Below are 57671 nucleotides of genomic sequence, written 5' to 3'. Positions count from 1 at the left end.
AAGAGTCAGACAAAAATAAGGACTTAGGAGACGAAATGGCGGATGTTTTGTTTGTGTTAATTTGTCTAGCAAATCAGACAGGGGTAAACCTAGGAGAGGCTCTGAAACAAAACCTCTTAAAGAAGACGGAACGGGATGCGGACCGCCACAAGAATAACCCTAAATTAACCTAGCGAACAGGTATTTGGCTGGATTGAATCTTCTTTGCAATTCCTTTACCCTCCTCTTTCGATGGGATATAGGGCTTCAAAATAGTAATTTGTTCTAAGGTTGGATTCATTTGTTGAATCGATGGATGACGCACATCAAACTCTGCCTCACCTGACACTTTATTGAATTCTTCTACCGTTATATTTTGACGTTTGTTTCGGAAAGAGACTTGGTGAGTCAAGGTGCTATCACCTGCTAATTTACCTCCCTCCCAGGAAACGACAGAACCACCATGCGCCCAGTTAAAACCAGAAATGGTAAAATTCTTCGTATTTATTTTCTCAACCTCCTGTAATGTAAGCCCTAAATGCAAACCTGATGAGGTTTTCCAGGCTGAATTATCACCTTGAATACTAACATCAGAAATTTTCCCCTCATGAAAAAATACATTAGCTTCTTTCGCTGTACCTGGGAAAATAATGGCACCTTTCAAGGTATCATCTCCCGAGATGATGGAAGTATCTAGAATAACCGACTTTTCGCCGTATTTCGTGATTAAACCTTTCGCATCGACACAGGCTAAAACCTCGTTTAAATTTTCAGTGGGAACACTGACTTCTGAATTAGAAGAACAAGCACCTACAACAGCGAGGGATAAAAGGAGTACGATTTTTTTCATGGTTACAGAATTATACTTAAAATTACCGAAGCTTGCGGTTAGAAGCAAGTTAGAAATATTCCAAATTAGCTGAGCAAAATAAATACAAGCTCTTAGCGTTTATCGATTTATGAGTATATTTGTTTTAAAGCTTAGCATTTAACTGATTATGATTCGAATACTTTTGTTGTCTCTACTTTCTTTTTTGCTCTATCAACCTACGAGTAGTGCACAACAAATGTGGTTTCAAAAACAAAAGCGTCAAAAGGGATATAAAGGAGCCCCTTTTCAAGCACACAATTCCATTACATTAGGTGCAGGAAGTTCGCAATATTTCTACTCAAGCGATGATTTAACCTATTTTTCTAATTGGATCAACTCCAAAACTTCATTTAATTTTGGAGCCAGTTTTACCCGACATTTTCACAAAAAATTCAGTTACCGATTTAGCGGCAATTTCATTCAAATAAAGGGTGATGAAGTTAACTTCACTAAAATTCCGACTAATAGCACATTGCAAAATATGGTTTTTTCGACTAGCAATAATATCGTTGAAATCGGTGTAAAAGGCCTCTATGAAATACTTGGAAATGATGAATATGTACTCAAAAGAAGTGCATTTAAACCTTATGTATCACTTGGGATTTCTGTCGTATCCAATAACCCAAGTATTTCAAGAACGGATGGACCAGGCTATTCTGGAGGATTGAAGAGTGCTCCTAAAATATTAAATTATTATCTACTACCTCCCACACCACTACCCACTCCTGCACCTGCACCCTCTTTAAGCACTTTTTCCGAAACCATAACTAACCCAGCTGAAGTAGTTCCATCTATTGGAATCGCCATCCCCCTTCATTTAGGCTTACGCTATAAATTGAATGATAAAATTGATTTAGGTTTTGAGCTGGGATATCTAACAAATTTAACTCCCAGCATTTTTCCACAACAAGCCGGTACGAATATAACTAAGGTATTCAATCCTAAATTATTAATTCCAGCTAAAAGACCCTACACAACGGATCATGTCGTAACAACACAATTCCAAGTTATATTTCACATACCTTCACCCAAAGAATGCCCTCCTTTACCGAGGTAAAATAAACAAACAGATTTTGACATTTGAAGAACTCGGGCTTAGCCCACAAATTTTAGACGGTATCAGTTCCATGGGATACAAAACCGCTACACCGGTTCAATCCCAAGTTATACAACCTATTTTAGAGGGCCGCGATATTTTAGCCTCAGCCCAAACAGGAACCGGCAAAACCGCAGCGTTTTTACTTCCCATCATCCACAAATTAATCACTGAACCTCATCCAGAAGAGCACATTAATGCCTTAATCATTGTTCCTACTAGAGAACTAGCGATTCAAATTGCTGGAAATATGGAAGGCTTAGGCTATTTCACGAATGTGAGCTCCATTGCGATTTATGGAGGAGGAGATGGGAATTCCTTTACGACAGAAAAAACAGCTTTGACGAGTGGGGTCGATATCGTAGTTTGTACTCCAGGCCGTATGATTGCCCATTTAAATATGGGTTATGTGAATCTGAAGCATTGTAGTTTTTTAGTTTTGGATGAGGCAGATCGTATGCTTGACATGGGATTCTCGGATGATTTGATGAAAATCATTTCATACCTTCCTGAGAAACGCCAGAATTTGTTATTCTCAGCGACTTTTGCGCCTAAGATGAAGACTTTGGCCCAAAAATTATTACAGAATCCTGTTGAAATCAATATTGCAGTTTCGAAACCACCAGAGCAAATCGTACAAGAAGCTTTTGTGGTATATGAAAAGCAAAAAAGCCCGCTGGTAAAGCATCTATTAAAACTTCAGGATTATACCCGCGTCATTGTTTTCTGTTCCAAAAAACAGAATGTCAAATCCCTTACTTCAGATTTAAAACGAGCTAGATTCTCTGTTGAGGAGATTCACTCTGATTTAGAGCAAGAGGTGCGTGAGCAAGTTTTACAAGATTTCAGAAATAAGAAAACAAAGATTTTAGTTGCTACTGATATTTTGAGCCGAGGAATTGATATCGATGAAATTGAACTCGTGATCAATTACGATGTACCAAATGACGGAGAGGATTATATTCACCGCATCGGTCGTACCGCACGGGCACAGACAAAAGGAACGGCCTATACTTTTATTACAGAGTCTGAGCAACGTAAATTCAAAACAATTGAGGACTTATTAGAAAAAGAAGTAACGAAGGCGGCTGTTCCCCAGGAATTTGGAGAGACGCCTGAATATAATCCTGCGGCTCAAAAAAGCTCATTCGGCGGATATAAAGGGAAGTCTGGCGGAAAGCCGGCTGGCGGTAAATTTTGGAAAAAGAAATAAATGAGAAAACTGGCTTTATTGTTGATGATTAGCCTCAGTGCCTGGGCTCAAGATACCACCCAACACATCATTGCGGGTAGATCTAACGCAAAAATCCAACAAGATAAGCCCTATGTCATCTTGATTTCAGCGGACGGTTTCCGATCCGATTTTTCCCATAAATTTGAAGCAAAATTCCTTCAATCAAAAGAATCAACAGGCGTGAAGGCAAGCTACATGCAGGCCTCCTACCCCACCTTAACATTCCCAAACCACTATTCCATCGTAACAGGCTTATATCCTGCTCACCATGGTTTAGTAGATAACACCTATTTAGATGTGAATTCAGGCCAAGAGTACCGAATGGCCAACAAGAAAATGGTAGGCGAAGGGAAATGGTATGGAGGAACTCCGCTTTGGGTATTAGCTGAGAAACAGCAAATGATGGCGGCCAGCTTCTATTGGGTCGCATCAGAAGCTAATATTCAGGACACCTATCCCTCCTATTATTATGTATATAACGAGCTTATTGATATTAAATCGCGAATAGCTCAAGTAAAAAATTGGCTTTCTCTTCCAGCCGAAAAAAGACCTCATTTAATAACCTTTTATTTTCCAGAGGTCGACCATGATGCCCATGAATATGGTCCTGAGGATCCACGCGTTAAAAATTCCGTGCAATTTGTAGATAAAGCTATAGCAGAGTTAGAAGCAGCGGTTGCGCCTCTAGGGTTACCCATTAATTTCGTTTTTGTCTCAGACCACGGGATGAAAGAAGTGGACAATGTGAATACAATAGGTAAACCCGCACCATTGAATACAACTTCGTTTCAGGTGCCCTGGGGAGATGCGTTGTTGCATGTGTATGCCAGAGATCCTTCGAAAATTGACTCAACCTACCAGGAATTAAAAAAGGATTCGCGATTCACGACATATAAAATGGACGAGACTCCAGCACATTGGCATTACCGTAAATCTGATGATCGCTATAATCGTTTAGGCGATCTTTTACTAGTGCCTAAACTTCCTCAAGTTTTTAACCTATCCACTCGCAAAACCTCTAAAGGCAAACACGGTTTTGATCCCCTGCATCCAGAAATGCGTGCTAGCTTTCAGGCATGGGGGCCAGCAATCAAATCTGGACTTAAATTAGATGGATTTGAGAACGTAAACGTCTATCCTTTTGTGGCCAAAATATTAGGTTTAAACTACGACCCTAATGCCATCGATGGCAACATAAATGCGCTACAAAAAGCCTTGAAATAGCGTTTAATTTGAGACGAATATTTCGTCTACGTGCTTTTTAATATTAGCAGCAATCTTCTCCGTAGGTAAATCATTTGCGTCGTTTCCAAAAGGATCCTCAATTTCTTCTGCAATTAATTCCAGACTTGCTAGTACATAAAAAATAAAAACTACCACAGGAATCACATAATAGCTCAAAATAAAGGTGTAGCTAAAAGGCAAAGTCATTACATAAAAGAAGATGAATTTCTTAATAAATGCACTGTAAGAATAAGGAATAGGTGTATTTTTGATCCGCTCACAAGCACCACATACGTCCGTAAAAGATTGTAATTCGGTATTTAAATAGAGTAACTGATGTCCTGAGATTTTACCTGATTTATATAATTCATCCGACTTTTTATAAAGCATTTTCGCTACCTGATTAGGTTTATGTTTCATATGGTCGATATCTAAATCAAGACCCTCGAATAAGACTAATCCTGACTCATCATCTGCTAAATATTTTTGAAGAATATGAGCATACAAAGGGATAACTTTTTGATAAAAGTGACGATCTATTTCACTTTCTAAGGTGACGACTATTTTTAAGGCTAAATTTCTACTGTTATTTACCAAAGTACCCCACAATTTTCGACCTTCCCACCAACGATCATACGCCGTATTAGTCCGATAGGCTAGCAATAAAGAGATAACAAATCCTAACATACTGTGCATCACAGAAATGTTTTTAACTAAACTATCCTCCCCAAGATGAAAAACTTCTTCTTCTAAAAAACAAATTATTCCTGAGTACACCCCAATTAAAACCATCAAAGGCAATAATTTCCGAAATGTATCCGATTGATGAAAACGAAAAATAAAGGTTATCCAGTCTTTTGTATCGTATTGTACCATAGATATGTAAATTAGCCAAAAAAAAATCTGTAAAAAAAGGTCTCAATCTATATTAATAAAAACTACCATTAGATAAATTAATACCTTCAAAATTGAAAATACCTAAAAACGAAATTAACTTAGAGAAATTATACCCTTAAAAACAGGCTCCTAATATGAAATTAAATAAACAAATTTTACTTTTCGGGTTAACAATAATGACAAATTTTGTATTTGGTCAAGCAAAAAAACCTACCCTTATGATTCTTCCGAGTGACAATTGGTGCGAACAAAGGTTTTTTATGACTGAATTCAATAATCAAGGGATTATTCAAAAAACACCTAATTATAAACAAGCATTTCAACAGGATACAGAAATAGGACAAGTAATTTCAAAAATAGGATCTTTGATGATTGAGCGAGGGTTCCCACTAAAAGATGCGGAACAAGAGATTAAAGCTATCGAAGTTAGAAGTGCAGAAGATAACATGACTGCAAGTTCTACAAGCGGCACTTCTCTTTCAGAAAGCCCATTGGATAAATTAAGAAATAGGGCGAAAGCGGATATCAATATTCAAATTTGGTGGAAAGTTAGCAAAACAGATAAGGGCAAAGTTGTATCATTTATTCTCGAAGCATTTGATGCTTACTCGAATAAAAGAATTGCTGCGTCTTCAGGAAATGGAATTCCAAATAATACAGATATTGTACCCATTTTACTCCAAAATGCTATTTTATCCAATATAGATCCATTTGTTGGTCAATTACAATCTCATTTTGACGATATGTTTATTAATGGTAGAGAAATCGTGCTAACTGTTAAAAAATGGAATAATTGGGACAAGGATTTAGAAACTGAAATTGAAGGAAAAGAAATCAAAGATTATATTAATGATTGGATGAATAATCATACGGTAAAGGGACGATTTAGTGAAGCAGATGCTAGTGAAAATCTCATAAGATTTGAACAAGCAAGAATACCATTATTTGATTTAAATAATAAAGCATTAGATGCACGTCAATTTGCAAGAGGCTTACAAAAACAATTGAAGTCACCTCCATTAAATATTGATGCTAAATTAATGACAAGAGGCCTTGGAGAAGCCATTCTTGTCTTAGGAGAAAAATAATTATGAAAAAACTACTCATCATAGTAATCTTATTAATTAAAATTAGTTTTAGTAATGCTCAAGAAAAACTTGATGATTTTGGTAGAATTATATTGAATTCTTACTTGCCAAAAACTATGGAGATTCCTGATGAAGCTAAAGCATTACTAAACACTAAATTAAACCAGATTACTAGCGCCAATGGAATGGGAGGCAGTGTTATAAATCCACAATTTATAATAACATCAAATTTAAATGTTGAAAGTAAGGATATAATTGCCGGCCCACCTATGATGGTAGCTTTATCAATAGATATCTCTTTTTTTGTTGGAGATGCTATTAATAACGTCGTATTTTCTACAACAAATCTTCATCTAAAAGGAGTCGGGGGTAATGAAAATAAAGCATTAATTGACGCAATAAAAAAAATAAATCCCCAAAATAAGGAAATCAAATTTTTTCTAGAAGAAGGAAAGTCCAAAATCATAAGTTATTACAATACTAGGTGCGACTTTAACTTAAAGAATGCTCAATCTTTAACAAAACAAAATAAGTTTGATGAGGCTATTTTTCAACTTTCATTAATTCCTGAAATCTGCCAAGACTGTTATTTTAAAAGCTTAGACACCTTGACTAAAATACATCAAAGTAAAATCAATATGGAAGGTTTAGCAAAATTAAAGACTGCTAAATCCATATGGTCTGTTTCACAGACTAAAGAAGCTGCCGAAAAAGCGGGTTTAATTTTAAATCAAATTGATCCATTAGCTTCCTGTCAATCTGAAATTGACGCACTTTTTAAGACTATAGAAGACAAATTAAAGGCAGATGAAAAAGCGGAATTCGAATTCATTTTAAAACAATATGAAGATCAGCTAGCCATTAAAAAAGAAGAAATCAAAATCGCTGCAGATAAAGCAAAAAGGGACGATTCATTTAGAGATAAACAATCTTCTAGAAATTTCGAATTAGATAAAATTCGCATATTAACGTTTAGAAAAATTGCTGTAAAGCACTTAAATAACCAACCAAAATTAGTTTCATATTCCAACATAAACTGGAAATAAATTCTAAATATTTTTTTGATTCAATAACAATTACAAAATTCTATGAAAATTTTAATTTCATTATTTTTCATTCTAGCCGTTAATTCCTTGCTAATCGCACAATCAAATAATGACAAGATTGTAACTATTATTGCCAATGGAAAAGGAAAAACGGCGGAGGAAGCAAAGCAAAATGCATTAAGAAATGCCATTGAACAGGCATTCGGAACATTTATCTCTTCAAAAACGGAGTTGATGAATGACCAATTAGTCAAAGATGAAATCGTTTCTGTTTCAAATGGTAACATTCAAAAATTTGATATTATTTCTGAGTTGAATACTCCTTCAGACGGATATTTAACATCTCTTTCAGCTACTGTATCTATATCCAAACTTACCTCGTTTGTAGAAAGCAAAGGAATTAATGCTGAATTTAAAGGCAATTTGTTCGCTTTTAATATAAAACAACAAATATTTAATGAGAAAAACGAAATCAAGGCAATTTCAGACTTATATGAAATTGTACACTCAATCACATTGAAATCTTTTAACTATTCTTTGAAAGTAAATAACCCAATTGCAACCAGTAGTGATAATCAAAATTGGAAAATAGGATTAAACGTAAGTGTTGTAACTAATGAAAATGTTAAAAATATTTCATCCTACTTATATAAAACTTTAAAAGGGATCGCTTTAATTAAGGAAGAGCAACTTAATTATCTTAATCTCGGCAAAGAACTATATCCACTTAGTATTTCAATCAGTGATACGGAATATGATCACCTAATTTTTAGAACAGAAAAATCCTTAGAGTTAATTAAAGAATTATTTCAAGAGATTACTCTGGGCGCATTAAATTTCAAAATCAATAATGGGGTAAATGAAATAAAATTAGGTTCAGATGATTTAGCGAAATTTTCAAAAAATATATATAAAAAATATATAAAAAATAACGGTTCTGACAATTTATACACTTTTGGATTACCAAAAGAAGGCACTATCACAACAGGAAATTCAGCATGGATTTCATCCATAGAAACATTATATAGTTCAAATCGATATATTAATGAACGATTTAATTTCATTTCGAATTTAAAAGATAAAATGTTCGGAGAAAATAGAGAAGAAAAATACTGGAAATACAGTTCATATATACCATTTAGCATTTTTATTGCAGATCCAGGTTTAATTGTTGCAATAAATAACATTCCTCAAGACAAAGAAATAATCAACATTTCAATTAATGACATTAAAACCCTTCAAGAAATCAATAAAATAACAGAATATGTTATTTCTTCAATTGACGAAAAATAAAACATCTATGAAATACTTAATTCTAATTTTTATATTCTTATCAATGTCTATAAATTCATTTTCTCAAGGAATAAATGATGACAAAGTAAGTTTAACAAATTTTATAAAAAGGATGTATACTTCAACTCCGTTTGAAGGAGTTAAGATTATGGAAGATTATGATAAAAAATATTTAGTTTCTGTAATTAGTTTTGATAAATCAAAATATCCGGACCCATCAATTTTGAATAGGATTGCTCAGGTAAAAGCACAATCACAAGCAAATACTTATATAAATGGGGCATCTACAAATAGCGACATAATTATTAAAACTACTGAAAATAAGTCAAAGGATGAATTAACATCAGTAATTGAAACAATTGAAATCATCAAACAAAATTCAGTAGGTTTCACAAAAGGTCTTGAATTACTCACCAATTTTGAAAGTATAGATTCTAAAAGATTCGTATTTATTTATTTTAGAGAAATAGAATCAGCAAAAAATAAAATGTGATTTTAAATGAAATTATTTTTCTGTTAATAACAATAAAGGTCTTTATTTAGCAGGCAAAAAGACTCTCAGGTACGCAAAACCATTTTATATGTAAGCTTCATCATAATTTTAATATTTGACTTTTGATTTAAAAGCATAAACTAGAGCAAAAATCTCTGAATTAAATGACTTGAAATTAAAATTAGATAACATAGTGGTCATTCAAGAAGCCTAAAGCCTATTATTTCTTGAAACTAATTCGCCAAATACTTCCATTCAAATCATCACACACAAATAAGGAGCCATCAGGACCCTGTGCTAATCCACATGGACGGTGTTCGATAGGCCCTGTCGGTTTTGCTAAATCCTGTCCAGAAAAATTATCCGCAAAGATCTCCCAAGGTCCGGAAGGTTTACCGTTTTTAAATGGAACAAAGGCCACGAAATAACCTTTCTTCAATTCAGCTGATTGACCATGAAAAGCGATAAATGCTCCATTTTTATAGCGTGATGGAAAACTATTCCCAGTGTAAAACAAAATGTCGTTGGGGCCCATGTGGGCTGGGAATGCTACTACAGGATCTAACGCTTTTTCTCCACCTGTCTTCTTTCCATCTCCTCCATACTCAGGAGCTACGATTTTCTTCTTTTGGATATGGTCGTAGTAGATATAAGGCCAGCCTGCATCATCACCTGCCTTTTTAAATTCATACATGGCCTCGGCAGGAAGCTCCTGGCTTTGTTTTGGCGTATAATATTGTGGATAAAAATCATGAAACTGACCGCGTCCATGGGCCATTGCAAACATTGACTTCGTCGAATTATTCCAAGTAATACCTACCGCGTTCTTTAATCCCGTCGCAAAACGTGTACCATCCGCAAAACCTTGATTCAGTTTTTGAGCATCAAAGCGCCAAACACCACCCGCCGAATCTAAAATCGCACACGGATTCATCCCCTTGCCTGTCCCAGGCACTCTGCACGGATCATTCCAAGAACCAATCGTCACATAGATGTTCTTGCGATCTTGATCAAACGTGAATGACTTCGCATTATCCCGACCATGATCCGGCAAGCCATCTACAATCGTTTCGAATTTATTCCAATCAGCTACCTCCCCATTCGCATTCAAAGCATAGCGAAAAACTCCTTTATTAGACGAAGCATAAAAATAATCCTCTTGAATCGCAATGCCTGTACCTGTGTAATTACCAAACATTGCTTGCTCCTCATAAACCCCATCCTTGTCCTTATCTTTTAATAAGACGATCCCTTTCCCATCCTTAAGTTTGGACAGTTTCGCGTAAACATCGCCCTGCTTCGAAACAGCTAAATGACGGGTGGCACCTAGCTCTTTTCCAATTTCACTCACGTGAAATCCTGCTGGAACTTTAATTTCTTGCGCAAAAATGAGGGAGGGTGCTAGTAAGCACAGAGTAAGGATTTTCTTCATCGTATTTAAATAGGTTGGGTTAAAGATAGAAGAAAAAATAAAAAAGACCTGCACTATCGTACAGGTCTTTTTTCAGTGGTCGCGTAGGGATTCGAACCCCAAACCTTCTCATCCGTAGTGAGATGCTCTATCCAGTTGAGCTACGCAACCATTGCCCTTTCGGGATTGCAAAGGTAGAATTTCTTTGGTAAAATGAAAAACTATCTTCTAATATTTTGCAAAAATTATTTCCCTTTAAAATGAGGAGCCCTTTTTTGCATAAAGGCCATTACGCCTTCTGCGAAGTCTTCACTATGCCCTAAGATGGTTTGTTCGTCTGCTTCTGATGCAAGAGTTGCTGCTAAATCCTGATTATAAGCTCGTTGCAAACTACGCTTCATTAAAGAAATGGCTAGAGTGGCTTTCTTTGAGAAGGCAACCGCAGTTTCGTGTACCTTAGACTCAAAATCTGAGTCAGAAACCACCTCCGCCACTAATCCTATTTCTTTTGCCTCCTTGGCTCCTACTTTACGTCCTGTTGTCGCTAAATCAAATGCGCGGTGATAACCTACAGACTGCATTAAAAAGGCAGTGGAACCAGCGTCCATGGCTAAACCTATTTGGACAAATAATTCAGAAAAATAGGCATCCTCTTTAGCAATCAGATAGTCGCAGGCTAGGGCTAAACTACAACCTGCACCAGCTGCAACACCATTAATGGCACCAATAACGGGTTTATTCAAACCACGTAAAGCTAAAATCATTGGATTATAGGTAGAGCGCAACACATTTCCCAAGTTAGGGTCAGCCACTCCTGATTTTAAGTCTGCACCGGAACAAAAGGCCTTACCTTCGCCCGTAATAACTAGGACTCGAACCTCGTCATCGATCTGAGCTGCTTCAGCCACTTCTCTGATCTCGTGAATTAATCCAGTATTTAAGGCATTATATACCTCAGGGCGGTGTAAGGTCAAGGTCCAGATTGGACCGTTGCGGTGGAGCTTTAGATAGTTGAAAGTCATAACTTATGCAAATTCATATTTACGTATCAAATCAAATTCATTTTTCTTTAATCTCAATTCTTCTTCAATATCATAATCATCTTGTAAACTCATCCAGAATTTTACAGAATTACCAAAAAACAAAGACAAACGCAAGGCTGTATCCGCCGTCACTCGACGTCGTCCTTTTAATATTTCTGAAATACGCGTTTGGGGTATATTAATTTCTTTCGCAAGTCGATAGGCAGAAATGCCCATAGGAAGCAGAAATTCCTCCATTAAAATCTCTCCAGGATGTATATTTTTCAAATTTTCCATATTAATGATAATCTACAATTTCTACTTCTTCCGCTGATCCATTTATCCATTTAAAAATAATTCGCCATTGATCGTTTATGCGAATACTATGAAATTCCGATCCAGAGAGTTTTTCCAATCTATTCGCTGGCGGAATTCGTAAGTCATTTATATTCTCTGACGCTTGAATCATACGTAATTTTCTACGCGCAATTTCTTGAATTTCAAATGGTAAGCGTTTAGACCTCTCTCCATTCCAAATTTTTAAAGTTTCTTTAGAACCGAAGGATTTGATCATAATGACGCATCACGTTACTAACTTCAAAGGTAAGTAAATAAAAATGAAATCCTAATCAAGAAATTGATTTATAAATGTTTCCTCAACCTAGCCACCGGAATACCCAATTGATCGCGGTATTTAGCCACCGTTCTGCGTTTCACGACGAAGCCGCGTTCGAGTAATATTTGCTCTAAATCCTCGTCGGAGTGAGGTTCAGCGCTCGGTTCTTGTTCGATGATCTCACGCAAAATATTCTTCACTTCCCGGGTAGAGAAATCCTCGCCTGATTCGTGAGTGATGCCTTCTGAGAAGAAGTATTTTAGGGGATAGATGCCAAAATCAGCCTGTACTGACTTCGCCGAAACCACACGAGAAACTGTGGAAATATCCATTTCGATCATTGCAGCGATTTCCTTCATCTTCATCGGCTTTAATACGGCCTCATCGCCCGTCAGGAAAAAGTCATATTGCTTCGCCACAATACTCTCCATGGTCTTCATCAATGTACCCTGGCGCTGCTGAATAGCAGAAATGAACCAGGAAGCGGAGTCTAATTTATGTTTGATAAAGGTTACTGCTTCTTTGATATCCTTTTGCTGTTTATCGCCTTTGTCGTAGGTCTGCAACATTTCTTGGAAAGCACGGGAAACGCGAAGTTCTGGGGCGTTTTTTCCGTTGATTTTGATTTCGATCTTTCCGTTTTGATTTGTAATGATGAAATCAGGCTGTAAATAAGGAGCAATGGGTGCGTCGTCTCCTCCACCTGGTTTGGGATTCAAATGGGTGATGACTTGCATCGCCTTTTTGAGCTCCTCCTCTGTGATGGATAGTTTGGAGAGTAAAACATTGAAGTGCTTTTTGGAAAACTCTTCAAAAAAATCATCCACTAAACGTATGGCCGTCAAATGAGCCGGTGCGTCTGACTCTTTGCGGTGCAGTTGTAAGGAAAGACACTCCTGTAAGGTACGAGCGGCAATACCAGCTGGGTCTAGCGATTGTACTTTGAATAAGACCTGCTCTACTTCATCGTAATCTGTCTCAAAGCCTTGGGTAAAGGCTAGGTCGTTCACGATGCTTTCGATATTTCGGCGCAAATAGCCGTCCTCTTCCAAGGAACCGATGATTTGTTGTGCTAAAACCTCCTCGCGCTCGGTTCGAACGACGTAACGGATTTGGTTTAATAGATATTCTTGGGTGCTGGATTCGGTTGCCAAAGGGCGTTCCCGCGTCTCCTCATTGGGATCATACGAATCCCCAGCCATCTTATAGCCAGCATAATCATCTTGCAGGTAATCCCCCACTTCCATCTCCTCGCGCTCCAAATCATCTAAGGTTTCTCGAGGTTCTTGCTCCTCATTATGATCTAAACCTTCCTCTAATGCTGGATTATCCTCTAATTCCTCCTCGATCCTAGCCGCTAATTCAGCCGTAGGAATCTGCAACAACTTGATATACTGTATCTGTTGCGGCGAGAGGTTCTGTTGTTGATTCTGTTTTAAGGATAATCCCTGCATTGTCTAAATAATCTACTCCAAAGATAAGCCGATTTTTAATTACAAATAAATAAAATAAATCGGTTTTTTATCCGTATTTTTGAGGGTTATTGCCTCTATTGAGGCCTTTTTATTTATATTGCCCGAGTCATTTATGCAAATCAAAGAAATACTACGTTTAACACCCACGCAGCAAAGCATCGTCGTGAAAGGTTGGGTTCGTACGAAAAGAGTTTCCTCTTCTGTCGCGTTTATTGCGATCAATGATGGATCGACCATCCATAATATTCAAGCGGTGGTATCCGAGGGAACTGTTTCAGAAGAAACGTTGAAATTAGTGACTACTGGATCTTGTATCGCCGTTACGGGAAAATTAATTGCATCTCAAGGACAAGGTCAAAACGTAGAAGTGGAAGTCGTTTCCATCGAGGTTTACGGAACAGCTGATCCAGAAAAATACCCTTTACAGCCTAAGAAGCACTCTTTAGAGTTCTTACGTGAGATTGCGCATTTACGCCCACGTACGAATACGTTCTCTGCGATTTTACGTATTCGCCACGCGTTGGCTTATGCGATTCATACCTATTTCAACAACAACGGTTTCTTCTATTTGCACACGCCTATCATCACGGGATCAGATGCGGAAGGAGCTGGAGAGATGTTCCGTGTGACGACTTTGGACCCAATTAATCCTCCGTTAACGGAAGAAGGTAAGGTCGATTACAAAGAAGATTTCTTTGGAAAAGAGACTAATTTAACGGTTTCTGGCCAGTTAGAAGGCGAATTAGGGGCTATGGCTTTGTCCAAAGTCTATACCTTCGGCCCTACTTTCCGTGCAGAAAATTCGAACACCACTCGCCACTTAGCTGAGTTCTGGATGATCGAGCCAGAGGTAGCCTTCAATGAATTAGTAGACAACATGGATTTAGCGGAAGACTTCACTAAATTCTGTATCAAATACGCTTTAGATAATTGTGCAGACGATATTGCTTTCTTAGAAAAGCGCCTTATCGAAGAGGAAAAGAACAAAAAGAAAGAAGAGCAATCGGAATTAAGTCTGTCAGAGAAATTACGTTTCGTGACAGAAAACGAATTCGAACGCTTAACTTATACCGAAGCCATCGACATTTTATTGAATTCGAAGGCACATAAAAATGGCAAATTCGTTTATCCAGTAGAATGGGGAATCGATCTTCAGTCAGAACACGAGCGCTATTTAGTGGAGAAACACTTCAAAAAACCGGTTATCTTAACGAACTATCCGAAAGACATCAAAGCCTTCTACATGAAGTTAGATGAGGACGGAAAGACGGTTCGCGCGATGGACGTTTTATTCCCGGGTATTGGTGAAATCATCGGTGGATCTCAAAGAGAGGACGATTACGCGAAGCTATTGCAACGAACGAAAGAGGTGGGAATTGAGGAAGAATCTATTTGGTGGTACTTAGAAACGCGTCAATTCGGTTCTGCGCCGCATGCTGGTTTTGGACTTGGATTTGAGCGTTTAGTGTTATTTGTGACCGGAATGAGCAATATACGTGACGTGATTCCTTTCCCTCGTACTCCTAAAACAGCTGAATTTTAAGATGTTTGGTTTAAAGCACGCATTGAATGGACTAGTGGAACTCATCAAGAATGAGCGCAATGCGCGTTTTCATTTGGTGAGCACAGCGGTCGTGATTTATGTGGGCTGGAAGGTGGGTTTTGAGGCGTCAGAATGGCTTTGGATTTCCTTAGCAGTGGCAGGGGTTTGGGTGGCAGAATTGTTAAATTCTTCTTTAGAGAGAATTACGGACATGGTTTCACCGCAGCAAAGTGAGTTAGCGAAGAAGGCTAAAGATTATGCCGCAGGAGCCGTTTTAGTGATGGCGATATGGGCAATTATCGTCTTTTTGCTTGTCGCAGTTCCGCGCATTTTATTGAATTTAATGCTTTAAAAGCAACCAAATATGAAAGAATACGGATCGAGTGTTCAAAAATTAGTGAATTACATTTTGACCATTGCGGATGAAGAGCAAAGGACAAAATACGCTTATTTGATGGTCGAGGTGATGAAACAAATTCACCCGAATATGAAAGACAATAGCCAAGACTATTCGAAGAAGCTTTGGGATGATTTATACATCATGTCTAATTTTGAATTGAATGTGCAGGGCCCTTTCCCTTCCCCATCACCAGAATCATTGGGAAAAGCGCCACGTAAAGTCGCTTACAATCAGCATAATTTGAAATTTAAACATTACGGCCGTAATGTAGAACTATTAATTCTACGAGCGATTGCAGAGGAAAAGGTAGAAGACAAAAAGATTTTAGTGGCTTATATTGCCCGCTTAATGAAAGGTTTTTACGTCACCTGGAATAAGGAATCGGTGGACGATGCGGTGATTTGGCAAAACATCAAAGAGATGTCTGAAAACTTATTAGGCACTATTGTAGACGAGCTTTCACAAGAAGGTTTAGGTCATGCAAAAGTGGCAAATAACGCCAGAAACGCCTATAACGCACCAGAATATCCGAATAGCAACAACAATAACCGGAACAATAATTACCGGAAGAACAACTTTAGAAGCAACAATAACAACAACCGAAATAACAATTTCCGTAAAAATAAGTAATCATTTATGGCATCATTTAAAGTAACCGGTGGCCGCCGATTAAAAGGAGAAATTACTCCTCAAGGAGCAAAGAACGAAGCATTACAAATTTTGTGTGCCGTGGTTTTAACAGCAGAGCCTGTGACCATTCACAACATCCCGAACATTCGCGACGTAAATCAACTAATTGATTTATTAGGCGATATGGGCGTAAGCATGCGTCGTTTATCCGAGTCAAGCATTGAATTCGATGCCTCTCAAGTTAATATTGATTACTTAGATTCAGATACGTATAAGAAAAAAGCAGCTGCCCTTCGTGGTTCAGTAATGCTTTTAGGACCTACTTTGGCACGTTTCAAAAAAGGTCGTATTCCTTCGCCAGGTGGAGATAAAATTGGTCGCAGAAGATTGGATACCCACTTCTTTGGTTTCATGAAGCTTGGTGCGAAGTTCAACTATAGCCCGGAGGATGGCGGAATCTACGAAGTAGATGCTTCTGAATTACAAGGGGCTTACATGCTTTTAGATGAGGCATCGGTAACTGGTACAGCAAATATTTTAATGGCTGCGGTTTTAGCCAAAGGCAAAACAACGATCTACAATGCCGCTTGTGAGCCTTATTTACAGCAATTAAGCAAGATGTTAAACCGTATGGGAGCAAAAATCTCCGGTATCGGTTCTAACATGTTGATCATCGAAGGTGTTGACGTTTTACACGGAACGGAGCACACGATGCTTCCGGATATGATCGAGATCGGTTCATTCATCGGTTTAGCGGTGATGACTCAGTCGGAGATTACGATTAAGAACTGCCAAATTCCTGAACTGGGCATCATTCCAGAGGTATTCAAGAAATTAGGTATCAAAATGGAATTCCGTGGAGACGATATTTTCATCCCTTCTCAAGAGCATTACGAATTAGAAAACTTCATCGATGGATCGATGTTAACGATTTCTGACCACCCGTGGCCAGGTTTTACACCGGATTTATTATCGATCATTTTAGTAACAGCGATTCAGGCCAAAGGAACGGTCTTAATCCACCAAAAAATGTTCGAATCACGCCTATTCTTCGTCGATCGTTTGATCGAAATGGGTGCTCAAATCATCCTTTGCGATCCACACCGTGCAACAGTAGTTGGTTTCGATCGCAAGCAAACATTAAAAGGAATCCGTATGTCATCTCCTGATATACGTGCGGGTGTTTCCCTTTTAATCGCTGCAATGTCTGCGAATGGAACTTCGATCATCGATAACATCGAACAAATCGACCGTGGTTACCAAAACATTGATACGCGTCTGAACGCCATCGGCGCAGAAATCGTGCGTATCTAATGTCCCTTCTTTCTAAAATAAAACAGACCGTCCAATTAGCCTTACCCATCGTGGTAGGGGAATTGGGCGTTATGTTAATGGGTCTAGCCGACACGATTCAAGTAGGCCAAATGTCCACCGGTGCCGCCGAAAGCCTGGGGGCTGCTGGAATGGCGCAGTCCATATTCTTCACCATCGCGATTATAGGCATCATCTGTATACAAATTGTATCTCCGATGATTTCTAAAGCCGTCGCTGAAGGAGATAAATCCGAATGCGGTAATCTATTGCGAGCTAACCTGCGAGTAGCCACCTTTTTAGGCTTAATCACCATCCTAATAACCTATATCGTTAGTTTGAACTACGATTTGTTCGGGCAAACAGCGGCCAACAAAGCGTTGACCCTACCCTTCTTAAGTTTAATATCTATTTCGGTTTTACCCATATTCTGGTTCATTGCCTTGAAAAGCTTCATGGATGGGCTCCAACGGACAACGGTAGGAATGACAATTACCATTATAGCCTTGGCTTTAAATGTATTCGGCAACCATCTATTGATCAATGGTTTATGGGGATTACCTGCCTTAGGTTTATTCGGATCAGGCATTTCCACCTTACTGTCCCGTATATTCATGGCGGGGACATTAGCCATTTATGTGTTTACAAGGGAAGAGTTTAAACCGTATCTGCGTAAAGGCCATGTGCATGAGGTGAAGAATGTATTAGAAAAAAATATTCTTCGCATCGGAATTCCTTCTGGAATGCAAGGCTTCTTTGAAATCGCCACTTTTGGGATGGCCGTTGTCATGATGGGTTGGATTTCTGTTACCGCGCAAGCAGCGCATATCGTCGCCATTAATATGGCTTCCATAACGTACATGATGGCAACTGGAATCGCAGTCGCAGGTGGAATTAATGTAGGAACTGCCATCGGTGAACGAAATCGTTCCGGGATTATTCAATCCGGAAAGGCTGCACTTGTGCTCTCCATTTTATTTATGGGAGCATGTGCTTTGGTCTTTTTCTTCGGTCGTGAATACCTAGTTCGTGGTTATACACAAGAGATACCTGTCATTACCATTGCAGTCACCCTGGTGGTTTGGGGGGCAATTTTTCAATTATTTGATGGCATACAGGCCGTATCACTCGGATTATTACGCGGATTACAAGATTATAAAATCCCTACGGCAATCACCGTGATCTCTTATTGGGCTGTCGGAATTCCACTTTGTTACTATATCGGTATTTACCAAAAAGTAGGTGCCGTAGGCATTTGGGTGGGCTTAACGGCTAGTTTAGTTTGTTCATCGGCATTGCTTTCGTGGCGGTTTTATGTACGGGCGACTAAAGTGAATTTTGAGGAGTTGGAAGTGGAGTAAAAGCACAAAGAATAAAGCATAAAGTATAAAGTATGCAAAAAGGGCTCGAAATTCGAGCCCTTTTTTAGTATTGTGAAATGTTAAATTACATTCCATAAATTCATCGCCTAAGGCGATTCAAACTTTATTCTTTGTGCTTTATGCTCTATTCTTTATATTAAGAATGCAACGATCTCTTCGCCGTAGCCGCCAAGCAAGCCTCTTTCATTGCCTCCGTATACGTCGGGTGAGCGTGAGACATGCGAGCTACATCTTCAGCGGAAGCACGGAATTCCATAGCAACGACTGCTTCTGCGATCATATCTGCCGCACGAGCGCCGATGATGTGAACACCTAGAATTTCATCTGTGTTAGCATCGGCTAAAACTTTACATAATCCATCGACATCCATAGACGCTACTGCGCGACCTAAAGCTTTGAACGGGAATGAACCTTCTTTATAAGCAATACCTGCTGTCTTCAATTCTTGTTCAGTTTTACCTACAGAAGCCACTTCTGGCCAGGTGTAAACAACTCCTGGAATTAGATTATAGTTGATGTGAGGTTTTTGGCCTGCAATCACTTCTGCCACAAAAACGCCTTCCTCTTCTGCTTTATGCGCTAACATCGCTCCACGAACTACATCACCGATGGCATAGATTCCTGGAACGGATGTTTGCAAGGTATGCTCATCGACTGCTATGCGACCACGCTCATCAGCTGTCAAACCTGCCGCAGCAAGGTTCAATCCATCTGTGTACGGACGACGACCGATACAAACTAAGCAATAATCGCCTTTGATCTCCACTTCTTTTCCAGCCGAATCTTGGGCTTTCACGGTTACTTCTTTGCCTTTTACAGCTGCGGAAGTCACTTTGTGTGATAAGTAAAAGTCTGCGCCTAATTTAGCGATTGACTTTTGCAATTCTTTTCCCATCGCTTTGTCCATCGTCGGAATCATACTATCTGCGAATTCGACGAAAGAAACTTTGGAACCTAAACGAGCGTATACCGATCCTAACTCAGCGCCAATTACTCCGGCACCGATCACGATTAAATGCTTCGGAATTTCTTTCATTTTCAAGGCCTCTGTAGAAGTGATGATGCGATCCTTGTCTACTGGAATGAAAGGTAAAATTGTAGGCTTCGAACCTGTAGCGATGATGATATTCTTCGCTGATAAAACTTCAGAGCTACCGTCTTCTTTCGTCACTTTCACCGTTTTAGATGAGTCAAATGATCCCAAACCGTGGAAGGTCGTGATCTTATTCTTCTTCATCAAAAACGTGATTCCTCCGTTCATTTTCTCAACAACACCCGTCTTGCGAGCGATCATTTGAGTAAAATTGATTTTAGGTTTCGCGACGTCAATTCCATGCTCTGAAAAACTGTGCACAGCATTGTAATAATGCTCTGAAGAGTCTAAAAGGGCTTTGGAAGGAATACAACCTACGTTCAAACAGGTTCCACCCATCACGGCATATTTCTCCACAATGGCGGTTTTAAAACCTAACTGAGAGGCACGGATCGCCGAAACGTATCCACCAGGGCCTGAACCAATAACAACTACATCAAATTCTTGCATATAGGCGATTGAAAGCGAATAGGCCCGCTAAGGCCTATTCAATTAATTAAATGTCTAATAATAAACGAGCTGGATCCTCTAGTAACTGCTTTAAGCGAACTAAGAAGCTTACAGACTCACGACCATCGATAATGCGGTGATCGTAAGATAACGCAAGGTACATAATCGGACGAACTACAATTTGACCATCCACTACCACTGCGCGCTCTACAATATTGTGCATACCTAAAATTGCGACCTGAGGTGCGTTGATAATCGGAGTCGAAAGCATCGATCCAAATACCCCACCATTCGTGATCGTAAAGGTACCTCCGCTCATTTCTTCCAAGCTCAATTTGTTCTCGCGTGCCTTACCTGCTAAACGAACCACTTCTGATTCGATTCCGGCTAAGGATAAGTTCTCAGCAGAACGGATGACCGGAACTACTAATCCTTTAGGTGCAGAAACGGCGATCGAAATATCACAATAATCGTGGAAAACGATTTCGTCACCATCAATTTTTGCATTCACAGAAGGGAACTCTTTTAAAGCTACACATACGGCTTTTGTGAAGAAGGACATAAATCCTAAACCTACACCGTGTTTCTCCTTGAATTTATCTTTGTATTTACCGCGAAGATCCATCACAGGTTTCATGTCCACTTCGTTAAACGTCGTCAACATCGCTGTTTCATTCTTCACTGCCACTAAACGACGAGCCACTGTCTTACGCAATGAGCTCATTTTTTCGCGACGTGTTCCGCCTTGTGCTACAACTGGTGCAGCAGCCGCTGGAGCTGGAGCCGGTACTGAAACTGGCTGAACGGCTGAAACCGCATCCTCTTTCGTGATGCGACCTCCTACTCCTGAACCTGCTACCGAAGCAGCTGAAATTCCTTTTTCGTCTAATATTTTTGCTGCTGCTGGAGATGGGTGACCAGCTGCATATGATGCATCACCGGATGAAGCTGGAGCTGAAGCCACTGGAGCTGCAGACACTGGAGCAGGAGCAGCTGCAACCGCAGCACCTACCGTGATTCTTGCTAAAATTCCACCAATCGGAACTACCGTTCCAGATTCAGCTACGATTTCTAAAACACCCGCAGCTTCTGCTGGCAATTCGAAAGTCGCTTTATCTGATTCTAATTCGCAAAGAACTTCGTCTAAAGAAACGCTATCCCCTGTTTTTTTATTCCAAACAGAAACTGTCACTTCCGTGATCGACTCCCCTACGGCTGGAACTTTGATTTCTAACACCGAAACAGGACCAGAAGCAGCTGCAGGAGCTAGAGAGGCTGGCGCTGGAGCCGGAACAACTGCCGCTGCCGGAGCATCTGCCACTTTCACAGAAGCTGTTGCGCCACCTACCTCGATTGTACAGATAACTGCGCCAATCGGAAGCACATCGCCTTCTTTGGCCACAATGTGCAACACACCTTCCGCCTCTGCAGGCAATTCAAAGGTCGCTTTGTCCGATTCTAATTCGCACAAAACCTCGTCTAATTTCACGTGATCGCCTTCCTTCTTGTTCCAAGTGGCAACGGTCACTTCTGTAATCGACTCGCCCACAGCGGGCACTTTCATTTCTATAGCCATAATAATTCTATTATTCGAATGCTTTGTTAATTAGGTTTGCTTGCTCTACAACGTGTACTTTCAAGAATCCAGTCGCAGGAGAAGCGGATTTTTTACGCGCTACTAAACCTTTGAATTTAGACCAGCCAAATTCACGGATCACATACGACCAGTAGCCCATATTTTCTGGCTCTTCTTGTACAAAATAAACATCAGCACCTTTGTATTTCGCTAATTCTGCGTCTACTTGCTTTGTTGGGAATGGGTGTAATTGCTCGATACGAACAATCGCCACATCCTTTCGCTTATCTTTTTCTTGACGATCTAATAAATCGAAATATACTTTACCAGAGCAAAGTAATACCTTCTTCACTTTAGATTTATCAGCAAAGCTATCTCCAATTACCTCTTGGAATTTACCTTTCGTAAACTCTTCGATAGGCGAAACTACTTTCGGGTGACGGAAGATCGACTTAGGCGACATCACCACCAAAGGCTTGCGGAAATCCCAAGTCAATTGACGACGTAAAGCGTGGAAAATATTCGCAGGCGTTGTTAAATTCGCCACTACCATATTGTTTTCAGCTGATAACTGCAAAAAACGCTCTGGACGAGCATTAGAGTGTTCTGGACCTTGGCCCTCATAACCATGAGGCAATAACATCACTAAACCATTTTGGGTACCCCACTTCGATTCGTGTGAAGAAACGAATTGGTCGATCATGGTTTGAGCGCCATTTGCGAAGTCACCAAACTGTGCTTCCCAGATAACCAAAGCATCTGGATTAGCTAAACCATAACCAAACTCAAAACCTAATACACCGTACTCGGAAAGTAAGGAATTATAGATCTGCGCTTTCTCTTGACCCTCTTTAATGTGGTTCAAAGAATTATAGTTCTCATTGGTATTCGCATCGTGTAATACGACGTGACGGTGAGAGAACGTACCGCGCTGCACATCTTGACCAGATAAACGAACGGGCTTGCCCTCTAAAAGAAGAGAACCATATGCCAGTAATTCAGCCGTTGCCCAGTTTAACTGACCTTTTTCGAAATATCCTTTACGGTCAGCGATTACTTTTTCGATTTGCTTCAGCGCTGTAAATCCTTCAGGCAAGGATGTCAAAGCTTTTGCTACTTGATCAATCACCTCTTTCGAAATTCCTGTCTTAGGGGACGAGTCGAAATCTGTTTCATTCGAGAAACGAAGTGCTGACCAGCGGTTATCTAATTTCAATGGAACATACGGTGGGCTAACTTTTTGCTTCACCATATCTAAACGAGCCTGTAATTCTGCTTTGAAAGCTGAATCCATTTCTTCAGCTAATTTCGCCTCGATCTCGCCGTTCTTAATTAATTGTTGCGTATAAACCTCGCGTGGGTTAGGATGATTCGTAATGTTAGCATACAAAGTAGGCTGCGTAAAACGAGGCTCATCTGATTCGTTGTGACCATTACGACGATAACAAACCATATCCACAAATACATCGCGGTTAAATTCTTGACGGTATTCCGCGGCCATGCGTGACACAAAAACAACCGCTTCAGGATCATCTCCGTTCACGTGGAATACAGGTGAATCAATAATCTTAGCTACATCAGTACAATAAATTGCCGAACGTGCATCTTCAAAATCGGTGGTAAAACCTACTTGATTATTGATCACAAAGTGAATGGTTCCACCTGTGCTATAACCTGATAATTTCGCCATCTGAGTCACCTCGTACACGATACCTTGACCAGCTACCGCCGCGTCCCCGTGAATTAAAATCGGTAATACTTTATCGTAATCTCCCGCATAATGTGCATCTGCACTCGCACGACAGAAACCCTCAACTAAGGGGTTAACTGCCTCTAAGTGAGATGGATTAGGAGCTAATTTCAAGGAAATTTCACTTCCTTTTGGAGAAATATGCTTACTAGAATACCCTAAGTGGTATTTTACATCACCATCACCGTGAATTTCATTAGGTACATTTCCTTCGAAACCATCAAAGATTGCCTCGTAGGATTTGTGCATGATGTTTGCCAAAACGTTCAAACGACCTCTGTGCGCCATTCCAATCATCGCTTCTTTCACACCTGCATCCGCGGCCACGTTGATAATGGCATCTAAACCTGCGATGGTTGATTCACCACCTTCAAGTCCGAAACGCTTTTGGCCTAAATATTTTGTTCCTAAGAAATTCTCAAAAACAACTGCTTCATTCATCTTCTGAAGGATGTGTTTTTTATCTTCAAAAGTAGGCTTAAAAGAAAGTGCTTCCTTTTCTATCTTGTTACGCAACCATTCTTTTTGTTCAACATCACGAATGTACGAATATTCGAAACCCACTGACCCAGCATAGATTTTATGTAAAGCAGCTTGAATCGTACGCAGGGTGGCAGCGCCTAAACCCATAAAGGAACCTGCTTGGAAAACCGTATCTAAATCCGCCTCCGACAAAGAATAATCCGCCAAATCTAAACGTGGCTTGCGATCCTTGCGCTCCCGCACGGGGTTTGTTTTAGATAACAAATGTCCTCTAGATCGAAAGGCTTTAATCAAAGAGATAACAGCCATTTCCTTTTGAACATGGCTTGAATCAGCTGAAACAGCACCCGCAGGAGCTCCCTCGCCTAACCAAGTTTGAGAAAAGTCGAAACCCTTAAAGAAATCTCTCCAAGAACTATCTACTGAATTGGGATCTTGTTTGTACGCCTCATACAAGTCAGCTATGACTTGTGTGTCGGCATTGGCTACGTAGGAAAATGGATCCATAAGTTAATTTTCTAGGCTTTAGGCCAAAGAAATGTTTCAATGTTTTGGTTTAGTATTAATTCTAACATCCTATAAACGCTAAAATCTACGCAATTTACTATTTGATCGGCAAAATAACCCTAATTTCTCCCGGGTTTTTTACCTACAAGAGCACAAATTTCTGAGGATTTGTAACTAGTAGAAAAGAGTCATTAAAATTCTTTAATAATTTCAATTTTTTCTCCTAAAATCACCAATAATTACCGTACTCTTTTAAGGTCGAAATTGACCTAATTTACCTAGTCCAAAATCCAGGTTATAACTAATGAAAATTTGATGAAAACCAGATGCTTCACTAGTCGTTGTCGAACCCAGTGTTGAAACATTTTTTCCCAGAAAATCATAGGAATAGCCAACCCTAAAATTAATTCCTAAAGGCACCTCAACTGTTCCTAACAAAGCTGGATCCCCAAACTCAGAACCGGTCTGTTGATACCACACCCCTACTCCAACTTTTTCTTGGTACCAAAAAACAGCATTCAAATCAAATTTAGTTTCTTGATCCTTTCGAATGACAGTGCCTAATTTTAATGTATGCAAATTCGCAACTGGAAAATAATAGGATGCTTGAACGAATAATGGAGCATCTCCTAGACCATCAAACCGATTTGATGGCTTCGAAACACCAAGAGTCAACGCCTCTTTTCGATAGGAAACGCCTACTCCCACACTAGCAAGCATTTCACTTGTACCTGATCTCCCTAAAATGGGGTATTGATTAATTCCAGCATTTGCCCCTACACTAAATTGATGTCCCCTACCCCAATTCCAATGCCTTGAAAAGACAGCTGCTAAACCTAAATTAGATGAAATCAGACCAGAGGAAGTTGCAAAGGATTGATCCGTATTGAATCCCAAAAATCCAAGACCCCAGTCACCTTTATTTAAGGGCATATCAATGCTCATAAATTGCTGCGATGAAGTAGCTCCACCTATCACTTGAAATAGGGGCTTAATGCGAAAAACACCTTTGGCTGAAAAAAATTTCGTAGCTCCGGCTTCTGCAGGATTAATAGTTAAAGGTAGAAATGGATAGGTCATCCGTAAAGATTCCTGCTGAGCATTGACTGCAAATGAAAGAAATAAAAGAAAAGCAATTTTTTTCATAGAAACTGACAATGTGACACCTATTACCCGATTGGAATTAAATTTGTAAACGGATATTCAAATTTAGAATTATTAATTTTTAAAAATATGAAAGAAACAGGTAACATCTCCATTCACACCGAGAACATTTTCCCCATTATTAAGAAATTTCTCTATTCGGATCACGAGATTTTCCTTCGTGAGCTAGTTTCAAATGCTGTCGATGCCTCCCAAAAAATCAAACGTCTAAGTTCCATTGGTGAATTTAACGGTGAGTTAGGTGAGCTGAAAGTGAAAGTTAGTTTTGACAAAGACAAAAAGACGATTACGATTTCAGATAACGGTATCGGTATGACCGCAGAAGAAATCAAGAAGTATATCAACCAAATCGCCTTTTCTGGAGCGACAGAATTCGTCGAAAAATACAAAGATCAGGGGGATGACAAAGGAATTATCGGACATTTTGGTCTCGGTTTCTACTCTGCCTTTATGGTCGCAAAAGAAGTAGAAATTATTTCTAAGTCCTACCTAGAAGGTTCAGAGGCGGCTACTTGGAAATGTGACGGTTCTACGGAATACACGATTGGACCAGCGAAAAAGAAAAATCGTGGTACGGATATTATCTTGCATATCGCGGAGGATTCAGAAGAATTCTTAGAGGAATTTAAATTAAAGTCCATTTTAGAAAAATATGGCAAGTTCTTGCCGATCGAGATTGAGTTTGGCGATAAGGTAATCAATAACCCGAACCCGATTTGGACTAAATCTCCGTCTGATTTAACAGACGATGATTACTTGAAATTCTACGAAGAATTATATCCATTCCAAGAGAAACCTTTGTTCTGGATTCACTTAAATGTAGACTATCCGTTCAATTTAACGGGTATTTTATATTTCCCAAAAGTGAAGAACGAGATGCAATTGCAACGCGAAAAAATCTCTCTTTACAGCCGTCAGGTATTCATTACCGATGAAGTAAAAGACATCGTACCTGAATTCTTGATGTTATTGCATGGGGTGATCGATTCACCTGATATTCCATTAAACGTATCTCGTTCCTTCTTACAAGCTGATTCGAACGTGAAGAAAATCAATTCGTATATCACGAAGAAAGTAGCAGATAAATTAGCTGAATTATTCAAATCAGATCGCCCAGCTTTCGAAGAAAAATTCGCGAACATCGGCTTATTCATTAAGTACGGAATGATTTCGGATGAGAAATTCTTAGAGAAAGCAAAAGATTTTTGTTTGGTTCAAGATACGAACAACAAATATTTCACGTTAGACGAATACAGTGAAGATGTGCAAGCTGCCCAAACTGACAAAGATGGAAACAAGATTTACTTGTACACCACCGATGTCGAGCAACAAGATGCCTTTATTCAATCCGCCCAAAACAAAGGTTATTCAGTCATTAAATTGGATACCCTGATCGACAGCCACTTCATTAACACGATGGAGTCTAAATTAGAAAAGACGCAATGGAAGCGTGTGGATGCTGATGCGGTCGATAAATTAATTGATACAGGAATTACTTTAGAAGCGATTTTATCCGATGCGCAAAAAGAGAGCGTGAAGAAAGTCTTCGAAGAAACCCTGAATGACAAACAAAAAGTAGTCGCTGTAGAAGCGATGTCACCAGATGAATTACCTGCTATCGTAACTCAGAACGAGTTTATGCGCAGAATGAGTGACATGTCTAAAACCGGTGGCGGGGGAATGGGAATGTTTGGTGCTATGCCAAATACCTACAACATCACCATCAACGCGAATCACCCATTGATCAATAAACTAGCTGATTTAAAAGACGAAAGCGAACAAAAAGCGCTGGCGAAACAAATCTCAGATCTAGCTTTATTATCACAAAACTTATTGACAGGTGCTGATTTGACAGCCTTTATTAAGAGAACAGTGGGAGGATTTTAGAGGTTTGTAAATACTAAAAAAGAGCTGCTTGATTAAACGAGCAGCTCTTTTTTTATCTATTGAGAATGACTTTATTGTTTTCGAACCATCAATTTCTTGGTGGCAACCGGCTTGCCATCTACAAGCAGCTGGTACATATACAAACCACTATTTAATTCTCGTAAGGATATTTTAACAGAACGGTCGTCTTTATCCAAGTCAATTTCTTTCACCACCAGCCCTAATACATTATAGATTGTAATCTTCACCTCCTGGCTATTTCCAGAAAACTGATAATCAACTTGGGCAAAATCAACGGCGGGATTAGGATAAAGATGAGATACGAAGATGCGATCCCCTTGAAATAAATAGGGGTCATTTTTAAATCCAAACAAGGTAGTAAGGACTAAAATTAAAGTGATATATCGCAATACTATTTTCATTGTCTAATCGTTGAGACGAAATTAGCACAATTTTAGCAGGCGCTATCCTTTTTAAGGTTTTTTAACAAGATCTTGGTATTCAACGCGTTTCAAGATGGTTTGGAGATAGGGCTTTTCAGAAATACGCCAGCGAAAACCATCTAATTGTTGAAGATCCTCTTTCCATTCTTTGGGAGGAATAAATTTAGCCTCGGGCTTTGTTATAAACGCAATTCTTTTGACCGCTTTATCTTCAAAAAACAGATTCATCCGACTGCATTCTACCCGATTTAATCCAGTCGTTTCCTTTTTGTCATCAATAACATAATAGATACTCTCTCCATTCCCTTCTACATTTACCCGATTCAATTGAGAATCTCCCTTAAAATGCACCCAAATCTTTCGACCTTTAATCTGATTAAATTGTTTTAAAGAATCTATCGAAATCACAAACGACTTACCGCGTAATCGCATTTCCTTTAGCTTTTGATTTCCCATAAACAAGGAAATCGAATCGGCTTGAGATTGTGAATCTTGAGTCCAAAGAATAGGTTTTTGATAAAAATGAATGATCGAGTCCTGTACATTATAACCTAGAGAATCACACTTACCCGATAGATCGGACTTATAAATAAGTACATTTTTATAGGCAAATAACTTTCGAATAGAATCCTTTTTAATATTAATGGAAACCAGTGTATCAGCAGTCAAATACAAGGTATCCTTTTCCATGATATTTTGCATCCACGCATGACCATAAACCCTAGTGACTCCCGTTTTCCCAGCATAACGCCCATTATCACCCTTTAAAATCACCTTTTCCTTTTGACTCAGAAATTCTACCTTTCCTTTTGCCACCCCTATTTGCGTAGGTGAATCATAAAATAAGGTATCCGCTGTCAAAATATATTCATCTGTTTTAGCAGTTGATCGACCCGTAAAATTGGAAACTTTTGAAACGGTATTATAGAACCCACGACTAGTAAGTACCGTGTCTTTCTTGGTTACAATCTCCGTAGGAGCGATAAAATAGGCTTCTTTAGAGGCAGTATTGTACTTTAAAGAATCGGCTTTTACCGTTCCGCCATCCGTATCAATCACCTTCACTTTTTCCTTGAAAAGGAAATTTTTAGTGACGGTATTATAAAATCCTTCTCGACTTGTTAAGGTAGATTTCTTGTCAATAATTTTAGCCCCAGAATGATAAATAGCCATTTTGGTATTTAAATCGTAGTCTAATTTTGGCGTATTTAATAGGATCGTATGATCGTCTAATTTCACTCGGCCAATGATGTAAGCCTGGCGCATATTTCCATTATATAATGCAGTATCACCGGTAATGGTTACCGTATCAGCTTGTATAATTCGCACATGCCCATAGGCTTCCACGTTATTCGTAGTAGAATTTAAGACTGCTTGGTCACAAAAAAGTGTAGTTGTTCCTTGTTGGAGCAGAACACGACCCATCAAGGTTTTACGCATAATTAATTCCTGTTGCATTCCAATCAAACTATCTGCCCGAATAACTTGCAATAATTGGCCCTGAGCTTGCATAAAGAAGGGCAAACTCAGCAAAAAAACCAGGAAAATCCAACCTTTGTAACGCATCTTGAAATTGAATCGCTAATTTCGTAGCTCCATTGAACTCGCAATTTACCATATTTATGCTGGAAGATTTTAACCATTTTGTCCAAAAAGAAAATTTATTCCAACCTGATCAGAAAATATTGATCGCCGTGAGTGGTGGAATCGACTCGATCGTGTTGAGTAAGCTTTTTTCTTTGGCCAAATTAAACTTTGGAATCGCCCATGTGAACTTCAGCTTAAGGGGCGAAGATTCTTTGGCGGACGAAGTTTTTGTGAAGAAGTATGCCAAAACGCTGAAAGTCCCCTACCACACCATCTGTTTCGATACAAACGCTTTCGCAGCACAGGAAAAGATCTCCACCCAAATGGCCGCACGCATTTTACGCTACCAATGGTTTGAAGAAATCCGAGTGAAAGAGGGTTACGATTATATTGCCACCGGACATCATCAACTAGATAGCGCCGAAACGATGCTCACTAACCTGGTACGTGGATCAGGTATCGCGGGATTCCATGGAATACCCATTAAATCAGGAAATCTGATTCGACCTCTTTCTTTTGCTAGCCAAGAAACAATTTTTGACTTTGTCGTAGCGAACAAACTAGCCTGGCGTGAAGATTCCTCTAATCAATCGACAAAATACCAACGTAATTTCATTCGCCACGAAATCATGCCTAAGTTCCAGGAACTAAATGCAAATTTCGAGCAAACCTTAGCCTCTACCAGTGCAAAAATCAAAGGAATCGAAGCATGGCTGCAAGATGAATTACAAGGATTTAAAACGAACTCTTGCTCAACCGATTCCGCTGGCAACATATGCGTTAAATTGCCTACCATTTCGTCCAAAACCACCGTTTTACTAACCGAATTATTACTTAATTACCATTTTAATTCAGCTAGTATCGAAGCAATTCTAAAAGCAGATAAAGTGGGTGCCATTTTTGAATCTCCTAGCCACTCTTTAAATATCGATCGTGGCCAATGGATTATCAGTTTAAAAAGCCAAGCCGACTACAAACCCATCGTTATTTCAGAGGAAGATGAGGTAATTACTATCGGGGATCAAGAATTACACATTTTCATCGAAGAGAGAACCTCAGACTGGAAAGCTATTACAGATCCAAATGTAGCCTGTCTAGATGCAGACACATTAGACTTCCCACTTGAAATCCGAAAAGTGCAGGAAGGAGATTGGTTTTGTCCACTAGGGATGAATCAGAAAAAGTTAATTTCCGATTTTCTGACAGATAAAAAAGTACCTTTGGCCATCAAAAAGAACACCCAAATCCTATTAAGCAAAGGTTCTGTTGCTTGGATTCTGGGACAACGAATCGATAATCGAAATAAGGTGACGGAGAAGACGGAGTTGGTAGCGGTGTTTGAATTGAAATCTATACCAGAAAAGAATTAAGCTGAGGCATTTTAAATAACAATTTGAAAATTGTGCTACGCAATAATTTTCTGAATTGCTTTTTAAAATACTCTCAGCCAAATAAAATTTTAGGTTCAAGAATTTCAATCAAAAAACCTCATTTATTTCTAGTGACTCCGGACTCATTTCCTCCGAACTATCGACTGATTTCCTACGAACTTTATACTTTGTGCTTTATGCTCTATGCTTTATCGCAGATTAATAAAATAGCCTCTGGCTATTTTATTAATCTGCGATACGCCTCCGTTCTTATCGGATCTAACGTACTTAAATAGGTAAACGCTTGTTGGCGTTCTGCAGGAAGAGCTTCGTCAAGGAGGGAAATGATTTCCTCTGCTTTTGCCTCAAAAAACACACGAATACTGGCGGCACCTGGACGTATGGAATTAATTTGTCGAATCTGTTTAAGAATTTCCAAAATACCTTTGCGTGTTGCATCCGGATTCTCCGTCATTTTATCCAAATACAAGCGATGATAATCATAATAAATATCACGCATTGGTTGCAGGTTTTGATTAATCAAATTTTCTGACACCCCTATACGGCTTCGGACATCTGACATGACGCCCCAACCTGATCCTGAATTCTGAGCTAAATTAGTTAGATTGTTCAGTTTCTGAACGAAGGGTTCTCCACCTCTTGTCCCAAAAGAATCATACGAATAAGTAAGCCCCAAATAGGCGTAATAGGCCATTAGAGAGCTTAAATTATCGGTGTAATTATTGTCATTATAGGTGATGGGATTTCCTAACTGGTATTTGAAATTGAAGTTTCTATCCACAAAATTTAATAAGACCGTCTCATAAGAAGTCCCAAAAACCGGTCGCAATACTTGAACACGCGCAGTCGCCTCAATATCCCCTTGAGCAGAGGATTTTGTTAATAGTAGATTGATATTTAATTTGATTTTTTCCTCTGGCGAAAAATTGTCTGAAGACCATCTTCGGCCATTCATAAATTCCTGCATCGTCTTTTGTAGTTCAGCATAGACATTAGAACCGCCTCTTTGCTGATCGAGCTGTAATTGCTCTGTATTGATACTAATAGAAGTTAAAAGTTCTTGAGCTTGAACTGCCCAAGAACTTAAAAGAAATATCAACAGAAATCGGATAGATTTCATGATCGATCTAGTATAATCAACTTATTGTTTAGTTTTCAGTTGTAGCGTCCTCGCGATTTCTGAAGTCAACCTTATCAGCTAAAAAATCATCAATTGCTAAAGCTGATGGCTTAGGCATACGCTCATAGTATTTAGAGATTTCGATTTGCTCACGGTTTTCAAAAATTTCCTCTAAATTATCTACTGATGAAGCAAACTCAGATAATTTACCTGACAATTCTTCTTTCATCTTGCTAGAAATCTGACGAGCACGTTGCCCTACGATAGTAATTGATTCGTATACGTTACCAGTTTTAGCAGCGATCTTGTCTACATCACGTGTAATGATGGATGGGTTTGTTGGTGTCTTAGACATCTCTATATAATTTAAGATTGCAAATTTAACGTTAATTTTTAAGAAAAACTATTGAGGGCTGGTGGCAATTTTCGAAGTATTCGATTTCTCTTTTTCTTGCATCGTCTTGTATTCTGCTTCTAGTTTAGCAATGCGAATTACTTCACCTTGGCTATCTGAATACCATTTTTCAGCCGTCTTTAAAAACGAACTCTGAGGATATTTATCGATGAATTCTAAATAGAATTTAACCACATCCTCGTAGCGCTCTTTTTGCTTGATTTCAACGGTACTTTTAGCTAATTCATATTGAGATACCACCTTTAAATAAGCCATCTCCTCATTGTAATCTGAATCCGGGAAGTCACGTTGGAAATTAGTTATTTCAATAACAGCAGACTTCAAAGAAGCAATATTAAAAAGCGATGTTTTGTTATATAGCTTTGCCTTTTCATAGGCTTTTTTCTCTAATTTCTTACGTAAATCCCTGATCATATTACTACAATCTTCGCGGTATTTTGAGTCAGGATAATTATTCAAATAACTCTGCAATTCGTTTATGGCAGTTAAGGTTCCTGTTTGATCAAGATTAAAGTTAGGGGAATCCTTATAAAGTGAAAATGCCGCCAAATAAATTGACTCTTCAGCGAATTCAGAGCGTGAAAAAACTTCCGAGAAACGCTTAAAGTGTGTATTTGCAACGGTATAATTACCTAATTCAAAGTCACACTTCGCTTGATAAAAAGTGGCCATTTCTTGAGTAGAATCACCCGTTAATAAGGGCAAAACTTCATCAAAAAGGATCCCAGCTTTATCAAACTCCTCTTTCTTGAAATAATCTAGTGCGGCTTTGTATTTTGTAGGAACGTTGGCGTTCTTTCTAAATTTTTCAAACTTTCCACACGCACTTAAACCGATTAAAGCGATTAAACCAACAAATATTTTATTTTTCAAATTCATAAGCCCGCAAAGATACGTTTATTTTCTGAATTGTAAATGATAGAGTTGTGCATATAAACCGTCTAATGCCATTAATTCCTCTTGAGTGCCCCGTTCTTTAATTTCTCCTTTATCCATCACTAAAATTTGATCTGAATTTCGGATGGTAGACAAACGATGGGCAATAACCACTGCAGTTCGCCCTTTCATTAAGGTAGAAATAGCCTGCTGAATTAATAATTCTGTCTCCGAATCAACAGAAGACGTGGCTTCGTCTAAAACAATAATTTTCGGATTATGTACCAAAGCCCGCACAAAAGAAATTAACTGCCGTTGTCCCACACTTAACGTGGCACCACGTTCTTTTACCTCATAATCGTAGCCGCCTGGCAGAGAAAGAATAAAATCGTGAACCCCCACCGCCTTAGCAGCTTCCACTATTTTCTCCTGAGTAATAGATTCATCACCTAAATGAATATTATAAGCAATGGAGGAACTAAATAAGAATACGTCTTGTAAAACCACCGCAATGTTTTTTCGTAAAGAGCCTATCTCATAGGAAGTTAAAGGAACGTTATCGATATTGATTTCACCACTTTGGCAATCATATAATCTACCTAATAATCCAATTATAGACGATTTACCCGCGCCTGTTGCTCCCACGATAGCGCAAGTCTTTCCTGCTTCTACCCTGAAACTCACCTTTTTTACTACCCACTCAGGTTCTTGATAGGCAAAAGTGACATTTGAAAATTCTATTTTACCTTCAATATGATCCGCTTGAATCATTCCGTTATTTTGGATGTAATCCGTCGAATCCAACAGCGTCAAAATTCGTTCTGTCGATACAATACCCATTTGAAGGGTATTGAAACGATCTGCAAGCATCCGAATTGGGCGGTAAAATAAGTTAATGAACATGATGAATGCGGTCAAAGTCCCCACTCCCATCTCCTCCTTCACTATGTAAGTGGACGCCGCCCAAACCACTAGCCCTGTCCCTATAGCTGCAATAACGTCAGCCACGGGGAAAAAGACCGAATAAGCAAAAATACCTCGGATATTTGCATCCCGATGCTCTTCATTGATGCGATTGAATTTAGCTAATTCTTGCTTTTCAGCGTGGAACATTTGGACAATTAACATCCCAGAAATATGTTCCTGAACAAAGGAATTTAAATTAGCGACAGCAGTCCGAACCTCATTAAACGACTTCTTGATGTATTCCTTAAACACATAGGTAGAAAATACCATAAAGGGAACGGTCGCAATGATGATTAATGTCAGTCGCCAATCTGCATAAAACATCACCCCTAAAATCAAAAATAATTGTAGCAAATCACCAGCGATGGAGGCTAGGCCTTCTGAAAAAACATCATTTAATGTTTCAATGTCTGAAACCGTCCGTGTCACTAAACGCCCAATGGGAGTTGCATCGAAGAAGGCCAAACGAAGATTGACAATTTTCTCATACAATTGAATGCGTATGTCGCGGATAACCGTTTGGCCTAAGTAACCAGCCAAATAGGAGGTAGAAAATTGCAAACCTGTTTGCAAGAATAAGGCTCCTAACATCCAGCCCAGCATTCGAAGCAAATCAGACTGAAAAGTGAGTCCTAAATAATTATCTAAAGTATAGCGAATTAAAAGAGGTACGACAGGAGAAATACCCGCCATGCAGAGAATCAAAAAAACGAGGAACCAAAAGCGAAAACGGTATGGCTGAATAAAGCCGTACAACCGTTTAATAATCTGAAAATCAAAAGTTTTACCGGAATTAGCTTCTTTCACTGTTCATTTTATCGATAGTGGTAGAAGCCGCGCAGGTTCCACAGCCTTTGGCACAGTTCCCTGCATTCTTTCCCCAAAACTGACTATAAACCAGACGAACTAAATAAACGAGCGCCGCTGCAAATACCAGAAAGATGATCCCGTTTTCCATATTAATCAAACCACTTGGACTGCAAAGTTCTTAAAAATTCTGAGAATATTGGCCCTGCACCAATTATTTCACCTGTAAAAATCACGTCCTGGCCTCCAGAAAAGTTTGTTACTGTTCCACCTGCCTCTTCCATGATAATTTTACCAGCAGCGACATCCCAAGGCTTCAAATTAGCCTCGAAAAAGCCCTCAAAGCGACCACAGGCTGTATAGGCTAAATCAATCGCCGCTGCTCCCATCCGTCTTAAACCATGCGATGAACGCATTAGTTCCTTTAATAAATCTAAATACCTGTCTTGATACGAGAAATCATAATAAGGAAAACCGGTAGCTAACAAAGATTTAGAAAGCGAATTTTCTGGTGAAACCCGAATAGGTTTTCCATTCAAATGAGCCCCATGACCTTTCACCGCCGTAAATAATTCATCCCGATTAGGCTCATAGATCAAACCTAAAATGGGCTGCTTATTCAGAATCAAACCCACCGAAACCGCAAAAACGGGTAGCTTGTGCAAGAAATTAGTAGTGCCATCTAAGGGATCAATGACCCAATAGTAACCGTCCCCTACTTCTGAATAATTAGAAGATGTTTCTTCAGCTATAAATCCCGCTTCTGGGAAAATCTGAGAAAGACCTTGCTTTAATTTTGCCTCGGCTTGTTGATCTACAAATGAAACTAAATCATTTGTCCCTTTATATATAATGTCTGAACTCGTAAACTCAGATGATTGCTGCAGAATCCATTGGCCGGTCTCTCGAACCAACAGAGAAGACTCCTGCAAAACATCGGTCAGCGATTTCATTATTTTTTTGCTACTGCCTTCGCTACTGGTGCAACGGGACCTTTTAACCAATCCGCGATAATTTGCTGCGTTTCTTTCAAATACGCATCTTTCGCATGCTTATCTTTTTCTTTCGACTCCACTTTCTTACCATCCGCATCGGTTGCCTCTGCTCCGGCCATCGCTTCCATCACGGCTGACGTCTCATCCGGTTTTTTCTTCTGGTCATCTAATTCCTTCTTGCGCTTATCATATTGCAAGGCAATCGAATTTGTTTCCTTTAATTTCTTCCAACGCTCAAGATCTTCTTTCAATTTTAACAATTCAGGCTTGGTTTTCAATCGATTTTGGAAAGCCACTTGTAAAGTCTTAAATGTAGCTGGATTTACTTTTCCTGTCTTAGTAAATGTGGTTGAGCGAATCATATCCCATGGCAAAGCACTAGGCTGCGAACTTTCACCAAACTCCTCCGCTGAGAACGCAGAGGGCAAAGCGAAATCAGGACTCACCCCTTTGTGCTGAGTAGAACTACCTGTAACGCGGTAGAATTTCTCTAAAGTGATCTTTAACACTCCTGGATTTTCTTTCTCTGAACGAACGAAACGGCTTAAGTCTAATACACTTTGAACCGTACCTTTACCATAAGATTGTTCCCCTACAATAATGCCTCTCTGGTAATCTTGAATGGCTCCTGCAAAAATCTCCGATGCAGAGGCCGAGAAACGGTTAATCAAAACAGCCATCGGACCATCATAAACTAACTCCGGATTCTCATCGTTTTCCTGCGTGATTTGACCGGTTGATTCTTTGCGCTGAACCACAGGACCTGAACCAATAAATAAACCAGTTAAATCCACTGCTTCGATTAATGATCCACCACCATTGTTTCTTAAGTCAATCAATAAAGCATCTATACCCTCTTTCTTGAATTCTAATAAGAACTTACGCACGTCTGCCGAAGTCGATTTAAACCCAGCTTCATTATTTCGTGCACCTTCGAAATCACGATAGAACATCGGAATGGTGATTAAACCAATCTTTATTGTTTTGTCTCCTTGTTTTTGGAACAAAATCTCTTTCTTCGCCGTTTGCTCTTCTAATTTGATCTTTTCACGTACAATTCGTACTTCCGTGGTAGGAGACCCTGTTACACCAGAAGCTGGCAAAATCTTTAAACGAACAACAGTGCCTTTAGGACCACGAATTAACTTAACTGCATCATCTGTAAACCAACCGATGATATCTACAAACTTACCATCCTCTCCTTGAGCAACACCCACGATACGGTCCTTCGGATTAATTTGCTTACTTCGGTAGGCAGGTCCACCAGGAACAAGATCAACGATACCCACATAATCACCATCTAAGCGAAGAGTTGCCCCAATTCCTTCAAAACTCTGGGACATATCCTTGTTAAATTCTTCCGCCGCTTTCGGAATCATATAGGTTGTATGCGGATCTATGCTTTCCGTGTAGGCATTCATGAAAACCTGGAATACATCTTCCGACTTAGTCTTGGCAACGTATTTCTCGGTACGTTTATAACGCTCTTTTAATTCACGTATGGACGTTGTATCCGCTTTACCACCGATTTTCCAGTCTAATAATTGACGTTTTAAATCTTTACGCCAAAAATCATTCAACTCTGCCTCCGACTTCGCCCAAGTTGCTTTCTCTCGGTTAGGCTGGTATGTTTCGTCTATTGTGAAGTCCACAGGCTTATCTAATTGCGCATTGATAAAAGCATAACGCTCTTTCATCCGCTTTTGATACACATTATAAATCTGAAAGGCTGAGGTTAGATCGCCTAAATTAAGCGCTTCATCTATTGAGAAACGATACTTTTCTATCTCCTTCATGTCCTCCGCTAAGAAGAACACCTTGTTGGGATCTAATTGCTTGATATAAGCGTCAAAAATCTTAGAAGACAAAGAGTCATTCACCGGGACCTTGCGGTAGTGGTAATTACTTAAAATCTCGAAGACTTTGCTTTCTACTTTGCGTTGCAGAGCAGATGGTTGCAAATCACCCTCTTGGTAACTCATTTGGGCTTGCAGGTTAGAACCGTGCATATACCAAACTACCAACAAGGAAAGCGGAATGAAAATAGGAAGTATCTTCTTCATAAGTTTACTTTTCAATATCTAATAACTCCACTTCAAAAATTAAAGCAGAATAAGGCTTAATAGCTTGTCCACCTCCACGAACGCCATAGGCTAAGTTTTGGGGAACAAATAATTTGAATTTAGAACCAACGGGCATTAATTGTAATGCTTCAACCCATCCCTGAATGACGCCATTTACCGGAAAAGTGATAGGCTCGCCTCGCTGTACGGAAGAATCAAATATTTCTCCATTAATTAATGTCCCGTGGTAATGTGTTTTCACTTTATCCGTTATTATCGGCTTAGGACCTGTTCCTAATTTGATGATTTTGTATTGTAACCCAGATTCAGTCACAAGGATGGAATCCTTCTTTTTATTTTCTGCCAAAAACTTCTCTCCAGCCTCTTTATTAGGCAAAAACTGCTTGGATTGTTCTAAGGCTTGTGCCTCTTGGTTTTTCATCATGTAAGCTTGAACCACATTTTGACATTCTTGCTCTGTCATTTTCAACGTAGCACCTTGCGTTGCTGCTTCGAATCCTTTTGCAACCATTGCCGGATTTAATACCACTTTTTGAGACTTGAAATTTTGCGCAACTAGTACCCCTACTGCATAAGAAACAGAGTCTACTTGATTTGCGAAATCCTTAATTGGAACTCTCGTAACTGAAACAGTTAATTTAGGAACTGTAGTCTTTTTAGCTTTAGGCTTAGACTGTGCGAAAGCTGTAATGGACACAAAACAAGTTAAGATGGCTATAATTTTAAATTTCATAAGATGATTTATTATTTCTAAACAAAGATTCGAAGATACAGAAATTTGCCTTTTTTTCAAGAATATTAACGGCATTTAACAAGCGTCTAGAATCTCCCCATTTTCAATTCTTTAAAAAGTCTTATGATTATCGACTTTTTTTTTGTTAAATCATGGGATTATTCAAATTTCGTAGCTAATTTTGCACCCGAAATTTGATTCAAAATAAATTAGTAAAAATCAATAAACCCTCCAGTTTATATGGCATCAGTAAGACCAGATGAAGTTTCAGCAATTTTAAGGGAACAATTATCCCAAGCTAAAACTGTCGCAGAATTAGAAGAAGTAGGTACCGTACTCCAAGTGGGTGATGGTGTGGCACGTATTTATGGCCTATCTAACGTACAAGCAGGTGAGTTGATCGTTTTTGAAAACGGTCTGAAAGCTTTAGCCTTGAACCTAGAAGAGGATAACGTAGGTGCTGTATTATTAGGGGACTCTAGCTCTGTAAAGGAGGGTGATACCGTAAAAAGAACAAACCTAATCGCCTCTGTTAAAGTAGGTGATGGTATTTTAGGTCGCGTAGTAAATACTTTAGGTGAGCCTATCGACGGAAACGGTCCTATTACTGGAGATTTATACGAGATGCCTTTAGAGCGTAAAGCGCCAGGAGTTATCTTCCGTCAGCCCGTAACTGAACCATTACAATCAGGTATCAAAGCAATCGATGCGATGATCCCCGTAGGTCGCGGTCAACGTGAGCTAGTAATCGGTGACCGTCAAACAGGTAAAACTGCGGTTTGTATCGATACCATTATCAATCAAAAAGAATTTTACGACAAAGGCGAGCCGGTATTCTGTATCTATGTAGCCATTGGTCAAAAAGCATCTACCGTTAAGCAAATCGAGCAAACGCTTCGTAAAGCTGGCGCGATGGATTATACAGTTGTTGTTTCAGCATCCGCAGGAGATCCTGCACCGATGCAATTCTACGCTCCATTTACGGGCGCAGCTATCGGTGAATTCTTCCGTGATACAGGTCGTCCAGCCTTAGTTGTTTATGATGACTTGTCTAAGCAAGCGGTTGCTTACCGTGAAGTTTCTTTATTATTACGTCGTCCACCAGGACGTGAGGCGTATCCAGGAGACGTTTTCTACCTTCACTCTCGTTTATTGGAGCGTGCTGCGAAGATTAACAACTCAGACGAGATCGCTCGCAACATGAACGACTTACCAGAATCGATCAAACACTTAGTGAAAGGTGGCGGTAGCTTAACAGCTCTTCCGATTATCGAAACACAAGCGGGTGACGTTTCAGCTTACATTCCTACAAACGTAATTTCCATCACAGATGGTCAAATCTTCTTAGAAACAAACTTATTCAACGCAGGTATTCGTCCAGCGATTAACGTAGGTATCTCCGTTTCTCGTGTAGGTGGTAACGCACAGATCAAGTCCATGAAGAAGGTAGCAGGTACCTTAAAATTAGATCAAGCTCAATTCCGTGAATTAGAGGCCTTCTCTAAATTCGGTTCTGACTTAGATGCCTCGACTAAGTTAACGATCGATCGTGGTCGCCGTAACTTAGAAATGTTGAAGCAACCACAATTCGCCCCACAACGTGTGGAAGAGCAAGTTGCGATGATTTATTTAGCAACAACGGGTAATTTAGATAACGTACCTGTTGAAAAAGTTCGTGAATTCGAACAAGATTTCATTCAAGTTTTACGTGCGACAGAAAATGATACGTTAGTAGCATTAGGTCAAGGTAAATACGATGATACCTTAACAGCTACCTTGAAGCGTGTGGGTAATGAAGTAGCAGCTAAGTACAAAGCATAAAATTAACAGACTATGGCTTCCTTAAAAGAAGTAAGAAATAGAATTGTATCCGTTAACTCGACGCAGCAAATCACGAAAGCCATGAAAATGGTTTCGGCGGCTAAATTGCGTCGTGCGCAGGATGCGATACACCAGATGCGTCCTTACGCTAAAAAATTAGCCGAAATGATTGCCACAGTTTCTGCACAATCAGATGCTGGTTCAGAAAATCCTTTCACTGAGGTGCGTGAAATTAAGAATGCCCTAATCATTGTAGTTACCTCTGATCGTGGACTTTGCGGTGCATTTAATGCAAACGTAGCAAAAGCGACTATGGCTTTAGTTAATGAGAAATATGCTTCTCTTCAGGCAAGTGGGAATGTGGAAATTTTGGCCTTAGGAAAAAAAGGAGGAGAATACCTTTCTCGTCGTGGATACAAAGTGAATGATGCACATGCAGACATTTTCACTCGATTGAATTTCTCAAATGTGCGCGAAATTGGCGAAATAGTTCTAAACGCGTTCACGGAGAAACAATACGATGTAGTAGAAGTTCTTTTTAATTTCTCTAAAAACGTAGCAACTCAAATTATTCAAACAGAACAATTACTTCCTTTAGTTGCCTCTGAATCAGGCGAAAAAGCGAGTTCAGTTGATTATATTTTTGAGCCAACTGAAGAAGAAATTATTTCTGAATTAATTCCAAAGTCAATTAAATTATCCATCTTCCGTGCCCTATTAGAGTCTAATTCATCTGAACACGGCGCTCGTATGACTGCAATGGATAAAGCGACGGAAAATGCGGGAGAATTAATTAAAGCATTAAAATTAGAATATAACCGTTCACGTCAAGCAGCCATTACGAAGGAAATTTTAGAGATCGTAGGGGGTGCAGAGGCATTAAGCGCATAAGTATGAAAAAGGTATTATTTATTCTATTATCGGTTATTTCGACAGCTACAATCGCCCAAGGCATAAAAATGCCTGCGCCAAGTCCTGCACAAAGTATCAAGCAAGACTTTTCTTTATCATCGGTAGAGGTTAAATATTCTCGCCCTGTCATTAAAGGCCGTAAGATTTTTGGAGATATAGTTCCTTTTGGAAAATTATGGCGTACGGGAGCTAATTCTCCTACCACGGTTACTTTTAACGAAGATGTGAAAATTGCAGGTCAAGCTCTAAAGGCTGGAACCTATCAATTAATTTCAATACCCTCTCAATTTTCATGGGAAATCATCTTTAATAAAGGCACCAATGGCGTGTTTAACTACAAACCTGAAGAAGATGTGTTAAAGGTAAAAATTGCCGCAAGCGTATTATCTCAATCGGTTGAATCTTTTACCATTCATTTTGCAAATGTCATCTCTAATAAAATGGAAATGGTCATTTCATGGGAGAAAGTAGCTGTATCTATTCCAATTGAAACAGAGATTGATGCTAAAATTACTGCATCGATTGATAAAGCGATGGCAGCAGACACTAGACCCTATTTTGAATCAGCCTCTTACTATTTTGAAACAGGTAAAGATTTAAAGAAAGCGCTAGAGTGGGCAATGAAAGCTGTAGAAGCGAATGCTTCTGCGTATTGGATTTGGCACTTACAAGCAAAAATTCAAGCTAAGTTAGGCGATAAAGCTAGTGCAAAAGCAAGTGCAGAGAAATCAATAGCACTTGCTAAAGAAGGAAAAAATGAGGATTATGTGACGTTGAATTTAAAGTTAATCCAAAGCTTGTAAACGAAACAACCTCTAATCAAAAGCCTTTCTGACCGGGAAGGCTTTTTTTAGCTAAAATGAAAAACAACGTAGTACATAATACAGACGAGGAACAAGAGACAGCCGTCCTAGTAGCCGTCACTTCACAAAAGCAAAATGCCGAACAAACGGCAGAATACCTCGCGGAATTAGCTTTTTTAGCTTCTACCTCCGGAGTGGTCACGCTTCACAGTTTCACTCAGAACCTACCGAAACCAGACAATAAGACCTACGTAGGTAAAGGCAAATTTGAAGATATCATGGCCTACGTTATCGAAAAGGATGTGGATATGCTCATCTTTGACGACGACTTAAGCCCTTCACAGGTTCGCAACATCGAATTTAACATTCAAGAATACGGTAAAGAGGTCAAAGTATTAGATCGCAGTTTGTTGATTCTTAATATTTTTGCCCAAAGAGCACAAACCGTTCAAGCCCGCACCCAGGTAGAACTCGCACAATACCAATACATGTTACCTCGATTAACGCGTATGTGGTCTCACCTTTCCAAACAACGTGGTGGAGTCGGTATGCGTGGTCCAGGAGAGAAAGAATTAGAAACCGACCGTCGTATTGCTAACGATCGCATTGCCTTCTTAAAAGATAAATTAGAAGCCATAGACAAACAATCCTATACCCAACGCAAGAACCGTGACCGCATGGTCCGCGTTTCCTTAGTCGGTTATACGAACGTGGGCAAGTCCACTTTAATGCAAAAACTAGCAAAAACAGACGTTTTCGCCGAAAATAAATTATTCGCCACCGTAGACTCTACCGTCCGCAAAGTGGTTTGGGAAGGTATTCCCTTCTTATTAACCGACACCGTAGGATTTATTCGCAAGCTCCCTACCCTATTGATCGAATCCTTTAAATCGACCTTAGATGAGGTTCGCGAGGCAGATGTATTACTGCATGTGGTGGACATCTCCCACCCGAATTTTGAGGAACAAATCGAAGTCGTTCAAGGTATCCTTAACGAAATGGGTGTAGGCGACAAACCAACTATCTTAGTTTTTAACAAAATCGACCTCTTCCCTGTCGAAGATATTTTCTTCGAAGGATCAGAAGTCGGAATAGATGGCGAACCACAGTTGAGTAAAATGGACAGGGTAACTGTCTTTTTAAAGAACACACACTGGAAAACGAACATGCCTAAAACCGTATTCATTTCCGCAGAGCAACGCAGCAATTTAGCAGAGCTTCGCGAGACGATTATGGGCATGTTAAAAGATAAACATATGCAGATTTTCCCTAACTGGCTGGAGGGAAATCACCTGATGGGGCATAGTGATGGGTATACTCCAGAATAGATACAAATACCAAAGTTCAAAGTTCAAAGAACTTTAAAAAGATTGGCGCTGTAGTTCAACGGATAGAATAGGCGTTTCCTAAACGCTAGATCCGGGTTCGATTCCCGGCGGGGCCACCCAGAGGGAAGCAGAGGAGCGTTCCTTCTAAACGCTAGAGACGGCCGGGGTCGCGCTCGACTCGATTCCCGGCGGGGCCACATGACGCGCAGCGTCAGTCGCTAGTCACTAGTCGATAGTCGATAGTCAGTCCAGAGGAAATGAGTCCGAAGGAGACATTCACCATTTACCATTCTTTAGCGCTTTTTGCTTTGCTCTTTGGTCTTTGCTCTTCGGTCTTTGACGAATTTGGTAATTCAAAATAAAAATTTGAATTTTAAGCCAACTCGTAAAATTTGAAACAAAACCATGAAATTATCTGAACGGCTATCTCAAAGTCCTTACTTTTTCAAAGGGAGCAATTCGGTGTTTTTTGACTGGTTTTTAAAATTAGTCTATTCAAGAAAAGTTAGGAAAGGGGAATTCATCATTGAAGAAGGAGAGATTTGCGATAAATTATATTACATCGAGAAAGGTCTTGTCAGAATTTACAGAATTGAAGGTGATAAAGAAATTACTACTTGGTTTACCAAAGAAGGAGATTTTGTAACAACTGTGAATAGCTTTCATTTTGGACTACCTTCTAAAGAATATTTTGAAGCAATTGAAGATTCGGTTATCTATTATATCAATAAAAAATCCTATTTATATTTAGTTGAATTAAGTTCCAATTTTGCCAAATTTTCAATGGATGAGCTTTTAACTAATTTATGTGAGTATCAAAATCAATGTGAATTTCTACGAACGTTATCAGCTCAAGATCGATTGAAGTACATTGAAAACAAATATCCTTATTTACTAACTAGAGTTAAGCAAAAATACTTGTGCTCATTTTTAAATATTGAAGCAACCTATCTGTCAAAATTGATGAATCCAAAATCAGTAGAAAGTGAACAAAAAATCCCTGATTAAAAACCAGGGATTTAAGATACTCCGTGTTCTACAATAGTTTATTGAATTATTTTATCCATTCGGACAAATCGAAATAATAATCATCATTCTCTTTAAACCTCTCCCATCGCCTTTTGAATAGTTCAAACTGAACCTCATCACAAGGTAGTCTTAGTAAAAATTCGTCCCCATTATGAAGCTTAAAATCAAAATTTGCCTCATTTTTAATCGAAAAAAAGGTTAAGTTCTGAAAAGCAATATCTCTAATTAAAACGATTTCAAATCGGTTTAAATTTAAAACTTGATCGAATGTTTTGATCCTTAAGGCTTTCATCGCGCCCAAATTTATACCTTTTAAAAATAGCTAAAATTGTTATTTTGCAACTTTTAAAGAAAAAATCCGAACTACTTGAAATCGAAAACTTATTAGGGATTCCTACATTGCTCTTTGATCTTTGTTCTTTGCTATTTGATGACACGAAGCGTCAATCGTCAGTCAGTCCGGAACAATTTCCCTCCAATTTGTGTTACAAACTGATTAAACATATCCATTGAGTAGCACCTATACCCATCAACTTTACACTTGCGTAAATGATTTACCTCAAAAATGGGATCATGTTTCTGAATCGTGTATTTTCTTGCAGTCTAATTACCTAGGTGTTTTGGAAAAATCATCCCCTGCTAATATGCAATGCACGTTTGTAGGAGTTTTTGAGAAAGACGAATTAATAGCCACAGCTTTATTTCAGGAAATTGATTTAGCGTTATTAACTACTTTCGGAGATCGAGATCACTTTCTCTTAACTCGATTAAGAAATTTTCTCTTTCGTCAATACGCGTCAAAATTGCTCCTAGTGGGGAATAACATGTTAAGTGGCCAAAATGCCTATGCCTGTTTACCTGGAACTAATGAAGAAAAAGTTTTGGAAACGATCAAGAATATTTGTGATACTTGGCCTAATAAACCCCATCTAACTATTTTCAAAGACTTTACCCAGGACCAAACAAAGCCTTTTAACACAGCAAAATTTTCATCTGATTATCCATTTAGTTCACAACCTAATATGATCTTCGAAATTAAATCAAATTGGAAAAGGGAAGATGATTACGTTTTAGATTTAACAAAAAAATACCGCGATCAATTTAAACGTTGTCGAAAAAAAGGAAGTAGCCTTCGCAATCAAGAGTTAAGTTTAGAGGAGATCATCCAAAACGAAGAAATCCTCTATTCGCTCTACTTACATGTGGCAATAAATTCGCCATTTAATACATTTATACTCCCATTCAATCATTTCTCCATTTTCAAAAAACAACTAGGATCCGACTTTATATTACGAGGCTACTATGAAAATGAAAAGCTTGTGGGATTTACATCGGTTATTCGCCATGGAAAAGAATTAGAAACCTATTTTTTAGGTTATGACGTGAGCATTCAGCGAGAGAAAATGCTCTACTTGAATATGCTGTATGACCTTATTGATTGCGGAATAGTTCAAGGATTTGAACGAATTATTTTCGGTCGAACAGCACTTGAAATCAAAAGTTCCGTTGGTGCGGAAGCAGTTCCATTGAAAGGGATTATGCGGCACAGTTTTGGGGTAATACATACAAATCTTTCCTGGATCTTTCCGCTACTTGAACCCAAAGCAAAGTGGATTCAACGACACCCATTCAAAGATTAAACAGCGGATAAATCAACCAGGCATTCTACATTCGGATGCATCCATAAAAAAGAAGCAGGGCAATCCGTTCCAATTTTCTTCTCCATTATACGTTTTACAGCGTCTTGTTTGCCTTTTCCAGTAACTAAGAAAATAATTTTCTTGGATTGCATTATTCCTTCCATTCCTACGCAAAGTCCGTAGGCAGGCTCAGAACCTTGTGATAGAGTCGGATCGTGAGCGATAGTTGATTCAGCTAATACAGCTTTATGGAAATCGGGATTTAATACTTCTGCGGGCTCATTAAAGGCTATATGCCCATTTTTTCCCAAGCCCAAAATACAAATATCTAGTGGTCCATTTTCCTTGATAAACTGACCTATGCGCTGACACTCTGATTCCACTAATTCAGGTGCTGTATCAAATGAAATATACTGTTCTTCTGCAATGTCTAACGGCTCAAGTAAATGCTTCTTTAAATAACTCTCGCAAGAATCTGGATGACTTAATGGAATAATCCCCCACTCATCCATCTTAATTACGCGCATATTAGCATAAATCGACTTTTCTTTTGCCATTTCTGAATACATGCCAGTAGGACTACCTCCTGTTGCTGCACAAAATAATAATTCGGGGTTTTTCCGGACTTCAGATCCTATGAGTTGTGCTGCTTTCTCGCTCAATGTAGCATAATTCTCTAAATAGGTAATTTTCATTTTGCTTCGTTTATGGAGGCAATATACCAAATAAATAATAGAAGCTTTTTAGCCCATTGCAAATATTTAATTACTAATCCTAACTAGAAAATGAGATTATCAGTTAGTTGATAATTCATCGAATAAATCCACCTAAACAATGCCCAATGGGAATCAAAATAGCAGTTTATTGACTATTATCAGTTTAACTATATTTTGCTCGCTAAACCATTTAATAGCTTTTCTGTAGCTTGCCAATGACTTATTAAGAATGCCTAACCACAATCAGATGAATACCCCTAAATACCTAACCCCTTTTTATACTTTTATACTAATCTGTTTAATTTCAATTTCAAAGCTAAAAGCTGAGGATTGGAGTTATCAGATGGGTATAAATTCAACCAGATTCCGCTACGTAAGCCCCTCAGGTTTATCCCAAAATTCCTTCCAACCAGATGCAGGATTACATCTATCTATTCTTCGAAGTGATCGATTAATAAATCCAAGCAAAACAAAGAGTCGGTTTCTAAAAAAGCTAGACTATCATATAGGACTTGATATCAACCAATATAACGCTGTAGGTGAAACACAAAATATTCCCTTTTCTTACACCTCTAACTTTGTAGGAATCAAACTAGGAATCGGATCAAATGCGAATTTAGGCCGGGGATTGAATCTCGCTTATAGAGCTCAATCACATATAAACAAATTTGTTTTAGGATCACAAAAAATGGGAAATGAAGTATTCAACCTCCGAGGCAATTCCCAATTTGATCGAATTCAATGGCAACTAGGTGGAGAAGTCAAATTATCAAAAAAAATAAATTCGCAAGTCGCCACTTTTATTTTCTTTTCAGAAACTTGGCAGATGAATAATAGCCAATTAGACGGTAGTCAATTTGCCATTAATCCAACCTCCTTCGGGTTTGGAATTCAATATTCTATCCTTAAATAGCCATGAAAAAAAGTATACTATTCCTCCTATTTATAGGCTATTCCCTTGTTTCTTTAGGGCAAAATTCTGGGATTAACTACCAAGCGGTCATCTTAGATCCTAATCCAATCATGATGCCTGGAAATAATTATACCTCCCCTCCTCTTGGCAATACTAATCTTGAAATAAAATTCACTCTATTTAGTGGCCAACACCTTGATTATCAAGAATCACATACGACAAAAACAGATGCATTTGGATTAGTTAATTTGATAATTGGGAAAGGTCAGAAAATAAGTGCGAATACATTTGATGAAATGCGCTGGACGGATACACTCAAAATACTTCAAGTGGAGTTGAAATTCCCTTCTGCAGCTAATTTTATTGAAATCAGTCGATCTAGCCTTCAATATAGTCCCTATGCACTTTATGCTAAATCAGTTGATTATTTAAATGTAAAGGGGACTCCTACTAAATTATCCTACTTCCAAAATGATGTCGGACTTTTAAATCAAACAGATTTAACAACTTTACGGCTTGAAATTAAAAATCAAATTGATCAAATTATTGTCAATGATGTCCCTTTGGCTTCAGAACTTTTACCTGGAAAAATCAAACTTTCGGGCGATTTAAGCGGCCTGGCCATTGCACCTCTGATTAAGGAAAATGCCATCACTCCAGAGAAAATTTTAAATGGTGCAGTACATAGTTCCAAGCTAAAAGATTCTAGTGTAGTAGATCAAAAAATTGCCTTTGGCATTAATCCAGCTAAAGTAGGTCTTGATTTGGCAAACAACACTTCTGACCTAAACAAACCAATTAGCACGGCCACACAAACGGCCCTTGATTTAAAGGCATCTATTAGTGACCTAGCCACAAAAGCGAATACCACAGATTTGAACTTAAAAGCGCCTATAGCTTCTCCCAATTTTACAGGTACTGTATCTGGAATCACAGCAACTATGGTAGGGCTAGAGAACGTAAACAATACTTCAGATTTAGCGAAGCCAATTAGCACAAGCATGCAATCGGCACTTGACTTAAAAGGAAACATCAAAAAAGTGAATGGAATTTCTCCTGATGTTAATGGAAATATTGCTATCACTTTAAGTAAAAATTATACCGGTTTATATAATGGTGGAGTATTTATTACGAGTGCTGCTCCAATTGATGGCGATGTCTTTATTGTTTCAACAGATCCTGATGGCACCAATAATGGAAGAACCTTTATCTACCTAAACCCTGCTTGGAATGAAATAACAAATAATATTGGATCCACTGACGCCAGATATGTTCAATTAGCAGGAAGTACTCTTCAAGGTGATTTAATTTTTCCATCAGGCAAAAAAATTACCCTTACTGATTTGCCCACTACTTCCTTAGATGCGGTAAATAAAGACTATGTTGATGCCTCGAAAACGCTTGATGCTACCACATTAATAAACGGAAAGATTCGATTAGCTGGGGATTTAACCGGAACAGCTGCTAGTCCGGAGATAGCAAATGGCGCTATTACTGACACTAAAGTTGCTCTTGGAATAAATGCTAGTAAGGTAGGTTTAGGCTTTGTAAATAATACATCCGATTTAGCGAAACCAATTAGTACAAATACACAAACTGCCCTAGATTTAAAAGCTAGTATAGAGTCTGTAAATGTGAAAGCAAATACAAGTGATCTAGCACTAAAAGCTGATATTACGGATTTGAATCTAAAAGCCCCCCTTGCTTCCCCTACTTTTACAGGTAATGTATCGGGAATAAGCGCATCGATGGTAGGATTATCAAACGTGAACAATACCTCTGATCTAGAAAAAGTAATTAGCACTGCTACTCAGACGTCACTTGATCTAAAAGCATCTAACCTTGCTTTAGACCTGAAAGCAAATACGAGTGATTTAGCCTTAAAAGCAGACCTGACTACCGTAAATCTAAAAGCCCCCATTGCTTCACCTACCTTTACCGGAATCGTTAGTGGAATTACGGCAACCATGGTGGGGCTTAGCAATGTAGACAATACCTCAGATGTAAATAAAGCCATTAGTTCTGCAAATCAGGCAGCTTTAGATTTGAAAGCTACTACCTCAGACTTAGAGGCCGGTTTAGCTTCCAAAGCAGGCACCGCTTCTCCCACATTTACTGGTATTGTATCAGGTATTACGGCAACAATGGTAGGATTAGGTAATGTTAACAATACTGCAGATGCCAATAAACCTATCAGTACCGCTACCCAAGCAGCTTTAGATCTAAAAGGTACAGTTAAAAAAGTAAATGGGGTTTCCCCAAATGCGAATGGTGAAATTGCCATCTCATTAGGACGAAATTACACAGGTGTCTATAATGGAGGTTCATTTACAATCGCTGGCACACCAGTAGAGGGGGATATTTTTATAGTTTCTGGTGATCCTACTAGCGCGAATAATGGAAGGACATTCATCTATGTAAGCACGGTTTGGAATGAAATAACAAATAATATTGGAACAACAGATGCGCGCTATGTACAATTAGGAGGAAGTTCCCTACAAGGAAATTTAGAATTCCCTACAGGAAAGAAAATCACCTTAACAGATCTACCGAATCAACCCACAGATGCTGCAAACATGGCCTATGTTGATGCAACAAAAACAGTGGATGCCACCACGATACTCAATGGGAAAATTAGATTAGCCGGTGATTTATCGGGTACTGCTGATAGCCCCACTATAGCTACGGGTGCCGTAACTGATTCAAAAATAGCTTCCGGAATAAACCCTACTAAGGTTGGATTGGGAAATGTGAACAATACTACGGATGCATTGAAACCAATTAGCAATGCTACGCAAGCTGCTTTAGACTTAAAAGCGGGAATTGCATCTGTGGCATTAAAAGCTCCAATAGATGCCCCCACATTTACAGGCATCGTATCTGGAATAACTAAATCTATGATAGGACTCGCAAATGTCGATAACACAACTGATTTACTAAAGCCTATCAGCAATGCTACCCAAACAGCACTAGATTTAAAGGCATCCAATGTAGCACTCGCGCTAAAAGCAAATACGACAGACCTTAACTTAAAAGCTGACATTGCTGAATTGAATCTTAAGGCACCCATTGCTTCTCCTACATTCACAGGGACAGTTTCTGGTATTACAAAAAACATGATTGGGTTAGCAAATGTCGATAACACAACTGATTTACTTAAACCTATCAGTACGGCATCCCAAACAGCTCTAAATTTAAAAGCTAGTTTAACGGGTATAGAGACACTAACAAATAAAACGTTAACTGCTCCTACCTTCACTACTCCTGTACTCGGTACCCCAGCCTCAGGTACCGCTACTAATTTAACGGGATTACCCTTATCAACGGGTGTAATCGGAACATTAGCTGTTGGTAATGGAGGCACAGGCGCCACAACGATAACTGGACTTGTAAAAGGCAATGGAACTTCAGCAATGTCAGCTGCAATTATTGGAACAGATTTTAGTCTAGTACGTGAAATATCCGATGAATATACGGCTGGCTTAGGTCAAACGGTATTTAATTTAACGCAAACTAAATCAAGCAATGCATTACTGAAACTATACATCAATGGTGTTCGCATTTCAAAAACAGCTTTTAGCCTTTCTGGAACTTCATTCACGTACATACCTTCGAACAATGATAGCTATACACTAATTGCAGGTGACCGAATTCAAATTGATTATTTTTATTAAAGATGAAAAGAATCCTAATTCTTCTAATTATACCATTTTTTAGTTTTGCTCAACTAACGAAAACGGGGTTTCGACATACGAATCCGAACCTCTATGTTGATTTTAGTGGAAGAATCGGGGGAGGAAAAGGCCTGGAACGCTTTGGAAAGCAAACACTCACTTTTGTTTGCGGAAACACATTAACAATCGCACATACAACCTTAAATGGAGTGGCACCTCTCAATAAGACAGTGACCTACGGAACTGTAAAATCTTCACTTAGTGGTTCAGAAAAATGCTGGATAACCCAAAATCTAGGATCTACTAATCAAGCAACATCAGAAACGGATGCATCTGAGGCTGCTGCGGGTTGGTATTGGAAATTCAATAAGAAAAAAGGCTTCAAAAATGATGGCAACACAAGTACGCCTACCTTCACTACTACCTTTACGAATGAGATCTCAAATTGGTTAGCAGCAAATGACCCCTGTACCATTGAATTAGGGACTGGCTGGAGAATTCCTACCGTAACAGAATGGACAAATGTCAATAGTACTAACCTAAGAGCACAAGCCTATGCAGGCCCTTTAAAAATGCATGCTGCAGGGTTTCTTACTACTAGTTCAGGATTGCTTTATCGAGGTTCCCAGTTTTTTTATTGGAGTTCATCCAATTCAGATGCTTCTTTAGCTAAAGGTCTTGTCATTTATACGACTCAGACTTACAACCAAATATCCAATAATGATAAGGATGCTGGACTTTCAGTCCGTTGCATTCGCGATTAAAAGAACATGAAATACATCTTACTCTTCTTTTCGTTAACTGTATTTGCACAACAACCAAGTGAGGTATTCCCAGTATATTCGCAGCCAAAATCAAGACCCATTTCCATTGATAAAGTTATTATTCATATTAGAGAATTGAAAACAAAATCCTCTATTAAGTATGGGGAAGCTGTCGACTTCTACTTTAGAGAAATTGTTTCCGCAGGTAAAAATCAATGGCTCGAAAAATTAGAAGAATTCAGCCAAGATCCACAATGTCCGGCAAAAAATCGAATAAAAATAAATGAATATATCCTACGCTTGCGATCGTTGCAAATCGGAGAAATAGCACCGGATATTGTAGTAGATAATTATAGGCTATCTAATTTTAAATCAGAAAAACAAAGTATACTACTCCTATTTTATAGCCCATCTTGTTTCCATTGCACTGAATTGTTAATCGATTTAATCCCTTACTCCGTTAAAAAAAACTTACCCGTTATAGCATTACAGATAGATGAAGATATGAATCCATTTGTATTTCCTGAAAATTGGAAAAGTGTAAATGCTAATGCGGAAATACGCAAAATCTATGGGGTAATCTCAACACCCACTCTATTTTTAGTGAATTCAAAAAGTAGAAGAATTAGTGCAATTCCTGAAAACTTGTCTGAAATAAAAAAGTCAGAACATCTTTTTTGAATAAATTGACTTTTATCATTCTAAAATGTTTCTTTTTTGGGTAATTTACGAAATGAAACATTTAGCCCTTTTTAGTATAGGGATCATACTTTTTTCTTGTGGAAAGAAACAAGAAACAAGTCTTCCCACTGTAGGTCCTATCACAGAATCCATTTATGCCTCAGGCGTTTTAAAGACGGCTGATCAATACCAGGCATTTGTAACGGTAAATGGAATAATTAATGAAATTTTAGTACAAGAAGGCGATTCTGTACATGTAGGAAGTCCACTTTTGACCATCACAAACGAAACGCAGAAATTTAGTGCAGAAAATGCAGCCTTAGCAGCAAATTTTAATGACTTTACTGCGAATCAAGGTAAATTAGATGAGGCTAAATTGTTGATTGAAACGGCTAAAAATAAGTTTCGTGTTGATTCTTCCCTTTATAATCGCCAAAAAAACCTTTGGAATCAGCAAATCGGAACCAAAGTAGATTTTGAGCTTAAAGAATTAGCTTTCCAGACCTCAAAGTCCAACTATTTATCAGCCATCCAGAAATACAAAGATTTAAAAAGAGCGTTAGAATTCAGCTCTTCACAAGCCAAGAAAAACTTACAAATTTCTACAAATCAGGCACAGGATTTTACATTGAAGTCTAAATCGAATGGTATTGTATACAGCCTATTAAAAACAAAAGGAGAAATTGTAACCCCCCAAACACCCATTGCAATCATCGGTAATTTCAAAGATTTTGTTTTGGAATTACAAGTAGACGAAAACGACATTTTGAGAGTTAAAAATGGTCAAAATGTCCTCGTGACCTTAGATAGCTATAAAAAACAAGTATTCGAGGCGAAGGTCACTAAGATCTCAGAAATAATGAATGAGAGAAGTAAGACTTTTTTAGTGGAAGCTAAATTCACGAAAGCCCCGCCTAAGTTATTTCCAAATATCACATTTGAGGCTAACATCTTATTAAGCCAAAAAGAAAAGGTGATTTTAATTCCTAGAAATTTTCTTAAGAATGATTCAATTATCACGTTGGCAAATGGCGAAGAAAGAGTCGTGAAAATAGGATTAAAAGATTTTCAAAAAGCAGAGATTCTCTCCGGCCTAAAAGCCACTGAAGAGATCGTAAAGCCTAAATAATGAAATTCAAACTCGTTTATCAAGTTGCCTTTTCCTTATTAATTGCGCGATGGAAACAAACGCTAGTGGCCGCCATAGGTGTTACGATCAGTATTACTATGTTTGTGACCGTCCTAAGCTTTATGTCAGGACTTAATGATATGTTAGATGGATTAATCACGAATCGGACAGCTCATGTGAGAATTTATAAAGAGATTCAAATATCTGACAAGCAGCCCGCAGACTATCTAAACCCACAAGGACACAATTTCGTTTCCTCCATCAAACCTAAAAATGAGTTATTAGGGATCAATAATAGCAAGACGATTATCGAATCCATTAAGAAAGATGACCGCGTTTTAGGCGTAGCTCCTAAAATAAATGCACAAGTATTTTATAATGTGGGAGCGGTAGATTTGACTGGTGCTATTTTTGGTATAGATCCAGTGGAAGAAAATAGATTATTTAAGTTTAGTGATTATGTAACTGCAGGAAACTATATCGACCTTAAAAATATCCCGAATAGCATTGTTTTAGGTAAAGGAGTAGCCACTAAAATGATGGCCAATGTAGGCGATGTGATTCAAATAACAACCAGCAAAGGGGATCAAGTGGCACTGAGAGTAGTGGGTATATTTCAATCAGGGATTCAAGATTTAGATAATGTCCAAAGTTATTGTTCCCTTTCTACTACACAGAAAATTCTAGGAAAGCCAAGTAATTATATCACTGACATTCAGGTAAAACTCAAAGACATTTTATGGGCTCCTGAGGTAGCAAAAGAATACCGAAAAATTTATGAATTAAACGCGGTCGATATTCAGACCGCCAATTCTCAATTTGAAACCGGCAGCTCCGTTAGAACTCTCATCTCTTATGCCGTTGGAATTACTCTTTTGTTAGTGGCCGGATTCGGGATATACAATATTCTAAATATGATGATCTATGAAAAAATGGATTCCATCGCCATATTAAAAGCAGTAGGGTTTTCAGGAAAAGATGTGAATAAAATATTTATATCGATCGCATTGAGTATTGGAATTTTTGGCGGAATAATGGGGTTACTGATGGGCTTTGGCTTATCATCACTTATCGACCAAATTCCTTTTAATACCGAATCTCTTCCTACAATAAAAACCTATCCCATTAACTATAATCCGAGATTCTACTTAATTGGGGGGACATTTGCCATAGTAACTACCTATTTTGCCGGTTTCTTCCCTTCCAGAAAAGCGAGTGGAATTGATCCTGTCATCATCATAAGAGGAAAATAAAATGAACAAGGTCGTATTAGAAGCAAAAGAAATCACTAAATACTTTCACGACCCAGTGACAGTGAAAGTATTAGATAAAGTAAGCTTTAAACTAAATCAAAGCGAGTTCGTCTCTGCTATTGGCCGTTCCGGCTGTGGTAAATCTACCTTGCTCTATATCTTGTCCACCATGGATACAGATTACGAAGGTGATCTGCTTGTTGATGGCATATCTATGCGAGACAAAAAAGAAGGCGAACTTGCCATCGTTCGAAACGAAAAAATTGGTTTTGTTTTTCAGTTCCATTACTTACTCAACGAATTCTCGGTTCTTCGAAATGTGATGCTGCCTGGCCTTAAATTAGGCAAATTTTCAGAGAAAGAAATTGAACACAAGGCCTACGAAAAACTAAAGATATTAGGTATCGAAAACGAGGCCTTAAAGGATCCCAATCAGTTATCAGGAGGTCAAAAACAACGTGTTGCCATAGCTCGTGCTCTAATCAATGACCCTTTGTTAATTATGGGTGATGAACCAACAGGTAACCTCGATAAAAAGAATTCCGAAATTGTCTTCAATATATTCCAAGAGCTAGCAGAAGAATACAAACAAACGCTTCTTATTGTTACGCACGATAATGAATTTGCAGCAAGAACAACGCGAATCATTGAGATGGAAGACGGACATATCAAATAAAAAAAGGAGCTAAGGGTCATTAACCCTCGCTCCCTGCATTCATCTGTTCTATTATTATTTATAGTGGTTAGGCGGTATCAAATTCGCTTAAACAATAGTAGGGATTTAAGTTGAGAGGAGATAAAAAATAACAAAGTGTATGTTCCATTTTCGAAAATCCGAACTAATCACTTTAAAAAACATCCAAATTAGGCTTAGATATCGTTTTTTCTTTCTGAGTAAGCAGAAGGAGATTCTCCTACTAATTCCTTGAAGTTGACAAAAAAGGTTGTCCTGGATTGAAAACCAGACTCTAACCCAATCGCTTCCAAGGTAATTAGCTTGTCTTTCCCCGCATCAATTAATTCTTTTGCATGTCGAATACGCCAACGCATTCTTTGTTCTAGAAAATTTGATTGTTGTGTTTTTCTAAAATAGAAATTGAAATGATGAACAGGAATATCAAGGGAAGCAGATAGTTGTGCTAAAGAAAAAGTCGTCTTTAAAAAGGGTTTAAACTCTTCTAAATACAAATCCAATTTCGTCTCTATTTCAATTAATTTTTCTGCAGACAATTCGTAATTAGGGACTTTTAATTTAGCTTCCCGTTCTGCATTTATATACGGTGCATATAAAAATTCAGGAAAATAGAAGACACTTAAAGAGAGCACTAGATAAGATCCAAGACCTAAGTAATTCCAAGAAGTATTACCTTGATAAGTTAATTTAAAATGATCACTAGATGGCACGATTAAAAAGAAATAAACCAAAAAAATAATTAATAAAACTTGAAGTATTAGAAATCCAGGAATCCAATAATGCAACATGAAATTTTTTTCATTTCGTGAACGAAAGCGGAAATAAATTTGGCAACTATAAAAAACATATATACTGCTAAGCAATAGCTTAACATAAAAATGGAAACGTGCTGAAAAGAAAAATCCTAGTTGCTGCTTAACTAACTCATGAATGTCAAATTTGATTAATTCAGCTATTACTATTTTATGCGCAAAAG

The 57671-nt window shown here is 38.7% G+C and carries 51 protein-coding genes and 2 tRNA genes (1 of these 53 running past the window's edge); 29 read left to right on the top strand and 24 right to left on the bottom strand.

Features of this window, described 5'->3' with window-relative positions:
* Positions 1 to 173, top strand: the 3' portion of a protein-coding gene (locus ACILP5_RS06195; RefSeq protein ID WP_395617786.1) for a nucleotide pyrophosphohydrolase. Its footprint begins 154 nt before the window's first position; the window shows 173 of its 327 coding nt (coding positions 155-327); its start codon lies beyond the left edge, outside the window; the stop codon is at positions 171 to 173.
* On the opposite strand, the gene ACILP5_RS06190 is transcribed toward ACILP5_RS06195, so the two are convergent.
* On the bottom strand, positions 170 to 829 hold the full coding sequence (locus tag ACILP5_RS06190; RefSeq protein WP_395617785.1) for a hypothetical protein: 660 nt from the start codon (positions 827 to 829) through the stop codon (positions 170 to 172). The genes ACILP5_RS06195 and ACILP5_RS06190 overlap by 4 nt on opposite strands.
* A 148-nt stretch (positions 830 to 977) precedes the next feature.
* Between ACILP5_RS06190 and ACILP5_RS06185 the strand changes: the two genes are divergently transcribed.
* From ACILP5_RS06185 to ACILP5_RS06175, 3 genes are read left to right on the top strand one after another with little or no spacing between them, the layout of a single operon-like run.
* Positions 978 to 1907: a hypothetical protein gene (locus ACILP5_RS06185; protein ID WP_395617784.1), complete on the top strand. Its 930-nt coding sequence runs from the start codon at positions 978 to 980 to the stop codon at positions 1905 to 1907.
* A gap of 16 nt (positions 1908 to 1923) precedes the next feature.
* Positions 1924 to 3159 carry a DEAD/DEAH box helicase gene (locus ACILP5_RS06180; protein ID WP_395617783.1) on the top strand — a complete coding sequence of 412 codons (1236 nt, stop codon included), beginning with the start codon at positions 1924 to 1926 and terminating at the stop codon, positions 3157 to 3159.
* Positions 3160 to 4404 carry an ectonucleotide pyrophosphatase/phosphodiesterase gene (locus ACILP5_RS06175; RefSeq protein WP_395617782.1) on the top strand — a complete coding sequence of 415 codons (1245 nt, stop codon included), beginning with the start codon at positions 3160 to 3162 and terminating at the stop codon, positions 4402 to 4404.
* Positions 4405 to 4407: 3 nt separating this feature from the next.
* Here ACILP5_RS06175 and ACILP5_RS06170 read toward each other — a convergent pair whose 3' ends face one another.
* Positions 4408 to 5280, bottom strand: coding sequence for a bestrophin family protein (locus ACILP5_RS06170; protein ID WP_395617781.1), 873 nt, complete (start codon positions 5278 to 5280; stop codon positions 4408 to 4410).
* A gap of 155 nt (positions 5281 to 5435) precedes the next feature.
* Here ACILP5_RS06170 and ACILP5_RS06165 point away from each other — a divergent pair, with 155 nt between their 5' ends.
* Genes ACILP5_RS06165 through ACILP5_RS06150 form a run of 4 tightly spaced genes read left to right on the top strand, consistent with a single transcriptional unit; the run spans position 5436 to position 9221 of the window.
* A complete protein-coding gene (locus tag ACILP5_RS06165) occupies positions 5436 to 6389 on the top strand; it encodes a DUF6175 family protein (protein ID WP_395617780.1) in 954 nt (317 codons plus the stop codon).
* 2 nt (positions 6390 to 6391) lie between these two features.
* Positions 6392 to 7435: a hypothetical protein gene (locus tag ACILP5_RS06160; RefSeq protein ID WP_395617779.1), complete on the top strand. Its 1044-nt coding sequence runs from the start codon at positions 6392 to 6394 to the stop codon at positions 7433 to 7435.
* Between the two features lie 42 nt (positions 7436 to 7477).
* Positions 7478 to 8728, top strand: coding sequence for a hypothetical protein (locus tag ACILP5_RS06155; protein ID WP_395617778.1), 1251 nt, complete (start codon positions 7478 to 7480; stop codon positions 8726 to 8728).
* A 7-nt stretch (positions 8729 to 8735) separates the two neighbouring features.
* The gene (locus ACILP5_RS06150) at positions 8736 to 9221 is read left to right on the top strand and encodes a hypothetical protein (protein ID WP_395617777.1); all 486 of its coding nucleotides are present in this window, start codon (positions 8736 to 8738) and stop codon (positions 9219 to 9221) included.
* Positions 9222 to 9441: 220 nt separating this feature from the next.
* On the opposite strand, the gene ACILP5_RS06145 is transcribed toward ACILP5_RS06150, so the two are convergent.
* The 6 genes from ACILP5_RS06145 to rpoN all read right to left on the bottom strand — a co-directional run bounded on the left by ACILP5_RS06145 (position 9442) and on the right by rpoN (position 13724).
* Positions 9442 to 10653 (bottom strand): PQQ-dependent sugar dehydrogenase, encoded by a 1212-nt coding sequence (locus ACILP5_RS06145; RefSeq protein WP_395617776.1) that lies wholly within the window; start codon positions 10651 to 10653, stop codon positions 9442 to 9444.
* A 76-nt stretch (positions 10654 to 10729) separates the two neighbouring features.
* Positions 10730 to 10803: transfer RNA gene (locus tag ACILP5_RS06140), tRNA-Arg, on the bottom strand.
* A gap of 74 nt (positions 10804 to 10877) precedes the next feature.
* Positions 10878 to 11654, bottom strand: a complete 777-nt coding sequence (locus tag ACILP5_RS06135; RefSeq protein WP_395617775.1) for an enoyl-CoA hydratase/isomerase family protein — start codon at positions 11652 to 11654, stop codon at positions 10878 to 10880.
* A 3-nt stretch (positions 11655 to 11657) separates the two neighbouring features.
* Positions 11658 to 11951 carry a HigA family addiction module antitoxin gene (locus tag ACILP5_RS06130; protein WP_395617774.1) on the bottom strand — a complete coding sequence of 98 codons (294 nt, stop codon included), beginning with the start codon at positions 11949 to 11951 and terminating at the stop codon, positions 11658 to 11660.
* A 1-nt stretch (position 11952) separates the two neighbouring features.
* A complete protein-coding gene (locus ACILP5_RS06125; RefSeq protein WP_395617773.1) occupies positions 11953 to 12228 on the bottom strand; it encodes a type II toxin-antitoxin system RelE/ParE family toxin in 276 nt (91 codons plus the stop codon).
* Between the two features lie 68 nt (positions 12229 to 12296).
* Positions 12297 to 13724, bottom strand: a complete 1428-nt coding sequence (gene rpoN, locus ACILP5_RS06120; protein ID WP_395617772.1) for an RNA polymerase factor sigma-54 — start codon at positions 13722 to 13724, stop codon at positions 12297 to 12299.
* Between the two features lie 133 nt (positions 13725 to 13857).
* Here rpoN and asnS point away from each other — a divergent pair, with 133 nt between their 5' ends.
* Genes asnS through ACILP5_RS06095 form a run of 5 tightly spaced genes read left to right on the top strand, consistent with a single transcriptional unit; the run spans position 13858 to position 18990 of the window.
* Positions 13858 to 15288 carry an asparagine--tRNA ligase gene (gene asnS, locus ACILP5_RS06115; RefSeq protein ID WP_395617771.1) on the top strand — a complete coding sequence of 477 codons (1431 nt, stop codon included), beginning with the start codon at positions 13858 to 13860 and terminating at the stop codon, positions 15286 to 15288.
* Position 15289: 1 nt separating this feature from the next.
* Entirely contained in the window at positions 15290 to 15640 is a 351-nt protein-coding gene (locus ACILP5_RS06110) for a diacylglycerol kinase family protein (protein ID WP_395617770.1), read from the top strand.
* Between the two features lie 12 nt (positions 15641 to 15652).
* Positions 15653 to 16318, top strand: coding sequence for a DUF4290 domain-containing protein (locus tag ACILP5_RS06105; RefSeq protein WP_395617769.1), 666 nt, complete (start codon positions 15653 to 15655; stop codon positions 16316 to 16318).
* A gap of 6 nt (positions 16319 to 16324) precedes the next feature.
* Positions 16325 to 17632: a UDP-N-acetylglucosamine 1-carboxyvinyltransferase gene (gene murA, locus ACILP5_RS06100; protein ID WP_395617768.1), complete on the top strand. Its 1308-nt coding sequence runs from the start codon at positions 16325 to 16327 to the stop codon at positions 17630 to 17632.
* Positions 17632 to 18990, top strand: a complete 1359-nt coding sequence (locus ACILP5_RS06095; RefSeq protein ID WP_395617767.1) for an MATE family efflux transporter — start codon at positions 17632 to 17634, stop codon at positions 18988 to 18990. Before murA ends, ACILP5_RS06095 begins: the two co-directional genes overlap by 1 nt.
* Positions 18991 to 19147: 157 nt before the next feature.
* On the opposite strand, the gene lpdA is transcribed toward ACILP5_RS06095, so the two are convergent.
* The 4 genes from lpdA to ACILP5_RS06075 all read right to left on the bottom strand — a co-directional run bounded on the left by lpdA (position 19148) and on the right by ACILP5_RS06075 (position 26016).
* Positions 19148 to 20554, bottom strand: a complete 1407-nt coding sequence (gene lpdA / locus ACILP5_RS06090) for a dihydrolipoyl dehydrogenase (protein WP_395617766.1) — start codon at positions 20552 to 20554, stop codon at positions 19148 to 19150.
* 46 nt (positions 20555 to 20600) lie between these two features.
* Entirely contained in the window at positions 20601 to 22130 is a 1530-nt protein-coding gene (gene odhB / locus ACILP5_RS06085) for a 2-oxoglutarate dehydrogenase complex dihydrolipoyllysine-residue succinyltransferase (RefSeq protein ID WP_395617765.1), read from the bottom strand.
* A gap of 10 nt (positions 22131 to 22140) precedes the next feature.
* The gene (locus tag ACILP5_RS06080; protein ID WP_395617764.1) at positions 22141 to 24870 is read right to left on the bottom strand and encodes a 2-oxoglutarate dehydrogenase E1 component; all 2730 of its coding nucleotides are present in this window, start codon (positions 24868 to 24870) and stop codon (positions 22141 to 22143) included.
* 252 nt (positions 24871 to 25122) lie between these two features.
* Positions 25123 to 26016, bottom strand: coding sequence for a type IX secretion system membrane protein PorP/SprF (locus ACILP5_RS06075; protein ID WP_395617763.1), 894 nt, complete (start codon positions 26014 to 26016; stop codon positions 25123 to 25125).
* An 87-nt stretch (positions 26017 to 26103) separates the two neighbouring features.
* Between ACILP5_RS06075 and htpG the strand changes: the two genes are divergently transcribed.
* Positions 26104 to 27921, top strand: a complete 1818-nt coding sequence (gene htpG / locus ACILP5_RS06070) for a molecular chaperone HtpG (RefSeq protein ID WP_395617762.1) — start codon at positions 26104 to 26106, stop codon at positions 27919 to 27921.
* Positions 27922 to 27992: 71 nt separating this feature from the next.
* On the opposite strand, the gene ACILP5_RS06065 is transcribed toward htpG, so the two are convergent.
* Positions 27993 to 28343, bottom strand: a complete 351-nt coding sequence (locus ACILP5_RS06065; protein WP_395617761.1) for a T9SS type A sorting domain-containing protein — start codon at positions 28341 to 28343, stop codon at positions 27993 to 27995.
* Between the two features lie 51 nt (positions 28344 to 28394).
* Positions 28395 to 29930 carry an OstA-like protein gene (locus tag ACILP5_RS06060; protein WP_395617760.1) on the bottom strand — a complete coding sequence of 512 codons (1536 nt, stop codon included), beginning with the start codon at positions 29928 to 29930 and terminating at the stop codon, positions 28395 to 28397.
* Positions 29931 to 29986: 56 nt separating this feature from the next.
* Here ACILP5_RS06060 and tilS point away from each other — a divergent pair, with 56 nt between their 5' ends.
* Positions 29987 to 31321, top strand: coding sequence for a tRNA lysidine(34) synthetase TilS (gene tilS / locus ACILP5_RS06055; protein ID WP_395617759.1), 1335 nt, complete (start codon positions 29987 to 29989; stop codon positions 31319 to 31321).
* 238 nt (positions 31322 to 31559) lie between these two features.
* On the opposite strand, the gene ACILP5_RS06050 is transcribed toward tilS, so the two are convergent.
* From ACILP5_RS06050 to ACILP5_RS06015, 8 genes are read right to left on the bottom strand one after another with little or no spacing between them, the layout of a single operon-like run.
* A complete protein-coding gene (locus tag ACILP5_RS06050) occupies positions 31560 to 32462 on the bottom strand; it encodes a DUF4835 family protein (RefSeq protein ID WP_395617758.1) in 903 nt (300 codons plus the stop codon).
* A 28-nt stretch (positions 32463 to 32490) separates the two neighbouring features.
* Positions 32491 to 32817: a DNA-directed RNA polymerase subunit omega gene (locus ACILP5_RS06045; protein ID WP_395617757.1), complete on the bottom strand. Its 327-nt coding sequence runs from the start codon at positions 32815 to 32817 to the stop codon at positions 32491 to 32493.
* A 48-nt stretch (positions 32818 to 32865) separates the two neighbouring features.
* Positions 32866 to 33756, bottom strand: a complete 891-nt coding sequence (locus ACILP5_RS06040; protein WP_395617756.1) for an outer membrane protein assembly factor BamD — start codon at positions 33754 to 33756, stop codon at positions 32866 to 32868.
* Between the two features lie 18 nt (positions 33757 to 33774).
* Complete coding sequence (locus ACILP5_RS06035; protein WP_395617755.1) at positions 33775 to 35526, bottom strand: ABC transporter ATP-binding protein; 1752 nt, start codon at positions 35524 to 35526, stop codon at positions 33775 to 33777.
* Complete coding sequence (locus ACILP5_RS06030) at positions 35513 to 35677, bottom strand: FeoB-associated Cys-rich membrane protein (RefSeq protein ID WP_395617754.1); 165 nt, start codon at positions 35675 to 35677, stop codon at positions 35513 to 35515. The genes ACILP5_RS06035 and ACILP5_RS06030 overlap by 14 nt, the downstream gene beginning before the upstream one ends.
* A gap of 1 nt (position 35678) precedes the next feature.
* Positions 35679 to 36479: an inositol monophosphatase family protein gene (locus tag ACILP5_RS06025; RefSeq protein ID WP_395617753.1), complete on the bottom strand. Its 801-nt coding sequence runs from the start codon at positions 36477 to 36479 to the stop codon at positions 35679 to 35681.
* Positions 36479 to 38584: a carboxy terminal-processing peptidase gene (locus ACILP5_RS06020; RefSeq protein ID WP_395617752.1), complete on the bottom strand. Its 2106-nt coding sequence runs from the start codon at positions 38582 to 38584 to the stop codon at positions 36479 to 36481. The genes ACILP5_RS06025 and ACILP5_RS06020 overlap by 1 nt, the downstream gene beginning before the upstream one ends.
* A gap of 4 nt (positions 38585 to 38588) precedes the next feature.
* Positions 38589 to 39338, bottom strand: a complete 750-nt coding sequence (locus ACILP5_RS06015) for an FKBP-type peptidyl-prolyl cis-trans isomerase (RefSeq protein WP_395617751.1) — start codon at positions 39336 to 39338, stop codon at positions 38589 to 38591.
* Positions 39339 to 39578: 240 nt separating this feature from the next.
* Between ACILP5_RS06015 and atpA the strand changes: the two genes are divergently transcribed.
* The 7 genes from atpA (at position 39579) to ACILP5_RS05980 (ending at position 46871) form a co-directional block, all read left to right on the top strand.
* Positions 39579 to 41159, top strand: a complete 1581-nt coding sequence (gene atpA, locus ACILP5_RS06010; protein ID WP_395617750.1) for a F0F1 ATP synthase subunit alpha — start codon at positions 39579 to 39581, stop codon at positions 41157 to 41159.
* Positions 41160 to 41171: 12 nt separating this feature from the next.
* Complete coding sequence (gene atpG, locus ACILP5_RS06005; protein ID WP_395617749.1) at positions 41172 to 42050, top strand: ATP synthase F1 subunit gamma; 879 nt, start codon at positions 41172 to 41174, stop codon at positions 42048 to 42050.
* Positions 42051 to 42052: 2 nt separating this feature from the next.
* On the top strand, positions 42053 to 42874 hold the full coding sequence (locus tag ACILP5_RS06000) for a DUF2911 domain-containing protein (protein ID WP_395617748.1): 822 nt from the start codon (positions 42053 to 42055) through the stop codon (positions 42872 to 42874).
* A 56-nt stretch (positions 42875 to 42930) separates the two neighbouring features.
* Entirely contained in the window at positions 42931 to 44202 is a 1272-nt protein-coding gene (gene hflX, locus ACILP5_RS05995; RefSeq protein WP_395617747.1) for a GTPase HflX, read from the top strand.
* 43 nt (positions 44203 to 44245) lie between these two features.
* A tRNA-Arg gene (locus ACILP5_RS05990) sits at positions 44246 to 44322 on the top strand.
* A gap of 285 nt (positions 44323 to 44607) precedes the next feature.
* The gene (locus ACILP5_RS05985) at positions 44608 to 45210 is read left to right on the top strand and encodes a Crp/Fnr family transcriptional regulator (protein WP_395617746.1); all 603 of its coding nucleotides are present in this window, start codon (positions 44608 to 44610) and stop codon (positions 45208 to 45210) included.
* Between the two features lie 530 nt (positions 45211 to 45740).
* Positions 45741 to 46871, top strand: coding sequence for a hypothetical protein (locus ACILP5_RS05980; protein WP_395617745.1), 1131 nt, complete (start codon positions 45741 to 45743; stop codon positions 46869 to 46871).
* Here the strand turns inward: ACILP5_RS05980 and ACILP5_RS05975 are convergent.
* On the bottom strand, positions 46868 to 47566 hold the full coding sequence (locus ACILP5_RS05975) for a 6-phosphogluconolactonase (protein ID WP_395617744.1): 699 nt from the start codon (positions 47564 to 47566) through the stop codon (positions 46868 to 46870). The two genes, ACILP5_RS05980 and ACILP5_RS05975, sit on opposite strands and share 4 nt — an antisense overlap.
* 268 nt (positions 47567 to 47834) lie before the next feature.
* On the opposite strand from ACILP5_RS05975, the gene ACILP5_RS05970 reads away from it, so the two are divergent.
* From ACILP5_RS05970 to ACILP5_RS05940, 7 genes are read left to right on the top strand one after another with little or no spacing between them, the layout of a single operon-like run.
* Positions 47835 to 48500, top strand: a complete 666-nt coding sequence (locus ACILP5_RS05970; protein WP_395617743.1) for a hypothetical protein — start codon at positions 47835 to 47837, stop codon at positions 48498 to 48500.
* Between the two features lie 2 nt (positions 48501 to 48502).
* Positions 48503 to 52174, top strand: coding sequence for a hypothetical protein (locus tag ACILP5_RS05965; protein ID WP_395617742.1), 3672 nt, complete (start codon positions 48503 to 48505; stop codon positions 52172 to 52174).
* A gap of 2 nt (positions 52175 to 52176) precedes the next feature.
* Positions 52177 to 52938, top strand: a complete 762-nt coding sequence (locus ACILP5_RS05960) for a hypothetical protein (RefSeq protein ID WP_395617741.1) — start codon at positions 52177 to 52179, stop codon at positions 52936 to 52938.
* Between the two features lie 6 nt (positions 52939 to 52944).
* A complete protein-coding gene (locus tag ACILP5_RS05955; protein WP_395617740.1) occupies positions 52945 to 53619 on the top strand; it encodes a peroxiredoxin family protein in 675 nt (224 codons plus the stop codon).
* 25 nt (positions 53620 to 53644) lie between these two features.
* Positions 53645 to 54748 carry an efflux RND transporter periplasmic adaptor subunit gene (locus tag ACILP5_RS05950; protein ID WP_395617739.1) on the top strand — a complete coding sequence of 368 codons (1104 nt, stop codon included), beginning with the start codon at positions 53645 to 53647 and terminating at the stop codon, positions 54746 to 54748.
* The gene (locus ACILP5_RS05945) at positions 54748 to 56001 is read left to right on the top strand and encodes an ABC transporter permease (protein ID WP_395617738.1); all 1254 of its coding nucleotides are present in this window, start codon (positions 54748 to 54750) and stop codon (positions 55999 to 56001) included. Before ACILP5_RS05950 ends, ACILP5_RS05945 begins: the two co-directional genes overlap by 1 nt.
* 1 nt (position 56002) lies before the next feature.
* Entirely contained in the window at positions 56003 to 56677 is a 675-nt protein-coding gene (locus tag ACILP5_RS05940) for an ABC transporter ATP-binding protein (protein ID WP_395617737.1), read from the top strand.
* A gap of 194 nt (positions 56678 to 56871) precedes the next feature.
* Here ACILP5_RS05940 and ACILP5_RS05935 read toward each other — a convergent pair.
* On the bottom strand, positions 56872 to 57671 hold an 800-nt coding region (locus ACILP5_RS05935), incomplete at its 5' end, for a helix-turn-helix domain-containing protein (RefSeq protein WP_395617736.1).

Origin of the sequence: Aquirufa sp., assembly GCF_044239315.1 — a bacterium.
GTDB lineage: Bacteria > Bacteroidota > Bacteroidia > Cytophagales > Spirosomataceae > Aquirufa.
Note: the sequence above shows the minus strand (reverse complement) of the source record. Positions and strands in the feature narration are given on the sequence as shown.

Excerpts from the sequence above, each read along its gene's own strand:
- ACILP5_RS06095 (WP_395617767.1), top strand. The coding sequence starts at position 17,632 with ATGTCCCTTCTTTCTAAAATAAAACAGACCGTCCAATTAGCCTTACCC.
- lpdA (WP_395617766.1), bottom strand. The coding sequence starts at position 20,554 with ATGCAAGAATTTGATGTAGTTGTTATTGGTTCAGGCCCTGGTGGATAC.
- ACILP5_RS06045 (WP_395617757.1), bottom strand. The coding sequence starts at position 32,817 with ATGTCTAAGACACCAACAAACCCATCCATCATTACACGTGATGTAGAC.
- ACILP5_RS06050 (WP_395617758.1), bottom strand. The coding sequence starts at position 32,462 with ATGAAATCTATCCGATTTCTGTTGATATTTCTTTTAAGTTCTTGGGCA.
- ACILP5_RS05955 (WP_395617740.1), top strand. The coding sequence starts at position 52,945 with ATGAAATACATCTTACTCTTCTTTTCGTTAACTGTATTTGCACAACAA.
- ACILP5_RS06025 (WP_395617753.1), bottom strand. The coding sequence starts at position 36,479 with ATGAAATCGCTGACCGATGTTTTGCAGGAGTCTTCTCTGTTGGTTCGA.
- ACILP5_RS06040 (WP_395617756.1), bottom strand. The coding sequence starts at position 33,756 with ATGAATTTGAAAAATAAAATATTTGTTGGTTTAATCGCTTTAATCGGT.
- ACILP5_RS05975 (WP_395617744.1), bottom strand. The coding sequence starts at position 47,566 with ATGAAAATTACCTATTTAGAGAATTATGCTACATTGAGCGAGAAAGCA.
- ACILP5_RS06125 (WP_395617773.1), bottom strand. The coding sequence starts at position 12,228 with ATGATCAAATCCTTCGGTTCTAAAGAAACTTTAAAAATTTGGAATGGA.
- ACILP5_RS05960 (WP_395617741.1), top strand. The coding sequence starts at position 52,177 with ATGAAAAGAATCCTAATTCTTCTAATTATACCATTTTTTAGTTTTGCT.
- ACILP5_RS05970 (WP_395617743.1), top strand. The coding sequence starts at position 47,835 with ATGAATACCCCTAAATACCTAACCCCTTTTTATACTTTTATACTAATC.
- hflX (WP_395617747.1), top strand. The coding sequence starts at position 42,931 with ATGAAAAACAACGTAGTACATAATACAGACGAGGAACAAGAGACAGCC.
- ACILP5_RS06105 (WP_395617769.1), top strand. The coding sequence starts at position 15,653 with ATGAAAGAATACGGATCGAGTGTTCAAAAATTAGTGAATTACATTTTG.
- ACILP5_RS06110 (WP_395617770.1), top strand. The coding sequence starts at position 15,290 with ATGTTTGGTTTAAAGCACGCATTGAATGGACTAGTGGAACTCATCAAG.
- ACILP5_RS06185 (WP_395617784.1), top strand. The coding sequence starts at position 978 with ATGATTCGAATACTTTTGTTGTCTCTACTTTCTTTTTTGCTCTATCAA.
- htpG (WP_395617762.1), top strand. The coding sequence starts at position 26,104 with ATGAAAGAAACAGGTAACATCTCCATTCACACCGAGAACATTTTCCCC.
- ACILP5_RS06135 (WP_395617775.1), bottom strand. The coding sequence starts at position 11,654 with ATGACTTTCAACTATCTAAAGCTCCACCGCAACGGTCCAATCTGGACC.
- atpG (WP_395617749.1), top strand. The coding sequence starts at position 41,172 with ATGGCTTCCTTAAAAGAAGTAAGAAATAGAATTGTATCCGTTAACTCG.
- ACILP5_RS06065 (WP_395617761.1), bottom strand. The coding sequence starts at position 28,343 with ATGAAAATAGTATTGCGATATATCACTTTAATTTTAGTCCTTACTACC.
- ACILP5_RS06015 (WP_395617751.1), bottom strand. The coding sequence starts at position 39,338 with ATGAAATTTAAAATTATAGCCATCTTAACTTGTTTTGTGTCCATTACA.
- tilS (WP_395617759.1), top strand. The coding sequence starts at position 29,987 with ATGCTGGAAGATTTTAACCATTTTGTCCAAAAAGAAAATTTATTCCAA.
- odhB (WP_395617765.1), bottom strand. The coding sequence starts at position 22,130 with ATGGCTATAGAAATGAAAGTGCCCGCTGTGGGCGAGTCGATTACAGAA.
- ACILP5_RS06060 (WP_395617760.1), bottom strand. The coding sequence starts at position 29,930 with ATGCGTTACAAAGGTTGGATTTTCCTGGTTTTTTTGCTGAGTTTGCCC.
- ACILP5_RS05945 (WP_395617738.1), top strand. The coding sequence starts at position 54,748 with ATGAAATTCAAACTCGTTTATCAAGTTGCCTTTTCCTTATTAATTGCG.
- ACILP5_RS06150 (WP_395617777.1), top strand. The coding sequence starts at position 8,736 with ATGAAATACTTAATTCTAATTTTTATATTCTTATCAATGTCTATAAAT.
- ACILP5_RS05940 (WP_395617737.1), top strand. The coding sequence starts at position 56,003 with ATGAACAAGGTCGTATTAGAAGCAAAAGAAATCACTAAATACTTTCAC.
- ACILP5_RS06175 (WP_395617782.1), top strand. The coding sequence starts at position 3,160 with ATGAGAAAACTGGCTTTATTGTTGATGATTAGCCTCAGTGCCTGGGCT.
- ACILP5_RS05965 (WP_395617742.1), top strand. The coding sequence starts at position 48,503 with ATGAAAAAAAGTATACTATTCCTCCTATTTATAGGCTATTCCCTTGTT.
- ACILP5_RS06075 (WP_395617763.1), bottom strand. The coding sequence starts at position 26,016 with ATGAAAAAAATTGCTTTTCTTTTATTTCTTTCATTTGCAGTCAATGCT.
- asnS (WP_395617771.1), top strand. The coding sequence starts at position 13,858 with ATGCAAATCAAAGAAATACTACGTTTAACACCCACGCAGCAAAGCATC.
- ACILP5_RS06130 (WP_395617774.1), bottom strand. The coding sequence starts at position 11,951 with ATGGAAAATTTGAAAAATATACATCCTGGAGAGATTTTAATGGAGGAA.
- ACILP5_RS06020 (WP_395617752.1), bottom strand. The coding sequence starts at position 38,584 with ATGAAGAAGATACTTCCTATTTTCATTCCGCTTTCCTTGTTGGTAGTT.
- ACILP5_RS06160 (WP_395617779.1), top strand. The coding sequence starts at position 6,392 with ATGAAAAAACTACTCATCATAGTAATCTTATTAATTAAAATTAGTTTT.
- ACILP5_RS06155 (WP_395617778.1), top strand. The coding sequence starts at position 7,478 with ATGAAAATTTTAATTTCATTATTTTTCATTCTAGCCGTTAATTCCTTG.
- ACILP5_RS06170 (WP_395617781.1), bottom strand. The coding sequence starts at position 5,280 with ATGGTACAATACGATACAAAAGACTGGATAACCTTTATTTTTCGTTTT.
- ACILP5_RS06145 (WP_395617776.1), bottom strand. The coding sequence starts at position 10,653 with ATGAAGAAAATCCTTACTCTGTGCTTACTAGCACCCTCCCTCATTTTT.
- ACILP5_RS06080 (WP_395617764.1), bottom strand. The coding sequence starts at position 24,870 with ATGGATCCATTTTCCTACGTAGCCAATGCCGACACACAAGTCATAGCT.
- murA (WP_395617768.1), top strand. The coding sequence starts at position 16,325 with ATGGCATCATTTAAAGTAACCGGTGGCCGCCGATTAAAAGGAGAAATT.
- ACILP5_RS06000 (WP_395617748.1), top strand. The coding sequence starts at position 42,053 with ATGAAAAAGGTATTATTTATTCTATTATCGGTTATTTCGACAGCTACA.
- ACILP5_RS05950 (WP_395617739.1), top strand. The coding sequence starts at position 53,645 with ATGTTTCTTTTTTGGGTAATTTACGAAATGAAACATTTAGCCCTTTTT.
- ACILP5_RS06190 (WP_395617785.1), bottom strand. The coding sequence starts at position 829 with ATGAAAAAAATCGTACTCCTTTTATCCCTCGCTGTTGTAGGTGCTTGT.
- ACILP5_RS06030 (WP_395617754.1), bottom strand. The coding sequence starts at position 35,677 with ATGGAAAACGGGATCATCTTTCTGGTATTTGCAGCGGCGCTCGTTTAT.
- ACILP5_RS05985 (WP_395617746.1), top strand. The coding sequence starts at position 44,608 with ATGAAATTATCTGAACGGCTATCTCAAAGTCCTTACTTTTTCAAAGGG.
- rpoN (WP_395617772.1), bottom strand. The coding sequence starts at position 13,724 with ATGCAGGGATTATCCTTAAAACAGAATCAACAACAGAACCTCTCGCCG.
- ACILP5_RS06165 (WP_395617780.1), top strand. The coding sequence starts at position 5,436 with ATGAAATTAAATAAACAAATTTTACTTTTCGGGTTAACAATAATGACA.
- atpA (WP_395617750.1), top strand. The coding sequence starts at position 39,579 with ATGGCATCAGTAAGACCAGATGAAGTTTCAGCAATTTTAAGGGAACAA.